At 38.8% G+C, this 57,671-nt stretch carries 39 protein-coding genes and 1 pseudogene; 11 read left to right on the top strand and 29 right to left on the bottom strand.

The genetic code is table 11. From position 1 onward, the window contains the following. Positions 1–90: 90 nt before the first annotated feature. The 5 genes from PV403_RS19915 to allC form a co-directional block, all read right to left on the bottom strand. The gene (locus PV403_RS19915; protein ID WP_332085731.1) at positions 91–951 is read right to left on the bottom strand and encodes a fumarylacetoacetate hydrolase family protein; all 861 of its coding nucleotides are present in this window, start codon (positions 949–951) and stop codon (positions 91–93) included. Further along, positions 948–2,222, bottom strand: coding sequence for an amidase (locus PV403_RS19910; protein WP_332085730.1), 1,275 nt, complete (start codon positions 2,220–2,222; stop codon positions 948–950). Before PV403_RS19910 ends, PV403_RS19915 begins: the two co-directional genes overlap by 4 nt. Continuing rightward, on the bottom strand, positions 2,222–3,613 hold the full coding sequence (locus PV403_RS19905) for a uracil/xanthine transporter (RefSeq protein ID WP_332085728.1): 1,392 nt from the start codon (positions 3,611–3,613) through the stop codon (positions 2,222–2,224). The genes PV403_RS19910 and PV403_RS19905 overlap by 1 nt, the downstream gene beginning before the upstream one ends. 164 nt (positions 3,614–3,777) lie before the next feature. Next, positions 3,778–5,028, bottom strand: coding sequence for a pyridoxal-phosphate-dependent aminotransferase family protein (locus tag PV403_RS19900; RefSeq protein WP_332085727.1), 1,251 nt, complete (start codon positions 5,026–5,028; stop codon positions 3,778–3,780). A gap of 25 nt (positions 5,029–5,053) precedes the next feature. Then, positions 5,054–6,298, bottom strand: coding sequence for an allantoate deiminase (allC, locus tag PV403_RS19895; RefSeq protein WP_332085726.1), 1,245 nt, complete (start codon positions 6,296–6,298; stop codon positions 5,054–5,056). Between the two features lie 171 nt (positions 6,299–6,469). Here allC and PV403_RS19890 point away from each other — a divergent pair, with 171 nt between their 5' ends. Continuing rightward, positions 6,470–8,110, top strand: coding sequence for a PucR family transcriptional regulator (locus PV403_RS19890; protein WP_332085725.1), 1,641 nt, complete (start codon positions 6,470–6,472; stop codon positions 8,108–8,110). 1,581 nt (positions 8,111–9,691) lie between these two features. Here the strand turns inward: PV403_RS19890 and PV403_RS19885 are convergent. From PV403_RS19885 to PV403_RS19855, 7 genes and pseudogenes are all read right to left on the bottom strand, one after another. Beyond that, positions 9,692–9,940, bottom strand: a pseudogene (locus tag PV403_RS19885) (transposase); the annotation flags it as partial. 157 nt (positions 9,941–10,097) lie between these two features. Then, positions 10,098–10,658 carry a Uma2 family endonuclease gene (locus PV403_RS19880; protein WP_332085723.1) on the bottom strand — a complete coding sequence of 187 codons (561 nt, stop codon included), beginning with the start codon at positions 10,656–10,658 and terminating at the stop codon, positions 10,098–10,100. Positions 10,659–10,991: 333 nt separating this feature from the next. Further along, the gene (locus tag PV403_RS19875; protein WP_332085722.1) at positions 10,992–11,285 is read right to left on the bottom strand and encodes a hypothetical protein; all 294 of its coding nucleotides are present in this window, start codon (positions 11,283–11,285) and stop codon (positions 10,992–10,994) included. A 746-nt stretch (positions 11,286–12,031) separates the two neighbouring features. Continuing rightward, positions 12,032–13,579 carry an alpha-L-rhamnosidase-related protein gene (locus PV403_RS19870; protein ID WP_332085721.1) on the bottom strand — a complete coding sequence of 516 codons (1,548 nt, stop codon included), beginning with the start codon at positions 13,577–13,579 and terminating at the stop codon, positions 12,032–12,034. 13 nt (positions 13,580–13,592) lie between these two features. Beyond that, on the bottom strand, positions 13,593–14,429 hold the full coding sequence (locus PV403_RS19865; protein WP_332085720.1) for a carbohydrate ABC transporter permease: 837 nt from the start codon (positions 14,427–14,429) through the stop codon (positions 13,593–13,595). After that, complete coding sequence (locus tag PV403_RS19860; RefSeq protein ID WP_332085719.1) at positions 14,426–15,304, bottom strand: carbohydrate ABC transporter permease; 879 nt, start codon at positions 15,302–15,304, stop codon at positions 14,426–14,428. The genes PV403_RS19865 and PV403_RS19860 overlap by 4 nt, the downstream gene beginning before the upstream one ends. Positions 15,305–15,385: 81 nt before the next feature. Further along, positions 15,386–16,735: an ABC transporter substrate-binding protein gene (locus PV403_RS19855; RefSeq protein WP_332085718.1), complete on the bottom strand. Its 1,350-nt coding sequence runs from the start codon at positions 16,733–16,735 to the stop codon at positions 15,386–15,388. Positions 16,736–16,843: 108 nt separating this feature from the next. Between PV403_RS19855 and PV403_RS19850 the strand changes: the two genes are divergently transcribed. The 4 genes from PV403_RS19850 (at position 16,844) to PV403_RS19835 (ending at position 20,905) form a co-directional block, all read left to right on the top strand. Further along, positions 16,844–18,649, top strand: coding sequence for a sensor histidine kinase (locus tag PV403_RS19850; RefSeq protein WP_332085717.1), 1,806 nt, complete (start codon positions 16,844–16,846; stop codon positions 18,647–18,649). A gap of 7 nt (positions 18,650–18,656) precedes the next feature. Further along, on the top strand, positions 18,657–20,009 hold the full coding sequence (locus tag PV403_RS19845) for a response regulator (RefSeq protein WP_332085716.1): 1,353 nt from the start codon (positions 18,657–18,659) through the stop codon (positions 20,007–20,009). Beyond that, positions 19,939–20,175, top strand: coding sequence for a tyrosine-type recombinase/integrase (locus tag PV403_RS19840; RefSeq protein WP_442951780.1), 237 nt, complete (start codon positions 19,939–19,941; stop codon positions 20,173–20,175). The genes PV403_RS19845 and PV403_RS19840 overlap by 71 nt, the downstream gene beginning before the upstream one ends. A 292-nt stretch (positions 20,176–20,467) precedes the next feature. Then, positions 20,468–20,905, top strand: a complete 438-nt coding sequence (locus tag PV403_RS19835; protein ID WP_332085715.1) for a CPBP family intramembrane glutamic endopeptidase — start codon at positions 20,468–20,470, stop codon at positions 20,903–20,905. Positions 20,906–21,480: 575 nt separating this feature from the next. Here the strand turns inward: PV403_RS19835 and PV403_RS19830 are convergent. The 13 genes from PV403_RS19830 to PV403_RS19770 all read right to left on the bottom strand — a co-directional run bounded on the left by PV403_RS19830 (position 21,481) and on the right by PV403_RS19770 (position 43,101). After that, positions 21,481–21,999 (bottom strand): hypothetical protein, encoded by a 519-nt coding sequence (locus tag PV403_RS19830; RefSeq protein WP_332085714.1) that lies wholly within the window; start codon positions 21,997–21,999, stop codon positions 21,481–21,483. A gap of 10,025 nt (positions 22,000–32,024) precedes the next feature. Further along, positions 32,025–33,152, bottom strand: a complete 1,128-nt coding sequence (gene wecB / locus PV403_RS19825; RefSeq protein ID WP_332085767.1) for a non-hydrolyzing UDP-N-acetylglucosamine 2-epimerase — start codon at positions 33,150–33,152, stop codon at positions 32,025–32,027. Positions 33,153–33,574: 422 nt separating this feature from the next. Next, positions 33,575–33,862 (bottom strand): AbrB/MazE/SpoVT family DNA-binding domain-containing protein, encoded by a 288-nt coding sequence (locus PV403_RS19820; RefSeq protein ID WP_332085713.1) that lies wholly within the window; start codon positions 33,860–33,862, stop codon positions 33,575–33,577. A gap of 21 nt (positions 33,863–33,883) precedes the next feature. Further along, a complete protein-coding gene (locus tag PV403_RS19815) occupies positions 33,884–35,452 on the bottom strand; it encodes a hypothetical protein (protein ID WP_332085712.1) in 1,569 nt (522 codons plus the stop codon). Between the two features lie 17 nt (positions 35,453–35,469). Then, entirely contained in the window at positions 35,470–36,123 is a 654-nt protein-coding gene (locus tag PV403_RS19810; protein ID WP_332085711.1) for a hypothetical protein, read from the bottom strand. Positions 36,124–36,139: 16 nt separating this feature from the next. Further along, complete coding sequence (locus PV403_RS19805; protein ID WP_332085710.1) at positions 36,140–37,165, bottom strand: conjugal transfer protein TrbL family protein; 1,026 nt, start codon at positions 37,163–37,165, stop codon at positions 36,140–36,142. Then, positions 37,162–37,425: a hypothetical protein gene (locus PV403_RS19800; RefSeq protein WP_332085709.1), complete on the bottom strand. Its 264-nt coding sequence runs from the start codon at positions 37,423–37,425 to the stop codon at positions 37,162–37,164. The genes PV403_RS19805 and PV403_RS19800 overlap by 4 nt, the downstream gene beginning before the upstream one ends. Continuing rightward, entirely contained in the window at positions 37,422–37,988 is a 567-nt protein-coding gene (locus tag PV403_RS19795; RefSeq protein ID WP_332085708.1) for a hypothetical protein, read from the bottom strand. The genes PV403_RS19800 and PV403_RS19795 overlap by 4 nt, the downstream gene beginning before the upstream one ends. Continuing rightward, positions 37,985–39,079 carry a M23 family metallopeptidase gene (locus PV403_RS19790; protein ID WP_332085707.1) on the bottom strand — a complete coding sequence of 365 codons (1,095 nt, stop codon included), beginning with the start codon at positions 39,077–39,079 and terminating at the stop codon, positions 37,985–37,987. Before PV403_RS19790 ends, PV403_RS19795 begins: the two co-directional genes overlap by 4 nt. Continuing rightward, entirely contained in the window at positions 39,079–40,947 is a 1,869-nt protein-coding gene (locus tag PV403_RS19785) for a VirB4 family type IV secretion system protein (protein ID WP_332085706.1), read from the bottom strand. The genes PV403_RS19790 and PV403_RS19785 overlap by 1 nt, the downstream gene beginning before the upstream one ends. Positions 40,948–40,965: 18 nt before the next feature. Next, positions 40,966–42,024: a hypothetical protein gene (locus PV403_RS19780; protein ID WP_213534537.1), complete on the bottom strand. Its 1,059-nt coding sequence runs from the start codon at positions 42,022–42,024 to the stop codon at positions 40,966–40,968. A gap of 12 nt (positions 42,025–42,036) precedes the next feature. Further along, positions 42,037–42,267, bottom strand: a complete 231-nt coding sequence (locus tag PV403_RS19775; RefSeq protein WP_191803643.1) for a hypothetical protein — start codon at positions 42,265–42,267, stop codon at positions 42,037–42,039. Positions 42,268–42,468: 201 nt separating this feature from the next. Continuing rightward, positions 42,469–43,101 (bottom strand): hypothetical protein, encoded by a 633-nt coding sequence (locus PV403_RS19770; protein WP_213534538.1) that lies wholly within the window; start codon positions 43,099–43,101, stop codon positions 42,469–42,471. Between the two features lie 372 nt (positions 43,102–43,473). Here PV403_RS19770 and PV403_RS19765 point away from each other — a divergent pair, with 372 nt between their 5' ends. Together PV403_RS19765 and PV403_RS19760 are read left to right on the top strand one after the other, a co-directional pair. Further along, positions 43,474–44,898, top strand: a complete 1,425-nt coding sequence (locus PV403_RS19765; RefSeq protein ID WP_332085705.1) for a hypothetical protein — start codon at positions 43,474–43,476, stop codon at positions 44,896–44,898. Between the two features lie 1,043 nt (positions 44,899–45,941). Next, the gene (locus tag PV403_RS19760; protein WP_332085704.1) at positions 45,942–47,153 is read left to right on the top strand and encodes a hypothetical protein; all 1,212 of its coding nucleotides are present in this window, start codon (positions 45,942–45,944) and stop codon (positions 47,151–47,153) included. Between the two features lie 1,271 nt (positions 47,154–48,424). Here the strand turns inward: PV403_RS19760 and PV403_RS19755 are convergent. The 4 genes from PV403_RS19755 to PV403_RS19740 all read right to left on the bottom strand — a co-directional run bounded on the left by PV403_RS19755 (position 48,425) and on the right by PV403_RS19740 (position 51,633). Continuing rightward, positions 48,425–48,868, bottom strand: a complete 444-nt coding sequence (locus PV403_RS19755; protein WP_332085703.1) for a hypothetical protein — start codon at positions 48,866–48,868, stop codon at positions 48,425–48,427. 553 nt (positions 48,869–49,421) lie between these two features. Next, entirely contained in the window at positions 49,422–50,000 is a 579-nt protein-coding gene (locus PV403_RS19750) for a hypothetical protein (RefSeq protein WP_213534544.1), read from the bottom strand. 1,080 nt (positions 50,001–51,080) lie between these two features. Then, positions 51,081–51,347, bottom strand: a complete 267-nt coding sequence (locus PV403_RS19745; RefSeq protein WP_160036877.1) for a hypothetical protein — start codon at positions 51,345–51,347, stop codon at positions 51,081–51,083. 1 nt (position 51,348) lies between these two features. Beyond that, positions 51,349–51,633: a hypothetical protein gene (locus PV403_RS19740; protein ID WP_213534546.1), complete on the bottom strand. Its 285-nt coding sequence runs from the start codon at positions 51,631–51,633 to the stop codon at positions 51,349–51,351. Between the two features lie 266 nt (positions 51,634–51,899). On the opposite strand from PV403_RS19740, the gene mobQ reads away from it, so the two are divergent. The 4 genes from mobQ to PV403_RS19720 all read left to right on the top strand — a co-directional run bounded on the left by mobQ (position 51,900) and on the right by PV403_RS19720 (position 57,488). After that, on the top strand, positions 51,900–53,867 hold the full coding sequence (gene mobQ / locus PV403_RS19735; RefSeq protein WP_213534548.1) for a MobQ family relaxase: 1,968 nt from the start codon (positions 51,900–51,902) through the stop codon (positions 53,865–53,867). 9 nt (positions 53,868–53,876) lie between these two features. Further along, a complete protein-coding gene (locus tag PV403_RS19730) occupies positions 53,877–56,102 on the top strand; it encodes a VirD4-like conjugal transfer protein, CD1115 family (protein ID WP_332085702.1) in 2,226 nt (741 codons plus the stop codon). 104 nt (positions 56,103–56,206) lie between these two features. Further along, positions 56,207–56,395, top strand: coding sequence for a hypothetical protein (locus PV403_RS19725; protein ID WP_160036882.1), 189 nt, complete (start codon positions 56,207–56,209; stop codon positions 56,393–56,395). Between the two features lies 1 nt (position 56,396). Further along, positions 56,397–57,488: an ArdC family protein gene (locus PV403_RS19720; RefSeq protein WP_332085701.1), complete on the top strand. Its 1,092-nt coding sequence runs from the start codon at positions 56,397–56,399 to the stop codon at positions 57,486–57,488. Positions 57,489–57,671: the final 183 nt, after the last annotated feature.

Here is a 57,671-nt window from a genome sequence, read left to right as displayed (position 1 = left end):
ATGACTAAAAAAATATTACATCAGATGTTAATTTGTAATGTATGCGCTATATTTGAACTTTTCATATGTAAATAAGTGCAAATATTTAATTCATACTTCTACCGAATTAATTAATGTTTTGAGCCCGGTAATTCGGCATTCCACCTTGTCGCCCTGTTTAATCACGACTGAACCCGGTGTCCCTGTTAATATCACATCACCCGGATGCAGTGTCATTACGTGAGATAGGAAAGAAATAAGGTAAGCAGGGGAAAAGATCATCCTGCTGACCGTGCTGTTATGTGCGACCTCACCGTTTAGCACGGTTTCAACCTCTAGTTCTGACAAACTGGCATATTCGTCAATGGTAGAAAGTGAAGCCCCGAGACTGAAAAACGTATCGAAGCTTTTGGCACGCTGCATAAAACGCGGATTTTGTGCGTGTATATCTTTGGCAGTCATATCAAGCGTAGTCGTAATACCTGCAATGACGCTCAGGGCTTCATCTTCGCTGATTTCTTTGCATGTTTGGCCAATGACAATCCCAAGCTCAGCTTCGGCTGTGATTTGCCCTGCACTTTTCGGCAGACGGATGTATTCTCCCGGGCCAATCAGTGATGTGTCCGGTTTGAGAAAAATAACTGGCTCATCCTCAGGTGGACGTCCAGAAATCTCGATTGCCTTTGCCAGATAGTTCATACCAATGCCCATAATCTTGCCAGGCTTACGATAAAGTGCGCGATAAGAGACTTGCGTAAGTCCAAGAGCCGGCAGGTGAGTGAAAAGATTTTCCCCGCCGCCAGTATACCAGCCCAGCAGTTTTTTTAGCTGGTTTTTTTGTAATAGCCCATATAGGTCGGTTTCCCAATCCGCCCCTTCCTGTTCGTTTACCCAAACCAGTGGGATTAAGCCCCGATCTGTTAAAAAGGCAGCTTGCTCCCTTCCTTCGTGTACAATCGTCGCTAGTCTCATCCGCGCACCTCTTCCATAAAATGTTGTACTGTCCACTGTAATAGTCTCAAATCTGTATTCGGACCGCCAATAAAGGAAAGTCCAATTGGTAAACCGTCTTGACGTATCACAGGTATGGTGACCTGCGGCAGTCCCGAAAGTCCTGCGATACAGGACAGCTGTATGGTCTTTGCTCGGTAAGTCTCCGCTTCAATTCCTTCTAGCCCAAGCAGAGGAGCTGGTCCTGGTGCAGTCGGTATTGCCAGGAGCCCGTCTTCGCCCAGCAGTTCAATAAGCTTGCTACGAATACGGGTACGTAGTTCGATTTCTGCCGTACTTGCGGATTCTTTCAGCGTGCTGGCCCACTCAAAACGTTCCGCGATTCCAGGACCGAACTTCGGGTGCTTACTTTTTATCCATTCGCCGTGTTCTTGGGCAATTTCCAGCCCTTGAAGCACCCGGAATGCTGCCGACCATTGGGTCAGGTCCTCTCCTTCTCCTGTTAACCGGACGACTGCCGCTCCGCCATCCTGCCAGTCAGCAAGCCCTGTTAGCTTCGTAGTCAGAAGCGACCGGTCGTCGCTACCGAGCAGGCTCCAAGCCTCCTCTGCCTTGATAAAACGCATGAACTGCTTTGCATCCCCGCCAGATGGGTGATTTTTCCCGTTCTCAAGTAGAACGGTGCCTACATCCAGTATTATTTTGGCAGTTCGGCTCATCCAGCCAACCGTATCAAAGCTGCGTGCTAAAGGAATGACACCTTCTGCAGACACTGCTCCGTGCGTAGGGCGAAAGCCATACAGACCGCAGTATGATGATGGAATGCGCACCGAACCGCCGGTATCTGTTCCTATAGCAAAATCGACCAGTTCAGCTGCCACCGCGACGGCTGAACCGCTTGACGAACCTCCAGGTATACGGTCTGGTGCGGCGGGGTTTACCGGAGTTCCATAGTGAGCATTTTCCCCATTCAGGCTATACATTAACTCGTCGGTCTGAGTTGTACCTTCCAGACTAGCTCCGTTTGCCAGCAAGGAAAGGATAGCCGCAGCGGTAGATTCTGCAGGCCCGTGAGTTCTCAGCCAATCCGGATTTCCTGCCCCGCTCGTTGTGTTCTTGATATTAAAGACGTCTTTGACGGCAAATGTTAATCCGGTGAGCCGGCCCGTTCCCGTGCCCTCTAGCTTAATGGAGTTATCGACGAAAGCACCCCAGTTGTCGGGCCTGGATGAAGAATTTTCTGTTTTTGCATTTTGTTTTAATACCTCTGTTTTTTCCTCTATTCCTCTCATCATTGTTCTCCTTTCGTGTTTGAGTTAAGGCTAGCAACGCTCTTCGCAGCATCTGGATATTTGCGTTTTACGCACAGGACCTTCGGTAGGTTTCTGGCCTGCTCCTTTTTAGAAACGCGGAGGAAGTCCAGCACCAATGCCAGTAAAATGCCGACCAGTAGCCCATTTCCGAGCAGTGGTCGAAGTAAGGGGGGCAGTGAAGAGAAAGCTTCTGACGGCAATCCCATAATGATAATACCGACGAATAATGGTGCAGCTGTTCGGTATAGGTTTGCTGCATCCATGTGGATCTGTGCGAAATATTGCAGTGACGAGCCAAGCAGCCGCAAATAAGTCACTAAAAGTACAGCACTACCGATGCTAAGAGGTAGTTGTGTTAATACGGCACTGACCGCTGGAACCAAGCCAATTCCGAGGAATAGCAAACCGCCTATGACGAAGGGAAGACGGTCCCTGATGCGGGTTTGCTCAAGAAAACCTACAGACGATACATAAGGCGCATATGGCACAAGTCCGAGTAACCCCGAAATAACCGCCATTACACCGCTGATTACAAAAGATCGTCTGTACTGACTGCCGGTCGCTTCTTGCCTATAGATACTGTCCGTTCCTTTTAGTGCGCCAAACGTATTCGAGGCGTTAACCAGCCCGGCGATGACCGCAATCGTCACAACACCAGCATTGAGGCCATCTGATGGTTTGCCAAGTGGAAACCAGGAAACATCCAGCATCCCGGAGCTTGCTGCTCTGCTTTCTGTGCCAAAAAACAGCGCATGTAGTGCCCATCCTCCCAAAATGCCAATTAAAAGCGCGTACTGTCCAATAGAGGGTCTAGCTTTAATAGACAGGACAGCTACGAAAACAGATATCGCTGCAGCTAAAAGAAAAATGCCTGGCTGAATGACAGATGTTTCCGCGGCCGAACCAGACGAAATACCAAGCATGCCTTGAAGAAAAATGGTGTTCAGCCGGGTGCCGAGTAGAAGCATGAATACAGCCATCACGCCGGGTGTAAACAGCTTTGACAATGGAGCGGCCAGTCCGCAGACGCCGATCATGACCGTAAGTACGCCAGAGATTATGATTCCAACTGCCAGGCTTCCTCCGAGTTCTGTAAGCGAAATGCCTAGTGACGGTGCGGCTACACTGAGACTCAGAATAACGCTCCACCATAGCCCCGACTGTCCTTCCATAATAGATCTTTTATGCCCGAGTCCTGCTTGTATCACGCAGGCGAGCCCGGTAAGAACAAACGAGCATTGAATTAGGAATTGAATCTTCTCTTGCGGCAGTCCAAACGCTGCCCCGACCGTAATTGGAATAACCACCGTGTTAGTAAATAAGAAAAACAGCCACTGCAGTCCTGCAAGAGATGAGCGCAGCGAGATCATATTGTTCATACTTCACCTTCCACATGAAACTTCGTTGAATCTGCTCTTTGCGCTTCTACAACGAAGCTGGATTTATGCAAAAGGATTCCGGAAGGTCTCCGGAATCCTTCTGCATTTTAAAAGATGCCAGTAGCTCTGCAGCTCGTTTTTGTCAAAATCCGCCTTTAACTCTGCGCTACATCTAACTGTGCTTCGTCATAGACATCAAGTGCCTTTTGAACTCCTTGACCAATCACGATCGGAGCATTATGTCTGATTAATACGGCTTCTAGTGCTGACAAAACAAAGAGTATGTTCTCCTTTCGGCAGCTGTACCCCATCGTACCAATCCGCCAAATCTGACCATGAAGTGGCCCAAATGAACTGGCAATCTCGATGCCAAATTGATTTAGCAGCATGCTCCGAACGGACTCCCCGTCAACACCTGCTGGAATATTCACGCAAGTTACGACCGGCAGTTTCCACGCTACGTCGTTGAACAACCCTAGCCCCATGCCACGTATACCGGCCACCAGTGCTTTTTCATGTAGTTTATGTCTTTTGAAACGCTCTTCTAATCCTTCGCTAAGCAGGATACGTAGACCTTCACGAAGTGCGTACAACATGGACGTCGCTTCCGTATGATGGTTCAGCCTGCGAGGTCCCCAGTAATCCTGAAGCTGGCTTACATCTAAATAATTGCTGCGGATCGGCTGCGCGACATTTCTCTCGTCACTGTCGAGCGCGACGCCGCGCTCAACTTTTTTCCGGCTTGCAAGAATACGTTCTACTCGGTCGTTATATGTAATCGGGGCCATGCCGGACGGCACAGAAATGCATTTCTGCGTCCCGCCGATGACTGCATCAAGCTGCCATTCATCCACTTTGACTTGTGTACCGCCGATGGTTGCGACTGCATCCACTACTGTCAAGACACCGAGCTTACGACAAGCTGGTCCAATTTTGTCCAGTGGCTGCATGCAGCCGGTTGAAGTTTCCCCGTGTACAATCGCCAAAATTTTGGGCTGAATCCGTCGGACCTCGTCAATGACGGCTTGTTGGTCGAATACTTCTCCCCACGGACACTCCATAAAATGAAGCTCGGCTCCATAACGCTCAGCGATTTCGGTTAGCAGATGGCCGAATCGGCCGAAGATTGGAACGAGTACCTTGTCGCCTGGTTCGATCAGGCTGCACAGTACAGCCTCCAAACCAGAACGGGAAGTGCCGTCGACCGGAAAGGCCCACTGGTTGTTTGTCTGAAATGTCTGCCGCAGCATATCCATGGTTTCGTTCATCATTCGTGTAAATTCCGGATCAAACTGGCCTAGAATCGGCGTTGCCATTGCGCGCAGCACTCTTGGATCAACCTCGACCGGCCCTGGCGTCATTATTGTTCTTATTGGTGCTTGGATTTCTTGGTAATATTTCGTCATCTCATAACGCCTCCTCATGGTTTACTCAATAAGCAAGCTTATGCAGCATGGCAATTAACAAGCGTACGCCGCGCTGCAAATCTTCCGCGTTCGTATATTCCTCTGGTGAGTGACTGATACCCCCACGACTTGGTACAAACAGTAGTGCCGCCGGACAATATGTCCCAAATACTTGTGAATCATGTCCAGCTCCGCTCGTCATTGTTTTATACGAAATGCCTTCCTTCTTCAAAATGTTTTCGGCAGCTGCGCTAAGACTAGAATCCATGGCAACCGGTGACTCGTCCATCCATTTCTCGCAAACGATGCTCGTTCCATGTTGGGCTGCAATTTTCTCAAATTCACCGAAACATTCTTCGCAGAATGCATGGATCTTATCTGCATCGCTGTGGCGCACGTCTAAGCTAAAGGTGACTTCTCTTGCAATCACGTTTCCGACATTGGGCTTTACATCTATTCTTCCGACGGTAGCCACTAGTCCGCTCTTCTCCATATTCGCACGATGTATCAGCAACCGGATTAGCTCGGCGGCGGTAAACATCGCATCGTGACGCCACTGCATTGGCGTTGTGCCTGCATGATTGCTCTCTCCAAAAACTGTGATATCATAGCGGCGCTGTCCGACAATATGACTGACAATACCGATGGATTTCTTCTCGCGCTCAAGCACCTCGCCCTGCTCGATGTGAAGTTCAATAAAACATTCCAGATCTATGCGCTTTGGCTCCGGGTGCTGCATGGTCCCAAATCCAGCAGCATGCATTGCTTGTTCAAACGGAACGTTGTTTGCATCTTTGATACCGCGAACCATCTCGCGTTTTTTCACTCCAGTAATACTGCCTGAGCCCCAGTAGGTTATCGGAAAGCGGCTGCCTTCTTCTTCGCATAACGACACAACCTCAATTGGTTTGATCGGCAAACCGTAATATGTCTTCAAATATTCCACGGCAATCAGCGCGGCGATGATTCCGTAAGCTCCGTCATACTTTCCACCGCCAATTACCGTGTCGATATGTGAACCCGTCAATATGACCGGTGCTTTTGAATCGTGACCATCGATCCGGCCGAACAAGTTTCCAGCATCGTCGTAGCGGGCCAACAGCCCGAGTTCTTCCATTTTAGACTTGATTGCTTGCTGGGCAGCTCTCCAGGCCGGGTCATACAGAAGCCTTGTGACCCCGCCTTTTCCGTCTCCTCCGTACGAGGCCAGCCATTCGATCATGTTTTGGACCTGCTCGGATAAGGCTGACGGCTTTGGCTGTTCGATCATGAGTAATACCTCCCCCTCTTCCGGCAGTATAAGTCTCTTACCGGTGTTGTATTAACTGACTTGGCAATGCGATAAATTAATCGTAAAATAAATCAAAAGGGAAATCATTCACATAAATGTAAAAGAATCTTAATATTTATTGGTCATATTAACTAAAGGAGCGCGGAAACGATGAAACTAGATGATCTGCTGAAGTTGCCGGTGTTTGATGGAGCTACCGTTGTAGCGGGAGGGAAAAACTTGAATAAAGAAGTCCACACCGTCAATATGATGGATGCTCCGGATATTGTACCTTACCTTAAAAAAAATGAATTTCTCGTAACGACTGCCTTTCATTTTAAGGACGATCTACCGGCTCTTCTTGAACTGATAAGACAAATGAGTCTTCAGGAATGCGCGGCTCTAGGCATTAAAAGTAAACGGTTCCTCGGCAATATTTCCGAGTTAGCGCTTCGGCTAGCGGACAAGTTTGGCCTGCCGCTAATTGAACTCCCTGCCGAGCCATCACTTGGTGATATCGTAAACAAATCGCTGAATCATATCCTCGACGAGCGAACGACTGAACTAGACAATGCCATGAAGACGCATCGACAGTTTACCCAGCAAATTATAAGCGGCCAGGGCATTCCGAAGTTACTTGATCAATTGTCATCTCTGTTGCGATTTCATGTCCTTCTTATTGGTCCATACCAGCAGCCGATCTACGGTCGCTTTTCTACGCCCTCCATTGCCGCCCGTATCGAAAATGTTCTATCCGGCGGGAATCTATTTTCTGTGTCACCCTCTATATACACTTCCTTCTCTTTGTTAGGCGAAAAACGTGAGACGTTTACGCTTTTTCCGGTCTATACCCACAGACAACTTCATTACCTATGTATTGAAGGATTCATCCAACCTTCCGAACGTTCGCGTATTCTGACAATTGAACAAGCTACTAATGTAATTGCATTCGAACTGATGAAAGAGAATGCGATCAAGCAGAATCGACGTCAGATTCAAAATGAGTTCTTCGCGAAATTCATGGGGGGCTCTTTCTCGAGCTCTGAGGAGATCGCAAGTCGAGGGCGGGAGTTTGGACTGTCCGAAGACCTTCGTTATTTCTGCGCAGTTGGTAAGATTGATGGCACTAACAAAACAGCCTTGTTTATGCAGTATAAAGCTGAACAGGACCGGATCGCTGAGCATCTCGAAGCGGAACTGAAACATTTCCGCCATTCTCTACATTTATTCACCCTTGAGCGCACATACGTAATTCTTATGCCGCTGGTTCAAGAATGGAAGGAAATCGAACCTTCTTTTGTTGCGCTGCTGGAAAGCCTTCAGTCCAAAATCTTCGTGCATTACGGAGCAGAATTGTCGTTTGGCCTCAGCGGCTTCGCTCAGCCTCTTGCTCAAATTCCTGTCTCCTACAAGGAAGCAAACGAGGCATTAAACTATGGCGGTATGGCAGGCAAAAAGAGCTTTATTGAACAATACCAGCCGAAGGAAGTACCCGAAATATTGCGCATGATCCCTTACGAGCATTTATGGAAATTTTACACTGACACGATGCAAGGTTTCGCGGATGAAACGCTCAAGGATCATCATATGCTGCTTCAGACGTTGTCTGTTTACTTAGAAACGCACTGTCAGCTTGCTGAAACAGCAAAAAGGTTATACGTTCATCGCAATACAGTAATCTACCGGCTGGAAAAATGCGAAGATATTATTGGGCGGAGTTTAAAAGACCCGGAGGAAACGCTACGTCTGCGCATGGCATTTAGAATTAAAACTTTGCTGCCCGAGGATGGCATGGCCATGCATAAACATTAAATAATGAAGGTCCAATATTTTTTTATTAGAGCTAGTAACACAATTATTCAAGATAATAACCTCTGCTAACCCATTAACCAATGCTAACTATACTAAGTGGTATACCAACATTTAACCGGCCAAGGTCGTCAATCTATGTACATAAATAATAAGACTCCTGGCCATCAAGAATTATTTTTCTTGAAAGCAGGAGTCTTATAGCTTACAAATAAAAGTTTTAACCCCTTAAACTCACTTAAAAACCAAAGGTTATTTGGTGTCTAATCCAAATCTTAGAATAGATAATGGACGAAAACGTTTCAATACATTTTTGAAACGTTTCCAATTGCTAGAATAGAAAAATAAAAGGATACTTTGGTCATTATGATAATCCTTACTCTTATCTTAGATATTCTAGAATAATCGTAGTATTAGAATAATCATGTGCGTTTGTTGCAAATGAGTTATTGGTATTCTTGTACCTCTGTTCAACAATTGAAAGAACCGCAATTTAAACTGCGGTCCTATTCGTTTCTTTTTCCAATAATTTTGTAGTTTTTAACTATGGTTTCTAATAGCTTTATCTTTCTTTTGAAGGTTAATCCAACTAATCGCTCTATTAGATTTGGTTCTTTAAGATATCCATCTTTATGTAGCCAACGCAGCCCATCCTTATATACCCAAACTCCATCTTTAAACTCTGTGTAAGACCCGAATCTTTCATTTAATTTAATATAATTTAGTTAGGTAGATTATAATGTAATAATTTTCATTTGTATATATGTAGTAATTAATAGTGAATAATAGGTTAGTGTATACTACATATTGTGTTACTTTGAACATAGTGGACTATTATGGAACATTGATGAGTAGATATTTGAGTTAGATATAGTTTGGTATAGGTGAATGTTATATCATGCTGGATGTGTATAGATAAACATAGGTAAGGACTATAAGCCCCTGCAATAAAGATAGTGATTCCATCATAATGCTCTCACCTCCTTGCCTGTAAGTGAGAGCCTAACCCCAACTGTTATAACTTGTCTAACGATCAAGCACACTGCACCGCAAAATTCATCTAAATATCTATACAGAAAAAAGACCTCCTGAAAAGGAAGTCTTCTACGATAACAACGCTGTTATTTTTATAACAGTACATTCATTATATAATGTCTTTATGATTTTTTCCATTGCGCAATGATTGCCGTTACCGTTTGGACTGTCAACATTAAACCAGACAACTTTTTTTAAAGATGTAGGTGGCTTCAGCTACGGCATTGTCGTAGGGACAACCTTTCAACCTTAAAGAGCGCCCGATTTGGAATATCGTAAGAGTCTCATCGATTAATCTATTCTTAAATTCACTTCCACATTCGTATGAAGCCACCCAATGTCGCTCAAGTTGCCTTCTACCGAGGCGAAACCACAAGAAATTAGAGCAGCGTCATTATGGGAACTCCAATTTGTCCATTAAATAAGTAATTGAGCACACAAGCATAGTTCCACTTGTGCTGAACTCTGACAAACGTGCGATCGCTAACTACAAGGAGTTTCGCTTCGGTTTGATCGAAATCACGTTTCAACGCATTCGCTGTTGTCGCTTCCCATGATCAGCGCGGATTGCTTTGAAATATCATTCTTCATTTCGAGCCGCTGAACTCGTTTGCGAAGAGCGATGAGTTCATTTTCTTCAACAGAACCTGAGGTTTGAGCTTCTTTGATCCAACAATCAAGTGCAGATGGACTAAGCTCATACTCTCTCACAATAGTTGCTTTTGGCTTTCCGGTTTCATATAACTGAACCATTTGTCTTTTGAAATCTGCTGCAAACGTGCATCTTTGCTTTGGCATAGTAGATCCGATCCTAATCGTATTCTCTTTATTCTACTAGCCCTTATTTTTTCTGTTCAACTAAGTGTAGACAATCCATACTAACAAGACTCCTAGCCGTCAAGAATTATTGCTCTTGAGAGCAGGAGTCTTAAGTTGATCTTATCTTTTAAATTACTTAAAAATCAAAAGTTTTTTCAACGTCTAATTCAAATCCTGGGACTACCAAGGAACGAATCGTTCCACTTTTCTCATTTGCCAAAATTTCATATTGACCATCTTCATTTAAAGTAAACACCTGTACATACTTTTGAAGAGGATTAACAATCCAATATTCTTGAACTTTATATTTTTGATAAAGATTCAGCTTAAATACTAAATCGTGAGCTTGATTAGATGGGCTAATGATCTCAATGATCAGTTTAGGAACGCCAACATATCGCTGTTCGTCAAACCCAGAAGGATCACAAATAACAGATAAATCAGGAATTACGACTTTCTGATTGTTTTCTTCGTCAGACAGAACAACATCAAAAGGGGCTGCTAATACTTCGCATTCTTTTCCCATTAACAAACTACCTAACTGAACACTTAATTTCATAGAAATACGCTGGTGACTCGTACTAGGAGATGGCGACATGTAAACAACGCCATCGATATATTCTAACAATTTATTTGATGCACTTTTCATCTCTAAGTATTCTTTATATGTGATGGGTGATTCATTTGGAATCTTCATTTTATTCACCATCCTTGTAAATATCTCGCTACTTATAGTATATCATTTAACACTCACATGTTGACGTTTATATTCATACACTTACTAGTCAACAAATGAAAGAACCACAATTTAAATTGCAGTTCTTTTCGTTTCTTTTTCTAATAATTCTGTAGTTTTTAGCACAATCTTCTTAAGAGCTACTAAGTTCTCTAGATCTATATTATTACTAGGTAGAATTATTTTAGCATTTTTTATCTCTATTATTTCATTGTCAATGCTATCTATTTTATCTCTCAAATCCTTAATCGACCAAAGCATCTGCTCATATTCATTGTTTAAGGAGATCAAAGATTAAATAATCTGATTTAATTGCAATTGATTTGTATCGATTTCTTTGGTCTCATTAAGAATGTTTCTTTTAACTGATAATATTTTTTTGTTATTTTTTGCCTCTCTTATTTGATTATCAAACTTAGCACGTAGTTTTCCATTCCATCTGAAGCTAACTGCAGCAGCCGATCGATTTAACTTTTCACCTACATATTCAAATGCATCTAATTGTGTTTTACCGTTAGATATATATGATATTACTGTTTGCAAAAGCAATATATCCTCCTCGGTTTTCCATGCATCTCTTCTCTTCATCCGGTATCCTCCAAATATACGTTCTTAATCTCATATATATCCTATTTCATATCATTTTATTCTGCTGCTCACTAGTTTGATTAAGATATTTCAAATAGTGAGTTATGGTTTATTTCATTTACTTTCTTTCGTTCGGTATATTGTGAGATCTATATTACTGTCACATTATATAAAATCATGAATAGCGAAGAGGAGAGTAGAAATCTTGCTCTTTTCAACGTGGTAAAGATTAGTATTGGGATTCTAGTTAGATTTAATAAATCGATCAATTAATACATTTCGACATACTGAAAATTTTTAGGACAGGAAAAATCAGCTAGGTACGGATATATTTATTCTATTTCTAATTTTTCATATACTGTAAAAATATAATTAGTGAACTTATAACGCTTTTCGCTTAGTAGTTGTTGCAATGAGTCATATCAATCTTGCAGGAGAAGGGAAAACAAACTTTTAAGTCGAAGCAACCTTGTCACAGCAAGGGATAGTCTTATAACATTGATTCACCTCGTTAATTTTTAATAAATTAACCAACATCGTTTGTTTGATACGCTCTCAATTTTCTTTTTCATTTATACAATATAAATAATATAAAGAAAGAAACGACATCGAAAAATCAGATGCCGTTTCTCCTCTATATCAAATGCCGATCGTTCTACCGCAACTATTAAGAACAAAGTAGTTACGAAAATAAGATTATATCTAATCTAATTTAATTGAACTTTTGAGAATATACGATTTTATAGCTACATATGTCTGATAAAATAACTCGGTGTACAGCTCCAAGCATGACAGTAGCTATTGACCAAATTGCTGCCGTAAGGAGAATATGTCTTATCGTTCGGATCATATAATTCCCAAAAGGTATCCGCTCCGTCTTTCAACATCCCTCCCCAATATGTTCGAATTTGCTCATATGCCTTTTCTTTTTCTCCGCACAATAAAAGTGCATCGACGTAGTGATGAACCATATATGGGGTAGTCATGCCAATAGCTTTCGTATGATGCTCCAGTCGTCCGAGCAATGTTGCTGCGCTAGGTGCATCAATAACCTCTGCTAGGATCATCCATACCTGAGATGCCCAAGACACCTGTCTCTCTTTCCCACTAACGAAATACTTCTGTTCTTCGTCCCATAAATATGCAAGTGCTGCATTCGTAGCTTTCTGGATTTGAACGTTAATCCAAGCCACCTGCTCTGTCTTTTTAAGTTCACAAGCAATTTTCAAGCCTCTTCGCATGCTGTAGATGAGCACCGCCTGAGCTCCAGCCTGCTTGTTGAGTTCATCATGCCAATCCAGAAAGCAATACCATGTGTCATCGTCTTGTACAAGCCCCTGCTCATCTAGTCTTGCGAGTGCAATGTGAATCTGATCGTACGCTACTGGCCACAGTTCTTCCAGAGTGGCCCGATCCCCAGTCGCTTCAAAATAATCGTATAGAGTGGCTACGAAAAGCAGCGCGTAGTCATACAGATAAGTGTCATCCACGTATGGCTCGGGATACTCATATAAACATGCTCCTATTTGACCGCCTTTAAGCCTTGATCCGGAAAAGAGGTACAGACATCGCTTGACAAGGTCGTTACGACCGAAGGTTTCATAGTTTACGAGGGCCTGCAGGCGAAGGTCCCCGATCCATAAACGTCGATCTCGCTTGGGACCGTCTTCAAAGACGGTTTGCATGCAGTCCCGCAACGTGCGTACAGCAACCCGATCGATGTTTGCCATTTCCGGTTCGATGTCTTGTCGAAGTGGGGGGACTTCTGACAAATCACCAGACGTAACTGTCGTGCAGTACAGATCAGTAAGTTGGATATCATAACGAATTGAAGTTTCAAGAACTTCTATTTTTAGATATCGGAATGCATAGCGTCGATCAAGGGTAATCGTTCCTGGTAGAACATCTACATTGATGATCTCGTCCTGCAGCCATGATCGGCTAAGCCATCCTTTGTATTCACTGAAATTCTCTCCAACTTCGCATGGCATTTCACCGAATGTCAATTGAAGCCTGAGTGGCGCATCGGCATTGCTCCGCACGTTCCGAAGCGATAACGTTAAATAACCGACATGGTGAGTTCCAAAATCCAGCGTTATACAATCACCTTTTTTCAAAATCTGATCGTATACTTGAGCAGCAAGGCCAACCGGTTTGGCACTCCACCCTTGGAAAGCATCCTCATCTTGAACCACATTTACCACACGTTCCGGATAAATTTTCTTTTGATGAAGTTGAGGAGTAAGCTGCTTTGCTTGCTCTAACCAGGTCGTTTCTATCATATTTTCATTCATAGACTTATCCTCCCTATCCTTTGACCGCCCCGACGGTCATGCCACCAATAAAATATTTTTGTAAGAACAAAAACGCGAGTAACAGCGGCAGAGCACACAGAAAGCACGCTGCGAACAACACATTCCACTGCGTGGGGTTTTGTTGATCCCCAAGAAATCCAAGCATGGCAAGTGGCAATGGAGAGTCATCTGCTCCCGAGATGAAGATCATATTGAAGAAGTAATCATTCCAAATCCAGACACCTTGCGTAATGATAACTGATACGGTCACCGGAATGAGCAAGGGAAATACTACTTTCCAGAAACGCTGAAACAATCCTGCCCCATCGATGTGTGCAGCTTCCTCCACCTCTTCAGGAACACCACTTCGAATGAAGCCGGTATACAGGAAAGTTGAGAATGGAAGACTGCACGTAATAAACATGAAGATGGGCGTGTATTGATTCGTCGGGATATGAAGTGCATTGATCATCTGTACGATCGGGATCAATACCATCTGTGCAGGTACCACGAGTCCGGACAAGAAAAACAAATACATGAATTTGCTTACTTTTGTTCTCAACCGTGCCATCGGATAAGATGCCATGGCTGCAAAAAGAACCACGAATATGACAGAAACACCTGTCAATACAATGCTGTTCCAGAGCGCTTCAGGGAAATGCATACGTTCGAAGGCTGACTTATAGCTTCCCAGAGATAATTCCCGAAACAACGACAGCGGATTCGTATTATTGCTTGGATCCCGAAGCGATGTTGAAAAAGCGATTATCAGCGGAATGAGATTAAGGGCTGTAATGAAGAGTACAGCAATTTGAATGGATCCTTTACCAAACCATTTGCGAAGCATCATGCCGATACCTCCCGTTTGTTCATTTTCAGCACAAAAACAGCAGTGATGGCAATAATTACAGCAAAGGAGATGACACCGAGCGCCGAAGCTTTACCGAAAAGCTGTTCCGTAAAGGCCATCTTATAGATGGTATAAATCAGTGTATTCGTAGCCGTGCCCGGACCGCCATTTGTCATGATAAAAGGATAATCGAAGGCTTTGAGGCCATTAATCAAACTTAGCGTAACGTTAATCGTAATGGCTGTTGCCAGTAATGGAATCTTTACATGCCGTAATAATCTCCAGGAACCACAGCCATCCATTCGACCGGCTTCCAGCAGGTCGCTCGGAACAGTCTGCAGTCCTGCTAAAAAAATAATCATCGTTGTTCCAACAGTTTTCCAGATTTCCACGACGATAATAGAATATAAGGCAGTTGAATAATCCCCTAGAAAATTCAATTCATTTGCAATACCCAATTTATTAAGAAAGGAAGAAATCAGCCCGTAATCCGGCATATAGACGTAACTCCACAAAAATCCGACTACGATTGCACTAAACAATGTGGGAATATACGCCAGTGAACGATAGATCCCGATTCCTCTTATTTTCATATTTAAAAGCAGAGCCAGTGCTAAACCGATAATATTGCCTGCAATCACAGTGACAAACGTATAGATCAGTGTGTTTTTTAATGAAATGCCAAGAATATCACTGCCGAACAAATCCTTATAATTGTCGAATCCGATATAATTGTAGGCTTGGGCATATCCGTTATAATCCGTTATGCTGTACTGGAACAACCGAAGGATTGGGAAGATCCAGAAGGTCAAATAGATTATTAATGCCGGCAAGGCAAACCAGTACATTGACTTTTTCATTACAGTAGAGCTCATCTTGCTCCATCCTTTCCAAGAAGGCCTGCAGCAAGGGAAGAAAGACTATCTTTACTTCCCTTTGCGACAGACAGCATCATTCTAGTTTTTCCACAGCTCTCTGAACTTGGTTTCCATAGCATTTGCCACATCCTCAGGTGTTGTTTTCTGACCTGCAATGACTTCGGCAAACTTTGATTGCATAACATCTGACACTCCTGCTGGCCACATCTGGTTGCTGAAATAGACGGAATTTCCAGTTTGTTGATAGTTGTCGTTGACTTCCTTGAACAATTCGTTCTCAAGCTCTACATCTTTATACACGCTGATGGAACTGTTTGCTTCCACAAACGCTTTGAAAAGGTCTGATTCACCGTCGAACAGGTAGTTCAGCACTTCTTTTGCTGCTTCCAGATTCGCAGATTTTGCGTTCAAAGCGTATCCGGCTGACGTTGCCGCCGAAACAAACACCGGCTGTCCAGGCTCATTCCCCGGCAAAGAGGCAAATCCACGTGTAAATTCAGCTGCTCCTTTGGAGATCATGGACGCATAATCCCACGTTCCGGTAAAGGTCATGGCTGCTTTTCCATCAATGAACAACTGTGCAGATTGGGCACTTCCAATGCCAAGCGAGTTTTTAACCACGTAGTCCTTATCATAGAGTTCTTTATATTTGGAAATCGTTTGTATCCACTTTGGATCAGTCAATGATTTTTCACCATTTTGCAGTTTCACATCAAAGTCCATCTCATCCGGATACACGACATTAGCTGCAATCGGATACATGCCAAACTGAATCATCCATGGGTCTTTATCACCCATTGCAATTGGAGTTACGCCTGCAGCTTGCAGCTTTTGGCACAATTCCAGAAAAGAGGGCCAATCCTTCGGAAATTGGGTATACCCCACCTGTTCTAACAATTCCTTGTTGTAGTAAACACCCAGAAAATCCAATCCTTCAGCCACTCCATAGGGTTTTCCTTCGTAGGACATGTCTTCCTTAGCTCCCTGACTGATATCATTCCAGAACGTTAGGTCGGATAGATCTGCAGCGAATCCTGCTTTAGCGAGGTCATTAACGCCGCCAGCTGCGTTCTTCGGAAATATCCAGAAAATGTCCGGTCCCTGTCCGGCTGCAAGTTTGGTTCGCACGGAAGTGTTGTACTGGTCATCCGGCAGTTTCTGCACTTCCAGTTTACTATTCGGAAACTTTTCCTTGACTAAGCGTGGTAAGGTTTCTAACTCAAAATCCTCTCCCTCAGAGGCTTTGTTACCCGAAAGCATCATCGTTAATGTAATCGCCTTTCCTGACTCGTCTGTTCCTCCATTGCTATTATCAGTTCCGCTATTTTCCTGGGTTCCAGAGCTACATGCACTCAGAAAAATCATGAGCATTAAAGCCAAGGGCCAGAATCGTTTTCTTTTTTTCATCTTGTCATTCCCCCAATTCATGTTATTCTTGCTTTGTGTACATTCTCATCATACGGTGGGCGTAAGTGCATTTGCTTTGGTTTGTTTGGTGCACTTTTTTTAGATTTGACAATAACGAGAGGAGCATGTATGTTTCTGTTCAACATTAAAACTAAACTTTTTCTGGTTCTCGTCCTCGTGTCGATTGTGCCCATTGTCGTTGTTTCTGTCAGTTCTTATCGCAGTTACACGAAGCTTGTAAATGAACAAACCTCACTTGTGGCGTCAACAACCATCGGCAATTCAGTCAAAAGTATGGAAGATATCTTGCAAAACATTGACCGAATCTCTATAACGTTACTTCAGCAATCCTCTAATGCAACCGTTTACAATACGGTGAGTGACGAACTTATTAAGTTAAACCGGACAAACGACCAGTACGAAATCTTTATGATTCGCAGCAAATTGAAACTAATCTTTGAAAACATTCTGCTAGGCTACAATTACATTAATGGTTTATACCTGTTCACCCCAGATGGCAAATGGATCAGTTATGGCAACGGAACTGATCTGCACCTGGATTATATTGCGCTTCGCGATAAGTGGTACCTGGATACGATTCAGCGTAAAGGCGATCTATACATCGGTGAAGTTGGAATCAAACCTTACATTATTAACTCTAAGGAATCGATTGGTTTCTCCAGAGCTCTCTATGATCCAAACAATAACGAATTTCTTGGCGTGTTTATGCTGGATTGCAGTATGAGCATCTTTGACGGTCTGAACCGCGATCCTTCCCCAAGTCTGTCCAATCTATATTTAGCAAATGATGCTGGTGAAATTCTCTATTCATCTGGCGATAATAAGTTTGATACGCCTCTTTCTTCTTCTCTTATTACGGCAACTCAGCAAGTTGAGAGCAATGTCCAGTACAAATCAATTGAGGATAACATGATGACGGTAATCCAGAAGGTGCCAGGACGTAACTGGAACGTCATTGCCAACATCTCCATGAACCGGCTGTATGAGGAATACAATATCTCGCAGAAGCTCTTCCTCTATGTAGCCGTGAGCTGTGGTGTCATTTTTCTTCTGCTTTCCTTTATCTTATCGAACCTGATTACCAAACCCATCATTGAATTGACCAAAATGATGCGTAAAACTAAATCCCACCGATTCAAAACCATCAAACCTCAAGTAACCTGGCAAGTCGATGAGATTGGCATTTTGTATCATGAGTTCAATAAAATGATGAAAGACATCGATACGCATATACGAGAGAGCTACCAAAACAAAATTCTTATGCTAGATTCACAGATGAAAGCGCTTGAAGCACAGATTAACTCCCATTTTCTATATAACACCTTGGAATCGATCAATAGTATTGCAGAAATCGAAGAAGTCGAGAGCATCGTGGTGATGACCAAGTCGCTCGGAGACATGTTCCGCTACAGCATCAAAACAGACAGTGAATTGGTTATGGTCAGTGAGGAGCTGAAACATGTCGAAAACTACATGGCAATCCAGCAAATTCGTTATGGAGATAAGATCAAGTTCGATCTTAATGTGGAACCGGAGATTCATAATCGTCGCATGTTAAAACTGCTGCTGCAGCCCCTTGTGGAAAATGCCATTTATCATGGACTTGAAAACAAACGCGGGAAAGGTTCCATCACCGTTAGGGGTTACTTTCAGGGGGAACGAATCGTTTTTCAAATTCAGGATGATGGGATAGGCATGTCGAAGACGCAGGCAGAAGAGCTTCGCCAAGCACTCCTGCAGCCACCCGAATTTGTCACCGTCGGCCGGCGGCAGATGCAAAGTATAGGCATCAAAAACGTGCATTCGAGAATTGTGCTGTACTATGGGAAGAACTACGGCCTTACATTTGAAACTGAACTGAATAAGGGAACTCAAATTACGATTGAGATTCCAGCCTACTGGGAGAAGAGGTGACCAAAAGATGTACACGTTTATCGTTGTGGATGACGAACCGTTAATACGCAAAGGACTGTTGAAAAAATTAGAGTCTTTCGATCATTCGCTTGAACTCCTTGGCGAAGCGGATAATGGTGCAGATGCTCTGGATCTGATTCATTCATCTAAGCCGGACATCATCTTTACGGACATGCGTATGCCTGAGGTCGATGGCAAGCTATTGATTAGAACGATAGGTCAACAATATCCGCGGATTAAGCTTATTGTCATTAGCGGTCATGCCGATTTCGATTATATGCAGGAGGCCATATCAGCAAAGGTGGTAAATTATCTGCTGAAGCCCTTTAGCAGAGAAGAGATTCACAGCACGCTCCACCAGGCCATCAATGCCATTGAACAGGAACGCTCCTTGGAGCGTGAAGTCATTCTTCGAACAGTTGAAACGGAACAGATGAAAATTGAAGCCGACATACAGGCCTTATTAAATGTTGTGCTAACTCCTAGTGCATTTAGCAAACAACCTGTGTTTCGTTCTGCTGAATTTGACGCTATCTTTAATTCTGAGCAACTTGTTCTAATGACGATTTATAGCCCGCAACCGCTCTCGGGAATAGAGCTGCCTACATTCTCAAATAGCCTGTATATTCCTCATCCACAATCGGATCAGTTGATGTTTTTCCTAATGCATGATAAGGAAGGCACAATTCAAGAATTGCAGAAAATGGCTCTTCAAACAGCAAACATGATTCTGGATAAAGCAAAATCTGCGGACCTCTGCATTGGTATCAGCTCGCCGCTCACAGGTATTGATGGGGTCCAAGAAGCACACCATCAATCCATCCTTGCCTTGAATGAACGATCCATAACCGATTTTGGCAAGTGTTACGTGTATTCAGAGAGGAACAATCCGATTACTCCGCTGAAGTGGACTCGAATGTTTGAACTGTTGTTTTTTATCGAAAGCGGAGATTCTCAGAAAGTCGAAGAACTCGTTACTGATTTTTTTGCTTTCTTTATCCGGCAGCCTGACGCCTTGCTTACTCACGTGAAAGAGCATTGTAGGGACATTATTACAGAAACCAAGCGGCTATTAAATAAATATCTACAAAATGGGAGCAACAATAATTCTTCTTCAAGTCTAGAGGCAGTTCTAAACGTCTCATTCGATATGGAGTCCATCAGGCAATATATGAAAAAAGTTCTCACGGGATCAGCCCTTCTCCTGAAAGATGTTAACCCCTATGCATCGGATCAGGTCATTGATAATGTCAAGAAATATATAGATAATCAAAACTTTCACAGCATTATTGGAACAATATCCTCAATTTGCTGGAAAGAGGCTCTCTGCCCACAAACTAAGACATTCATTCGCAACTAGTTTAATGCAAAACGGTACAGATTTACGTACTGTTCAAGAGCTTCTAGGTCACGAAGATATCTCTACCACTCAAATTTACACACATGTCACTGATGAAGTTAAAGAGCTTGCAATGAGTAAGATTCAACCTGCTATTCCCTTATTATTAGGATCTGTTGAATGTTAATGTTGAAATATTTAAATTAATTTTAAGATAGAAAAATTCATGATTTTTATAAAAGGAGTAATTGATTTTGCGGTTCTTTTTAACTTTTTTATATTTTGTTATTAGTTGCATGATCTTAGCATTTGTAGACGCTGTTTGGGCACTAGGTTACGCACCAAAATCGTTTATTAAGATTTTTCTTTTCGGTCTAGTCCCTTTCGTTTTATTGTGGAAATGTAAAAAAGTAGAATTGCTCGGTCTATTTAAGTTTTCGAAGAGTTCTTTTAGAAAATCCTTGAGCTACGGGGGTCTTGTGTACGGGATCATCGTAGGTGGATATTTTTTATTAAAGCCTTTCATCGATTTTTCTAATATCACAACCAGCTTAAATGATTCGGTTGGCGTAAGTGCATCTAATTTTATATTAGTAGCTTTGTACATTTCGTTGATTAATTCGTTTTTAGAAGAGTTTTTCTTTCGAGGATTCGGGACCGTATTCTTCAATGTAAGCAACAGGTGGTTAACATATATAACAAGCGCCGCCTTATTTGCTCTCTATCATGTAGCGATGATGATTGGTTGGTATGACTGGTGGGTCTTTGTATTAGCTATAATCGGATTGTTTGTTTCTGGTATTGTATTTCACTTATTAAACCAAGCATCGCGTTCTTTATATACTTCTTGGTTTGTACATATGTGTAGTAACTTGGGTATTAATACCGTAGGGTTAATCCTTTTTGGTATTTTATAATAATTCACGCGAAAAAATCAGCATTTCCTTCGATAGTGGTTATTTAAAAAATGGAATACAGAGATTTAAATCTCAACATTAATCTTTAACAGAGCCCTTCATTATTCAAAATTGAAATAGCCACTTTTGATTAATAATCAAAAGTGGCTATTTCTCAGCTGCTTTTACATTATTATTCTATTAAAGTTTTTTTAAAATATGCCTATTTTATTCGTAAAATTTAAAGTGGTTATATGAACTATCTAATTTTAATAACCAATGACAAAACGATAGCTCAGTTTTGGTTGTATTAAATAATGAAATGGTTTTTGTTTGTTCTTATACATCGAGTTTTTATTTGTGATTGTAATATGTATAAAACACTAACTCTTTGAACATACTTTTAATAAGATGATTAAGCCGTAACAGATAGCAAGTATTTCGTAACTAATTAAATTGATAGACTTGATTGTCATATATGAGATTATTGGATCTATTGATTTACTATGAATTAAAGCTGCTAAATTTATAGATACACTATAATGAAGTCATTAAATATTATTTAGAACTGGTAACTTAAACTCTTAAGAAATCTTTCATTTACTAGTATCAAGATTTTGTTCCATAACCTCTTCAATCCATTCTAAATCTGTAAGCACTTCGTACACATCTTTTTTCACTAATATCTTTTCCTTGTTATCATAATCAATATTCAAAAGAAATTGCCCGTCAAATTCAGTAAGAACGAGGTACATTAAGTCTCCAATCTCCTTCAATATTCCACGATGGTCTTTGAAATTTGCTTCTCTAAAACATGTGAGGTTGTAACTATAAAGTGTATTAATAACCAGTTCATGGTCCCATACACCTTCATAAACAAAAAAATAACCTTCTTCAGTTATCTTGTTCGTAACCGAGATAAGAAAATGATTACTTTCTCCAATATGAAGTGCGTACATTGTAATTTCAACCTGAATACCGCCATACTTCATAAAAGTAACAGTAGAAGTTCTTCCTACTTCTCCAATTAACAGTCTTTGAATAGAATCAGAGTATCTTTGTATCTCAATAAGCATATCAGACTTTTTTCCATTAAAATTCAGTATTTTTTTCATAATATAAATTTCTCCTTTAGAAGCACGCTCAGTTAGAAACACTTCCTACTATTATATATCGGTTCATACGATCATATTTGACTAGTCTTTGAAAAAGAAAATTCCACTCATATGGCTTTTAGAAGCTAAATTAACAATATATATAACGATTACACGTACGTACACGTATACGTATACGTACGTGTAAATTATTTGAATAAATTATGAGTTGAAACTCTCATTTGTTCTACTCAGATCAATATTGCTTCACTCTTTTTGACCTAACGTCTGACAACAAACTTTATCCTGTTATCTATGCCTAGCTATGGTAGTGATATAACCAGTCAAAATTCCAGCACCTGTACCTATTGATCAGTGTTCTGATAAAGAGGGGCTTCTTCCGTTACGATTTCTAAACAAATTGGTTGTGAATAGAGGTATGACTTATAGCTAAAAAGCGAAGTATTGATTATGTTGATTCTACTTGAGCATTTTGGACACGTACATGTAAGAGATTGATCAGATAATTATTTGATCTCTTACACGTGAATTATCTTTTTGTGCTTCCTTGTACGAAGAGGGAGCTAGGTTACACACATTCCCAGCAATAAATTCATAGTTGTATCGTCCATAACAATATCTTGCTTATGAATCTATAGCTAGCTTAATTTAGAACACGTACGTACACGTATACGTATACGTGTACGTACGTGTAAAATATATAAATCGTGAGGACTTTCGTTATTTGAATTATAGAATATCGTTTTATTTCTAATCGTTTTAAAAAGTTATATATGTTTCTTACCTTTTTATTATTTCTCTTATGTCACCCAGGAGACTTCGTTCTACCTGCTTAATATCTAATACTTATACCTCAACGTTTACCGCATAGAGAAGGCATTTCTGGTGATAACTAGAGAACAGTTAACTAGTAGGTAGTTTTTTTATAGCGTACTGCTAATAACTGAACCTAATTTCATAGCTGTATCATCTATGACAAAAAACTCAGCCAATATATGTCCCTTTCTATAATAGATCTAGTTCAGTAGTTCAGTTCTTCTAATCCTGCACGTACGTATACGTACGTGTTAGTTTTTTTCAAAATTATTAGTGGAATTATCTTTGTCGGTTCTCATCAATATCACTTAGAGCAGATGTCACTTCCCTGATAATCTTAGAGAACAGTTAGAACAGTTAACTAATGGGTAGTATAGCTTCTATAGCTACCACGGCTGCTTTCTGGATATTGCTATATCTAACCAGTGAAAATAAACCAACTTTTGTCTTATCTCTATAATAATGATCTAATTTTATTTACATCATCATCTACACGTACGTATACGTGTACGTACGTGTTAATTATTTTGCAGATATGAAAAGAATCCTTTTTGTTGGATCAGCTCTTATCAATATCGCTTAGAGTATAGCAATCACTGCGCCTGATTTTACAGTTTGCTAGTGGTTAGTTTCTATAGCCTCTACAGCGTCCCTAGCTGTAGTAAGCATGTAATTCAGTCCATCTGCTACTACACGTACGTGTGATTTATTTGAAGAATGTTAGTATAATTTCTTCATTTGATCTGCTCAATTATTTCTCTTGATCGCCCTAGAGAGTAGTTTACTAGTGGGTAGTCCTTATTGCTTCTATGGCTACCACATCTGCTATCTGAATCTTGCTATATTTTTTGAATTGAATAGCAATGATGTCGCGATATGACCTTTGAACCGCTCGATGCAAACTTTCATACCGTATCGTCCATGACAACAAACTCAGTTCATGTGTCTATCCCTATGATAAGCCTCTAATTCTGCTCACCTCCAACTACACGTACGTATACGTGTACGTACGTGTAGATTTGTTTTAGGGATATCAGTAGAGTATCTCTTCGTTGGTTCTGCTCTCATCAATATTGCTTAGAGCAGTTTAACTTTTCCTGATAACCTAGAGAACAGTAAACTAGTGGTAATTCTTATAGCCTCTGTAGCATTACAGCTGTTATCTAAATCATACAGCAATGATATCGTGATATGGCCCTTCGAACTGCTCGATACTTTACTCTGCAAATATTCATAGTCGTATCCTCTATGACTACAAACTCAACTTATTCGTCTATTCTAGCTTTGATAATGATCTAATTCAGTTCATCTTCTACTACACGTACGTATACGTGTACGTACGTGTAAATCATTTCAAGGAGTGCTGCTATCTGAATCTTGTTATATTATTTTGAATTTACTAGCAGTGATGTCGCGATATGACCCTTTCAACTGCTCGATCATTTGCTCTGTAAACATTCATTGTGATACCGTCTATGACAACAAACTCAGCTCATGAGTTTATTCCCTATGATAATAACCTAATTATGTTCATCTTCTACTACACGTACGTTTACGTGTACGTACGTGTAATTTATTTTCAAGGATTTGAGCAGAATTCTCTTCGTGCTGCTCTCATTAATATTGCTTAGAGCAAGTAACACTTCTCCTGATTTACCTAGAACAGCTAACTAGTAAGTAGTTTCTATAGCCTCTATAGCGTCCACAGCTGCTATCTGAATCTTACTAAACAATATGTATTGATATGACCTTCAGCAAATATTCATAGTCGTATCCTCTATGACTACAAACTGAGCTCATTCGTCTATTTCAGCTTTGATAATGATCTGATTCAGTTCATCTTCTACTACACGTACGTTTACGTGTACGTACGTGTAAATCATTTCAAGGAGATGAGAAGAATACTCTTCGTTGGTTCGGCTCTCTTCAATATTGCTTAGAATAGCTATTAGCTATCAACCTAGAAAACAGTTAACTAGTGGGTAGTTTCTATAGCCTTTATAGCGTCCTAAGTGTGACACGCACATTCATAATTGTGTCGTCTATGACAACCGACCCAGTTCAGATATCTATCCGTAGCTATGATAATGATCCAATTCAGTTCACCTTTTACTACACGTACGTATACGTGTACGTACGTGTTAATTATTTCAAGGGGATGAGTGGAATTCTCTTCGTTGGTTCAGTTTTCATCAATATTGCGCTAGAGCAGCTATCACTTCTCTTGATTACCTAGAGAACAGTTAACTGGTGGGTAGTTCTTAAAGCTTCTATAGCGACCACAGTTGCTATCTGAATCTTGTTATATTGTTTTGAATTTACTAGCAATGATGTCGCGATATGACCCTTTGAACTGCTTGATCGTTTACTATGCAAACATTCATTACTTTTATCGTCCATGACAACAAACTCAGTTCATGCATCTATCCTTATGATAATACTCTAATTTAGTTCATCTTCTAATACACGTATGTGTAATTTATTCTAAGGATATCATTCAGTAGAATCCTCTTCATTGGTTCAGTTCTTATCAAAATTGCTTAGAGCAGCTATCACTTTTTTTAATTACCTAAAGAACGGTTAACTAGTGGGTAATCCTTATAACTTCTATAGCTACCAGAGCTGCTATCTGCACCTTGCTATATTGTTATGAATTTACTAGCAATGATCTTGCGATATAACCCTTTGAACTGCTCAAGGCTTTTACTATTCAAACATTCTTTAGTTTTATCGTCCATGACAACAAACTCAGTTCATGTGTCTATCCCTATGATGATGATCTAATTCTGTTCATCTTCTACTACACGTACGTGCAAATTATTTCAAGGGTTTGAGCAGAATTCTCTTCGTGCTGCTCTCATCAATATTGCTTAGAGCAAGGATCACTTCTCCTGATTTACCTAGAAAACAGTTAATTAGTTGGTAGCCTTCTATAGCCTCTATAGTGTCCTAAACTAGTATCAGATTCACACATTCATGGTTATAATATCTATGAAAACCAACCCAGTTCATAGATCTATCCCTAGCTATGATAGCGATCCATTTCAGTTCATTTTCTATTACACGTACGTATACGTGTACGTACGTGTGATTTATTTGAAGGATGTTAGTATAATTTCTTCATTTGTTCTGCTCAATTATTTCTCTTGATCACCCTAGAGAGTAGTTTACTAGTGGGTAGTCCTTATAGCTTCTATGGCTACCACATCTGCTATCTGAATCTTGCTATATTTTTTGAATTGAATAGCAATGATGTCGCGATATGACCTTTGAACTGCTCGATGCAAACTTTCATACCGTATCGTCCATGACAACAAACCCAGCTCTTGTGTTCTTCCTAATGATAATGATGATCTAATTTAGTTTATCTTCTAATACAAGTACGTATACGTGTACGTACGTGTAGATTTGTTTCAGGATATCAGTAGAGTGTCTCGTCGTTGGTTCTGCTCTCATCAATATTGCTTAGAGCAGGTTTAACTTTTCCTGATTACCTAGAGAACAGTTAACTAGTGGTAATCCTTTTAGCCTCTGTAGCGTCCCCAGCTTTATCTAAATCATACAACAATGATATGGCCCTTCGAACTGCTCGGCCGTTTATTCTGCAGACATTCATAGTCGTATCCTCTATGACTACAAACTCAACTCATTCGTCTATTCTAGCTTTGATAATGATGTAATTCAGTTCATCTTCTACTACACGTACGTATACGTGTACGTACGTGTAATTTATTTTCAAGGATTTGAGCAGAATTCTCTTCGTGCTGCTCTCATCAATATTGCTTGAGCAAGTATCACTTCTCCTGATTTACCTAGAGAACAGTTAATTAGTTGGTAGGCTTCTATAGCCTCTATAGTGTCCTAAGCTAGTATCAGATTCACACATCCATGGTTATATCGTCTATGACAACCAACCCAGCTCTATGATAGTGATCCAATTCAGTTCTTTTCTATTACACATACGTATACGTGTAATTTATTTCAGGGATATCAGTAGAATGCTCGTCGTTGGTTCGGCTCTCTTCAATATTGCTTAGTGCAGCTATCACTTCTCCTGATAACTAGAGAACAGTTGACTAGTGAGTAGTCCTTATAGCTTGTATAGCGTCCACAGCTGCTGTCTAAATCTTTCTATATTGTTTTGAATTTACTAGCAATGATGTTGTCGCGATACGACCCTTTCGACTGCTTGATCGTTTACTATGCAGTCATTCATTACTTTTATCGTTCATGACAACAAACTCAGTTCATGCATCTATTCCTATGATAATACTCTAATTTAGTTCTTCTTCTAATACACGTACGTATACGTGTACGTACGTGTAGATTTTTCAAGAGTATCAATAGAATCCTCTCGTTCTGCTCTCATCAATATTGCTTAGAGCAAGTAACACTTCTCCTGATTTACCTAGAACAGCTAACTAGTAAGTAGTTTCTATAGCCTCTATAGCGTCCACAACTGCTATCTGAATCATACTAAGCAATGTGTAGTGATATGACCCTCAGCAAACATTCATAATCGTATCCTCTATGACTACAAACTCAGCTAATTAGTCTATTCTAGCTTTGATAATGATCTAATTCAGTTCATCTTCTACTACACGTACGTGTAAATCAATTCAAGGAGATGAGTAGAATACTATTCGTTGGTTATGCTCTCATCAATATTGCCTAGAGTAAGTATTACTTCTCCTGATTTATCTAGAGAACAGCTAACTAGTAGGTAGTTTCTATAGCCTCTATAGCGTCCACAGTTGCTATCTGAATCATACTAAGCAATGTATCGTGATATGACCCTTTGAACTGCTCGATCATTACTCTGTAAACATTCATTAAATTTATCGTCCATGACAACAAACTCAGTTCTAGTATCTATCCCTATGATGATCTAATTCTGTTCATCTTCAACTACACGTACGTATACGTGTACGTACGTGTTAATTAATTTGCAGATATGAAAAAAATCCTTCTCGTTGGTTCAGCTCTTATCGATATCGCTTAGAGCGTAGCAATTACTGCGCCCGATTTTACAGTTTGCTAGTGGTAGTTTCTATAGCCTCTACAGCGTCCCTAGCTGTAGTAAGCATGTAATTCAGTCCATCTGCTACAACACGTACGTATACGTGTACGTACGTGTGACTTATTTGAAGGATGTTAGTATAACTTCTTCATTTGTTCTGCTCAATTATTTCTCTTGATTACCCTAGAGAACAGTTTAGTAGTGGGTAGTCCTTATAGCTTCTATGGCTACCACATCTGCTATCTGGATCTCGCGAAACTCAACACGTACGTATACGTGTACGTACGTGTAAATTAATTCAAGGAGGTGAGAAGAATACTCTTCGTTGGTTCGGCTCTCATCAATATTGCCTACTTCTCCTGATTTACCTAGAACAGCTAACTAGTAATTAGTTTCTATAGCCTCTATAGCGTCCACAGCTGAAATCTGAATCATACTAAGCAATGTGTCGTCATATGACCCTCAGCAAACATTCATAGTCGTATCCTCTATGACTACAAACTCAGCTCATTCGTCTATTCTAGCTTTGATAATGATCTGATTCAGTTCATCTTCTACTACACGTACGTATACGTGTACGTACGTGTAAATCATTTCAAAGAGATGAGTAGAATACTATTGGTTGGTTCTGCTCTCATCAATATTCTAGAGTAAGTATCACTTCGCCTGATTTACCTAGAGAACAGCTACTAGTAGGTAGTTTCTATAGCCTCATAGCGTCCACAGCTGCTATCTGAATCATACTAAGCAATGTGTCGTGATATGATCCTGTGAACTACTCGATCGTTACTCTGTAAACATTCATTAGATTTATCGTCCATGACAACAAACTCAGTTCAAGTATCTATCCCTATGATAATGATCTAATTCTGTCCTTCTTCAACTACACGTACGTATACGTGTACGTACGTGTAGATTATATAAAGGGTGTGAGAAGTATTCTCTTCGTGCTGGTCTCATCAGTATTGCTTAGAGCAAGTATCACTTCGCCTGATTTACCTAGAGAACAGTTAATTAGTTGGTAGGCTTCTATAGCCTATAGTGTCTTAAGCTATCAGATTCATACTTTCATGGTTATATCGTCTATGAAAACCAACCCAGCTCATAGATCTATCCCTAGCTATGATAGCGATCCAATTCAGTTCATTTTCTATTACACGTACGTATACGTGTACGTACGTGTAATTTATTTCAAGGATATCAGTAAAATGCTCGTCGTTGGTTCGGCTCTAATCAATACTTGAGTAGAGCAAGTATCACTTCTCTTGACTTACCTAAAGAACAACAGTTAATTAGTAAGCAGGGGGTCTATACCCTCTATAGCGTCCTATGCTAGTATCAGATTCACACATTCATGGTTATATCGTCTATGAAAACTAACCCAGCTCATAGATCTATCCCTAGCTATGATAGCGATCCAATTCAGTTCATTTTCCATTACACGTACGTATACGTGTACGTACGTGTAATTTATTTCAAGGATGTGAGTAGAATTCTCTTCGTTCAGTTCTCTTCAATATTGCTTAGAGCAGGTATCACTTCTTATTGCTACCTAGAGAACAGTTAACTAGCCAGTAGTCTTTTATAGCCTCTATAGCGACCACAGTTGATATGTGTCATATTCGATTGTATAAATTGATTAGAGGTTATGGTTTTTGATATGTTCGGCATCTATTACTATACAAACACACGGTGTACATAACTACAAACTTAGCTTAGTACACGTACGTACACGTGTACGTACGTGTGAATTACTACAAAGAGATGAATAGAATTCTCTTCGTTCGTTCCGCTCTCATCAATATTACTTAGTGCAGCATCACTTCTCTTGTTTACCTAGAGAACAGTTAACTAGCGGGTAGTCCTTATAGCTTCTATAGCTACCACAGCTGCTATCTGACTCTTGCTACATTGCTATATAGCAATGATGTCACAATATGACCCTTTGAACTGCTAAATCGATTTTTTACTCTGCAAACAATTTCGTCCGTGACAACAAACTCAGGTCAGATATCTATCTCTATGATAATGATCTAATTCTGTTCATCTTCAACTACACGTACGTATACGTGTACGTACGTGTAAATTATTTCAAGGGTATGAGTAGAATACTCGTCGTTGGTTCTGCTCTCATCAATTTGCTTAGAGCAGCTATCACTCTCTGATCTACCTAGAGAACAGTTAGCTAGTGGATAGTTTGATAGTTTCTATAGCGTCCTAAGCCGCTATCTGAATCTTACATTCATAGTTGTAGCGACTATGACAAAAAACACAGCCCATATGTCTATCCCTATGATATTGATCTAATTCTGTTCATCTTCTACTACACGTACGTATACGTGTACGTACGTGTAATTTATTTCAGGTATATTAGTAGAATACTCATCGTTGGTTCTGCTCTCATCAATATTGCTTAGGATAGCTATTAGCTATCACTTCTTCTTATCTACCTAGAGAACAGTTAACTAATGGGTAGTTACTATAGCCTCTATAGCGTCCTAAGCCTAGTATTTGATTCAGGCATTCATTGTTGTATCGTCTATGACAACAAACTCAGCTCATGAGTTTATTCCACATAATAATGATCTAATTTAGTTCGTCTTCTACTACACGTACGTATACGTGTACGTACGTGTTAATTATTTTAAGGAAATGAGTTAAATTCTCTTCGATCAGTTCTCATCAATATTGTTTAGAGCAAGTATCAACTTCTCCTTATTTACCTAGAGAACAGTTAACTAGTTGGTAAGGTTTCTATAGCCTCTATAGCGTCTCAAGCTAGTATCAGATTCACACATCATGGTTATATCGTCTATGACAACCAACCCAGCTCATAGATCTATCCCTATCTATGATAGTGATCCAATTCAACTCATTTTCTATTACACGTACGTGTACGTGTAAATTATTCCAAGGATATTAGTAGAATCCTCTTCATTGGTTCAGTTCTCATCAATATTGCTTAGAGCAGGTATCACTTCTATTGACTACCTAGAGAACAGTTTATCAAGTAGTCTTTTATAGTCTCTATAGCGATGATTAGTTTGATTAGAAATTATGGTTTTTGAGATGTTCGGCATCTATTACTATACAAACACACGGTGTACATGACTACAAACTTAACTTAGTACACGTACGTACACGTGTACGTACGTGTGCTTTATTTGAATAATATACTAGTTAAAGCTTTTTTGGTTCTACTCACATTAATATTGGCTTATAAGTAGCTATCCAATCTCTGATCTAGAGTGGGTAGCTATTATATCGTTCTAAGCTGCTTTTTGAAGCATACAAGATTGTTTGTATTGATTAGCAATAATGTGTCGCGATATGACCTTTTAAACTGGTCGATCGTTTACTCTGTAAACCTTCATAATCGTATCGTCCATGACAACAAACCTAGCTCATGTATCTATCCCATAATAATGATCTTATTTAGTTCATATTAAACTACACGTACGTACACGTATACGTGTACGTACGTGTAAATCATTTTGAGGAGATGAGTAGAATTCTCTTATTGGTACCGCTCTCATCAATATTTTAGTGCAGTTATCACTTCTCTTGATTACCTAGAGATCAGTTAACTAGTGGCAATCCTTATAACTTCTATAGCGACCACAGTTGCTATATGAACCTTGCTATATTGTTATGAATTTACTAAGCAATGACGTCGCGATATGACCCTTTGAACTGCTCGATCGTTTACTCTGCAATCATTCATAATCGTATCGTCCATGAACAAACTCAGCTCATGGGACTATCCGTATGATAATGATCTAATTTAGTTCATGTCTAATTACACGTACGTATACGTGTACGTGTAATTTATTTCAAGGACATCAGTAGAATCCTCCTCGTTGATTCTGTTTTCAACAATTTTGCTTAGAGCTGCTATCACTTCCCCTAAACTACCTAGAGGACAGTTAACTATTGGGAGGTTATATCCTTCCCCTATAGCGTCCTCAGGTACTATTTGAACCATACGAATTGACTAGTAATGATTTGACGATATACCTTTGAAATGCCAAAAAGCAAACCGCCGAATGAGCGTGTTTGCTTTTTCAAGAAAATGGCGGTCCGGTAGCTGTTACCACAAACTCTCCTACCTACATTTCTCAAATCAAAAAAATGAAAGATATGAAGCACTTGGGCATTTATAATATAGCTTTGTTCTACGATGAACATCTTAAGAATAAACAGTTTCTCTAGCGCTTTTCTCTTCCCTTATTTTTTTCATGATAATATCTGCTATCTTTTCACTCGTAGTCCCATCACCATACGGATTCTTGGCACCACTCATTTTTTCATAAGCAGCAGGATTAGTGAGAAGTTCTTTGAGCTCTTTGTATACTACCGATTCATCTGTGCCACACAGTTTAAGTGTACCGGCTTCTACACCTTCCGGACGTTCTGTATTATTCCGAGCCACCAAAACAGGCTTACCAAGTGCAGGAGCCTCCTCCTGAATACCACCGGAATCCGTGAGAATTAAATAGGCTTCCTTCATAAGGTGAGCAAACACCTCATAGTCCAGTGGTTCAACTAAGTGAGTGCGTTCATTTAAATTTAAATGTTTAGCAATCTCATCACGAACGGCAGGGTTCTTATGTACTGGGAAAACAATTTGCACATCCTCATGTTCTACCAGAATGCGATTAATTGCGCTATATACTCCTTTAAGCTGAGCGAGGTTCTCTCTACGATGTGTAGTCATCAGAATAGTACGTTTCCCTGATTCCATAATAGATTTTAGCGGTTCCTCAAAGGCGAATACTTTACTTGTAACTTGTAGCAGAGCATCGATAACTGAATTTCCTACAACATAGATATTTTCAGGCCTGATATTTTCCCTAAGCAAAGCTTCACGATTGGTTTCTGTTGCAGCGAAGTGGTGTGTCGTAATCCGACCCACCAGCTGTCTATTGGCTTCTTCAGGGAAGGGGGAATAAATATCCTCGGTGCGTAGTCCCGCCTCTACATGCCCCACAGGGATTTGTCTTTGGAACGCTGCAAATGCTCCCGCGAAGGTAGTAGCTGTATCACCATGAACAAGAACCAAATCAGGTTTCGTTTCTTCTAAAACTTCTGTAATTTCAACCAGCATTTTTGAAGTGAGTTCAATCGGCGTCTGACGGTCCTTCATCAGATTCAAATCAAAGTCAGGTTTAATTTCAAACAATTCTAATACTTGGTCCAACATTTCCCGGTGTTGGGCGGTGTTTAAAAAGATACACTCAACATCTTCTCTGCTCATTAGTTCCTTTACTACTGGCGCCATCTTAATTCCTTCAGGTCTAGTGCCAAAAATAGCCATTACTTTCACTGGAATTCTCCTCCTCAGAGCTACTTCTCATCAATGTATAGAACACTAATGATCTATACATTGATTCTACACTAATCCAACAACCATAAATTTAAAATATAGCAAATATTTTAAAAAAAAGGGTTCTAGCCCTTCTCTCCTATATATTCACTTAAACAAGACCTCTAACTACAGCAAGCTTTCTCTAATCTGCCAACCATCCGATAGTCTGGTGATTAAAAGAGTCTCCTTTTAGGATACTATTTTATCCCTAAATATTGATCAATACTTTATATTTTGTCTGAACAGCTGTGAAATCGCTTGTGTGATCATGTTCGATCTATCAATCTAGTACACGTACGTACACGTACACGTATACGTACGTGTAACTAATTGTAAAATAAAAGAACCCGCCCCGTAGGACCGGCTCCACTTTAATCTTCTTCATATTTATAATTACTAAGTTCTTCAAGTAATTGCTTGAAACCCGATGGACTGAGTGTAACTGTACCGTGACCAAAAGCAAACGTATGATTTGATTTAGTGGATTCCCCCGTTACTATACAGGGTTCAAGGTTATCATACTTCTCTAGTATAATTCTCTCACCATCACTGTACACTTCAAACATTTGTTTTTCTCCCAAGTGAAGTTCATTACGAATCTGCTTAGGAAGTACAATTCTCCCTATATCATCAAGACTCCGAATATACTTTTTTTGCAAATGATCAACCCCTGCCCTTAGTCAGATTCTGTTTATGTTAGTTTTAATCTGGTTTATTTTCTGCTTCAGCTCCTTCACCTCTTTTTCATCACCCTTGTCTTGAGCAGTATCTAAAGAGTTATTCAAATCTTTAATTTTTTGGCTACTTGATTCAAATTGACTCACTTTTTTTATCATTTTTGAGTCATCCCCTGCTAATTCTCGAGCTTCTTCAAGGAGTCCTGACCAAAGATAGGAAACTAACAGTTGACTTTTTCTTCTTTCTGCCAGTTCACTATCTGTTAAATCAATATCACTTGCTAGACTAATTACCGTATCGTATTTAGCCGTCATATAGGCAACCTCATAGTTAATTGGTGCATATGCTGGGAAACGTGACTGAAGCTCCTTTAATTGCTTTATCTCTTTTTTCTCTATCATTTTCTTTACAACCATATCAATATCGGCCTGACTTGGATCCAACTGCAAAATCTTATGATACAGTCCTTCTTTTTCGTATAACTGAACTAATTGCTTCCTTTCTGTATCAGCTAAATATTCAAAACCCGCTGTCTCGAGTATGGTTATAGCAGCTTCATTTTCACCGTTTATTACCTTACGGTAAACATCAGCAACCTCATCTGAGCTTAGAACCGATTTCTCTTCCTTCTTAACTTGAGAAATGTTCAACGCTGAAGCATTTACGTTTGGATCGGTAGGGGAGAGTATGTTCACTGTAAGTAGAATAGCAGCTACTCCGGCGGATCCTAAGAAAAAATATTTTGAATTGAAGAAACCTTGTTTTTCTTCTTGATTGGCCTGCTTCTTTGGGTTTGAGTTTTTTTCAGATCGTAGACCACGGTTTGGCTTCTCAACAAAATCAGATATAGTTGCAGCTGTTAATTTGCCGGCAGCTTTAGCTTTTCTAATCTCTCTACGTCTTTCAAAGAACTTCATTTGCTTTAAGCTCTCTTCATATTCAAGGCGGATTTCTTCCTGGCGTTCTATATTTACATTGGTCTCTTCCAAAACACGCTCGATTTCCTGAACTGAATCGGCTCTAAGAACCTGTTCAGCAAATCGAATAACCATATCCCTTTGGTCAATAAAGTCGGTCAGCCGCGGCTTACCTAAAACCCGGAAAAGCGTAGTTAAAGATAACAAGATCACCTCTTTGAGTCCATCAAGCGTTGGAGGAATATTGTAAAGACTATGACCACTAAATTCAAAGACTAAAGCCTTTACTTTACTATCTGTTAGATCTACAAAAAGGTTATTTTTATCCCACAAGATTGCTGTATTATGATTGTTTTTAGCCAGCTCAATGAAAGAACGGAAATAATAAATTTGGTCTTCAAAATATAATTGACGCAAATAATAAAATGATTTCATATTCTCTAGATAATAAGTAAACACAAGCCTGTTAGTTACAAGCGTTATATCATGTGCAAACAGGTAGTGGCTGTAAACAGCCAGGGAAGTCCCTTTTTGTTTATATACCATTTCCAGTTCATCAAGGCTATCAAAGTCCGTGTAGGATAGCGGTATACTGTAGTGAACTTCGTTACCAATGACTTCAATTTCACCATATTTATTAATGGTTGACTGCATTTAAACTCTCACTCCTTTCACTGTATTTTAAGATCATTTTTAAGTTTCTCTGCGCTGTAAGGGTCAACTTCCTCCTGATCCTTCTTTTCAAGGTCTGGTCCTCCTATAAAAAAACCATCTTTTATAATTTGTACTTGGCCCTCATTAGTTTTCACAAAATGTACTTTATACAACTTAGGATCGTTCGTATCTTTACCTGGAAATACATAAGACATGGGAATTATTAATTCACTGACATTAAGTTTTGGGTAATAAACTTCTTTATGATCGTCTAAGAGCAGTCCAAAACGTGAAGCACCTAGTTCTAAAATATTTTTTTCACTTATTTCGACTCCACTTACTTGTAAAATACGTGATTGTGAGTGGATATAAATTGTGGATTTTATTTTCTCAGACATTTCTCTTTGTAAACCTTCTATATCTGACGTTGTGTGAGCTTTACGCCCATGAAATTCAGTAAGCGCAGCAACGTATTGTTGTGCCATTTTCTTCGCCTGATCAATGTCCTCATTTTTAAATACCGCTTCTCTTTCAGGTTCTTCTATCTGCTTAGCCGGTTCCTGAACCTGTTTTTCGGCACCTAGTGGAACTGTAGATGGTGTGTTTTCTTCTTTACCGCATCCTGACAAAACGATCATAAATGAAGCTGCCAATAAGATAAGTTTTTTCATCTATTAAACCCTCCTTTTATCTGCGTTTCATAACCATCATTTTAACTGCAGTCTTTGCACCTGAAGACACAGATCGAGCCGATCCGGTGCTAAATCCCCATTGTCCTAACAGTCCTGGAAGCGTCATCGAAAGAATAAAGAATGCTGAGCCTAGGAACAAATGATACGTATCCCCAAAATACTCAGGTGGTATAAGGAATTGATTTAGGCCGACTGCTATTGAAATGAGCTGCAAAGCTAATGTGATAAACGCAATGATGAAGTTTTTAAGCCAGAAGTCAAAAAAGTTGTATGTATCATTTATTTTAGTTGCAATTGCAATGGGGCCGGCTATGTATAAAATAGCCACAAAGGCCGTGCGATAAAATAGCTGTAACATTAAAACGATTAGCAGAACGCCAATAATTAAAATCACGACTATTGAAAATAAACCTGGGCCCATTAAAATATTGCTGATCATGTTTATAATCATCTGATCACTATTGATCGTATCAATTATTTCTTTCATTAATAGCTCCTGTGCATGTAAGATCCATTCAATAATTGAATCATACACAAACAAAAAGAACGCACTGACAACAAGAGATACTATCTTTTCGTTCCATACCGCTGCGCTGTCCTCTGCGTCAGCCATCCGTAAACTCACAATTTTTGCGGCATTAAAGGCAATGAATATCGAAAGTACAATCTTGGATAAAGCAAAGATTCCGTCTTTATATGCTTCATAGGATGGGTTACCAACTACATCTGTTGGAGAGATAATTGTCTTTTTCATCAAGTCCTTGATAAAGTCCATTGCGGAAATCCCCGAATCTAAAGCTATCTTATATACGTGACAAGAAACATCAAATCGTCCGCAGCTTACTGTTCGCTCCTTTGAGTCATATTTCTTTATGAAGTCTTTATAACTTTCAGGAGCATTTTCAAAAAACGATTCGTGCAGTTCGTAATAGTCTCCTTCATCTGCGAAGCAAATTGATGAAAATAATAACGAGGTTAAAGATAATAGTAGTACGTAAATTACTAACCATTTCGTTTTCACCGTCCTGACCTCCAAATAAAGAAAATTAGGAAAAGGACAACAAAAACAGCAACACTCCACTTTAATGTGATTTGATATCTTAGTTCTCTAAGTTCATCTTCTGTCATGTCCGTCTTATATTCTAAATAAAAGTCTCGCTTCGCTTTTTCGACCGGCTTCTCATATATTTTGACTAAAAGCACGAAAAGCTTATCCAGGACAATAAGTGTCTTCTGGGAGAATTTTAGCAACTTTGCCTTATGGCCAGGAGACAGCTTCATTCTACTCCCCTCGCCTTCGTCGCATTATCCAAAGCTTCTTTCGCTTCTCTTCTCAGTTCATCATCACGGGTATCGCCTTGAAGTGAAATAATTACATCATCTGCTTTCCATATTCCATCCTCTTTCATCCATACGGAGTGAATAAAGAATGTCTGAATATAATCATCTGCCGGGCTAGTGGAGCCGCCCATTTCATACTGCATGCGAACAGTAGCATAAGACTCTGCCTGATCATCCCGATCCTTTACCTTTTTTGTAAATAGCTGTTTTACTTCAACATTTGAGAGTCCCGCATCTTCAGACATGTGCGTATCTTCATAATCCTTTTCCCGGTTATCTTGCCTTGCAAAACGCTCGGCTGCAGCTGCTGTTAAAAATTCCTGGTGTTTACCCTTTGCATATGCACGTACAAAGTCTTCAGAGCGCTGATTTAGCGTTTCAATATTTTGAAACTCTGCGATCGTTTGCCGTGCTTTATTCAGCTCTGTAAATAGTTTCAATCCCCAACCAAGTGATACTGCAAGGCTTATACCTAAGAGGAGCTTAATAAAACCCTTTTTCATTTGTATTCATCCTCTCTGCCCGTAGATTCATCAGCTTCACTGTGCAGATCAGACTCTTCCTTACGGCTTCCGATGTTTTGAAGGAAAGGCCAAGGATCTTCTCTTGTACCGTATATATCGCCTGTTTGAATCTCAAAGTGCAGATGGGGGCCGGTCACTCGTCCCGTTTTCCCGCATGTTCCTATCTGCTCACCCTTAATTACATTTTGGTTAAGCCGGACAGATACAGCGGTTAAATGCCCGTATAAGGTAAAGCGGTTCCCGTGATTTATGATGATGTGATGCCCATAGTTGCCACCGCCTGATTTCACGGCCACTGCGATCGTGCCGCTATCTACAGCATAGATCGGATCCCCAATACTACACGCAAGGTCCGTCCCTTGATGCATAGTAGAGGGCTTCCCCGTTACGGGATGTGTCCGCATGCCATAGGATGATGTCACGATTAAAGGAGGAGCAGTAGGGTAGGCATAGTCTCCAGATGCTATCTGATCGCAGTTTGCCGATAACCCACCAAATGAGTTTACGATACGTGTCACAGTAGGTATCCAGTGTGTATTGAGGTTATTAGGGTCGTTCTTTGCACCGACTGGGGCATATTTATTTCCGATTTGCTCTATTGTTACGAGTCCTTGTGATATATATAGACGCTGTAAATTTGCCGCCATAAACTGTATACCTTCATTCAAGCTTGCAAAGGTCATAAGACCTTTTCCGTCCGCTCTCATGAGGCCGCCAGGGTTGTTCTTATTTACTACGGCAGGAGATTTTCCGTACGTGGTTTCATGCATAGCGATGGACATGAGCAGTACCGGATCAATGCCGCTAGTTGTAGCAGATTCAATAAATACATTTTGTTTCCCCGTAAATACTCCAAGATCGGCAAATTTACTATCGATATATTCCATGTTAAGTTCTCCAGGGGTACAGAGCAGCGGTCCAGATCCTCCAGGGCCTGATCCACCGCTATTGTCATCTACAATAGCGTTCATAATCGCAGCTATTATGGCTACTATCCCGGCTAGAAGAAAAAATACTGCGATATAGTACCTAGCCTTATAAATCAGCGCTTCTTTCAGCAGCTCCTTCATTACCCGATCACTTCGCTCAGCGGCTTTCGCTCAAACCATAGCTGCTTCTCAACATCAGTGAGCACAACTTGCAGTCTGATTTTTTTAGAACCTACAAAGTAGAGACCCTTTCCTGCTTCTTCTTCTTTTCGTCCTTCAACGACTGTAATAGCGGTCTTTTCTTCTTCACTAAACTGCATATTCATTTCCCGCTCCAAGAAGTCCACTTCCGTATCAGCCATAGGCAGATAAAACCGCTGCGTTGCTTGGTTGATAACAGCTTCCCCGTAGTTACGCTGCTCATCTTTAGCCGATAAAAAGTCTTTAATAGACTGACTAGCAGGGGTAATACCGCAGTTAAAAGAGCGCAGCATTTTCATTGCTGTGTACAGATATTCCATAGCAAGCGGTACCTTCGGATCGGCAATAATGTGGGCTTCATCGATATATAGCTGTGACTCTGACTTATCGCCGTTAACGACCTCGTACTGAATGTGAGACAAAAGCAAAAAGTAAACGACACGCTGCAGTTTAGGTTTGTGCTGTAGCTCTAAAATATCAAAATCACAAAGCGGGTTTTTGATATCCACATTTGTGTGTCCATTAAGAATTTTTGCGAAAAGTCCTTCAGCGTACGCATACAAAATGGTATGGAAATCAGTGATTTTGCTGAACTCTTCTTCGCCGCTATCTTTTTTCTCTGCAAGGAAATCGTATAGGTCTTTCATGATGGGAAAATCAGTGTTCTTGAGCTTACCGATGTCCGTTTTCTCGTTGATATTAAATTTCTTGTACAGCTCGATCAGGTATTTAGATAAGATGTCTTCTTGCAAGTCATTCATATCTGGATACATGAGCTTAAACATCGTTAATAAGGTGCTGATCTTAGCAAGCAGCGGGTTTCCTTCCGACAATCCTTGCCTTTCCATCTCTTGCTGAGCTTCTGCGCTAATCACTGGTATATCAAACGGGTTGATTATACTGCCACCATTAAAACTGAACTTCACCCATTCGCCGCCAAGACTTTTGTAAATCGCTCCGAATTCACCTTTTGGGTCAATCGTCCGTATGATGCTCCCAAGCATCCATTTGCGCATCATATTAGCAAAGAGCGTACTTGTTTTACCGGTTCCGCTCATTCCGATTAAAAACTCATGTTTATTGTGGAGCTTCGTATCATCTACGATCACAACGTTTCCGGTAGTGATATTACGGCCTTTAATGATCCCGTGTTGATCAAAAATTTCGTTCTCATGAAAAGGAAAAAAGAAGCTTACTGCTTCCGCATTCATCGGCCGGTAGGTTAGGTCGTAGACCTTATTGTGACCGATAGGTAAAAAACTATCGAATGCGTCTTTTAGCTTCATCATTGGCGTTACAGTCTTGGCAAAAGGACCGACTACAGACTTTACGAGCTGGGTTAACCTCTCTAGCTGCTTTAGATCGGATGCTACAATATGAATCAGCATTTGGAACATATACATTCGCTCGTTCTTGTAGCTCAGCTGGTTCAGCGTCATCCGGGCGCTATCAATCTGCGCTTCCGCTTCCGCTTTTCCAGCATCGTTTACATACTTAGAATCTGCCTTTTGTCTGTTCTGCCTAATACTTTCAGATAGCTGCTTTCTTACTTCCCCTGAATCGTATTCGGTTAAAAACTGGACAACGCTGATATTCTCGCTTAGGTCGTTTAGGTTCATGATGTGCTCCTGGTTCAAAATAGCGCTATACTCGGCCGCTACCAGAGTACGGGTAAAGTTAGCTCCAGAGCGCACAAAGGATTCTTCCTCTTCAATAGAATCAGGTGACAACAAATTCAGTATATTTTCACTAAAGCCAATGTAAGAAGACTCGAGCGTTTCTCTTTTCTTTTTGGAGAAGATACCCATGAAGTTGCTCTCCTTTTTTTACATGATATGATTCGCTTTCATCTGCTTCCAGCTTCCGCTCATTTCTTCATATGTCCGCTCACCCACCGTAAGAGGCGAGAAGAGCGCTGTTTTAAAGCTGAAATTGACCTGAGCATTTTCATAGTCGATGCATGCAAACATGAGATGAAACAGTTCCTCATTGTCTAAAATTTTTGTTTTCATTTCATAGCGTCCACCAAGCATATTCTCAATTTGAGAGCTTACAATCTTAACGTCTCTTTCAAGTTCACTAAGCACTTTCTTTCGGTTTGCATTCGTAAATGGACGTGCCAATATAACGTACCTATTTCGTGAGACCATATTTTTACTCTTCTGTATATCATCGATATAATTCAGGTAACTCTTAGTGAGGATCGCCTTCGCATGAGATTCTTCTTTCGCTGTTTTCTCCTCGATATAACTGCCGTAATTCGTAAGGTTAATGGGCTGGGCAATTTGGCTGACCTGAAGGGGTAACATGCTCCTTGGTAAATCATTTAAGAAGGTCTCATAGGCTTGAAAGATCTTCGTTTTTTCCTTCTTATTAAGCAGCGATAAGTTCACACTTGAAACACGGATCACCTTTACGAACCGGTTATCAGTCGTTTCATAGCACTCGGAGTAGATATTTTTTATGCCCAGCTGTTCACGTATATCTTTGACCGCATTCTTTTTTTGTTTACTGCTCATCAGATCACCTTTCATATAGACAAATATTTTTTGTCTTTTATTGAACTGAATTCTCCAAATCACCCGGTGAGTAAAGAAGTTTATGTTTTTACGGTCTGGATGGTGGATCGTCAGAATCAGTAAAAATGTACCCCAAGGTGACAAGCAAATGAGAAGTAGTTGTGCACTAAACGAGTAACCTAACTGAGTGAGATACCAGAGGGCTAAAATTCCAATAGCCATCAGCGGCAATGAGATAAGTAAATCCCGGTACTTGATTAAGGAGAGAATATACTTCTTGGTATCTACATTGAGAGGAAGTTCAATTTTCCCTTCCTCCCTCAGACGGTCCCTGCGTTCTACCGCTGACTGATTATCAAACATCATAAAATCAGCCCCTTAGCCTCCAAGATTGGTTTGGAAATAGTCAACAACCTGTTTTGCCAGTAAGAAAGCAACCAGTCCAGTTACGCAAGTGATCAGTCCTTTTTTAAATCTTGGCTGATTCTCTTCTCCGCCGAACGCTGCCAGCAAACCACATACGAGAATACCAATAGAAAAAAGCGTAATGAACGTCTTAGTGATATCACCAAACAGTGTATTGAATAACCCTTGCAAAGACTCAAACATCCACCATTCCTCCCTTATCATTTGCAATTTCCCTTCTAATAGGAATTTTACTAGACTTCTTCTAACAGTGATATTAGTCAAACCTCCCATGAGAAACTAGCACAATATTACCAATTACTTCCTTATTTTGAATCTGATTAGACTTTTTTCGATTAATTCGGGGATAAAAATAAGAGATCACCTTTTACAAAAGGTGATCCCTTATGTCGATATATTACTGATTATCTGCTCTGCTACTAAATTCAAATAAAATCGGTATGTTCTATTAGTGCTTTTTGCCTTGTTTTTAAGTTCACTTTTCACATTTTCACTCAGAATCAAATTCAAATGAGCCTTTACGCTTATTACATAAGCGTAAGTTTTTATTTCCTCATTCAATATATAATGGGAAAAAAGAGAGCTCACTGTCATCGCGTTTTTCTCACAGTAAGATATAATCTTATCTTTTGTTGCTTTATCAATTGTAATCTCAATATGACTTTTGGACTTCATCTCTTCCTCTAGCTCATCTTGTTCCAGCCTAAATTTATCGCGGTTATTCAGGAAATAGTCTGAAATAAGTAGCCCAAAGAACACACGCCTTGAATATCCGTGTCTATCAATATCTTCTATTTTTGTTTGTACCTGCTCACTGATCGTGGTCGCTGTAGAAACAGTCGTAGTAATGTCACTTGCCAGCGAATCGATGAATCTTTTATCATACACATTCTTTAATATCTCAACTAATGCCAAGGAGATTATATTTCGTTTACTTGTTCCCATCTTATTAGCAGCTAAAGAAATGATCATACCTGCATCCTTATTCAGTGCTAGATTCAGTTTAGGACTAGCCAAGTTATCCCCCCTTAGTTTAATTGGAAAATATTGTTTATTTATCTAAGATATCATCCAGCTCATTCGTAATCAAACAAGTTTTTCCTATAATTACATTGTTGTTTATATCAATAGGTATGTACACATGATCAGTTGCAATATTAATGATGGGTAAATAAAAATATAAAACCAAGAAGGTTTTTTCGGTGAATTTTTAATTAGCAGTAGATTTCTCAGTACTCCTGTGATGTGCTCCGCATACTCTTTTTTATTTCACCTGAATTATGGCTGAAAGGACGTTTCTACGCTCACAAACATGCGAAGTAAGGGATAATTTCCTAATCTTAATTTGTTATATTTATGATAAACTGTAGGTTATATGGAGGTGTAAATATGATTCAACAACATGTGCCTCATTATTTTCTTAATCAAGTTGTATCTGAATTAGGAGAACCGTGTGAAGCGATATATAACGAATTAAAAGAAGGAAATATACGAGAGTTTCTTAAAGACATTATCTCGACAGAATTCACGCCTGCCAATACAAAAGAAATACGGCGTGGTACTAATAAATTAGCTCAAGCTACAAAGAAGAGATGGTACAAATCTTTAGCAGATAGTGTTAAGAAAACAAAAAAATCAAAAAAAACGGAAATATTAAAAGAGATTGCATTACTTGAATCTTTAATTGATATGTATGGTTTCTCTGAATTTAAGAAGCTGCATAACGTAGAAACCATGGATGAATTAATTAAGAAAAGATTAGATGAAGTTGCGAAATGGTGTAGTGATAAGGAATCGAGGCTTATGGATTACAAATACATAAGAGATAAAACTCCTACACAAATAAAGAAAGCACTTCGGTATGATGCGATTATTGCAATTGCTGATGTCCTAATAAAAAACTTTGATGGAAATCTAAATAAAATCATTATCGACCAGCCTTTAAAATATGCTGATCACCCGGTTGGAAATACAAGTCTAACCAAGATGAAATTAACGGATAAGAGCGTTCTCATCGATAATAAACTGCATTACATTAGTGAATATCGTCCTGGCGAAGATTATTCTCTTCATACATTAGTAAGCCAAGAACTTCTTAGCGAAGAGAAGATACTAAGGTCTATAGATAATACAGATTTAGAGATTTTCCGCTCCGTAATATCCCTACGGGACAATAAACAGTTTTTTGAGAACCGAAAAGTGTATGTTACGATTGGCGACTTAGTTAGAGCAACCTATGGATCCGATAACAAAAAAAACTATAATGCTGTTAAAGAACGACTTATGAAGATGGCTAACGTAACTTTCAATGTCATTGAGCCGAATAGGACATTAGTGTTTGGTATATTTGATCGCTTGGATATTCAGCCACTTGGTAATGGTGAAATTGCAGAGATCACGATTAATGAAGAAATTCATCAGAACTATGTAAAAGGGCAGGTAATACGAGCTTATAGCGATAGACTCGCTTCATTTCAAAATAAAGCTTCTCAGACACTAATTTTCCCTTTACAAAAAGAGCGTTTCCTGTGTTACTTTAGACAGACGGGATACTCTGCAACCTTTGATTACACTTACTTCATTCATAAGGTGCAATTCCGGAGTAAACGAAAAGATGTAAACCTAGCCCTGATAGAGCAATGTTTACAGGACTTTGTCACCCAAAAGGTAACCGTAGAGTCTTATGAACGTAAACGGGATTCATTTCTCATCAATTTCTTCCCTGTGGAAACCTATGAAGTAGAAGACTTACTAGGGAACCAGCAATTAACTCATTTTATTGAAGAAGTTCCCGAACAAATTAATTTAAAGTAAATATAGACGTTTCATGAAGAGAGCTAGCTTGTAATGGCTCTCTTTTTTCTCTTCCAATTTTCCGCTCTTTTTTATCATCCTCTAGACAGCATAATACTAACCCAATTTTAAATACATAAATTTAATGATTTAAAGGTAAAAAATTCAGCCAATTTTCCGCTCTTTTATAAAAACTAGGCCAAATCTCCGCTCCTTTTATATAATATCAGCCAAATCTCCGCTCCTTTTAAAAACTCAGCCAATTTTCCGCTCTTTTTTCTTCATTTCGATACTTTTTGCTATATATATTAAAATATTTTACGAAATTCTCATTTATAACATGAGCCAAAAAGGACTATAAAAATAAAAAACTCTTCCAAAGTTCCGCTCTTTTTATTATTTTACGCTACTTTCTAGTGATCTTGAGTCTATTTGAGTCTATTTTTAATAGTGTTTCTCATTTTTTCAGCCAATTTTCCGCTCTTTTTTTTCTAAAAAAATTTTAATTAAGATTTATAGTACAAAGAACCCTTGATACTCAAGGGTTCTTTGTAAATTCAGCCAAATCTCCGCTACTTATGTACATATCAAATCTCTATATACTTCAAGGGATTTCAGTTTTTTGAGCCAAATTTCCGCTCTTTTCTCATCTATTTACCGACTAAATCTGCAATGATATAATAACTTCTAGGTTAAGAAATCGACCAATTATTTCCTTTTACATAATTAAGTACTTTATAAAAATACATTAAACTTCAATATAGTGAATGATATAAAGATATTCGTCAGTGCATTGTCTCAAAAAGCGATTAATTTCGAATTTTCGCTGAATCCAATGCTGAATGTTTGAAACAATTTCTACCAAAAGAAAAGAACCCAACCTTTTAAAGTCTAAAAGTGTCGAGTTTGGCGACCAGCACTTATAAGACTTGGAGAGAAAAGTCGGGATCTTGGTTTTGCTTTATGAAACTGTGACTCAATTATATCACGGGTTGAATAAAAGAGAAAGCCGAGGCCCTTAATTTTTCTATGCCTTTTTGGGTTGGATTAAGGAGAGGCTATTTATGAAACATCACCCTGATTTATTCGATGCAAGAACCCTTCAAAATGATACTCGCCTTCTCTTTAAACTCAAACTACTCCTAGGAACAGTTTGTGCGTATGGAGGCGAAATCCCTCTTTCCAAATCAGAACTTGCTAAAAGAATGAAAACATCCGGATACCGGATCAACGTTCTCCTCCAAAAATTAGTTTGTGAAGGTATTGTTCATTCTGATGACAATGGCAAACTATTCTTCAATAAATTTATTTTTATTCAAGAGAAGGAGTCTACTAATAAAGAAGACTTATACTCTAAAAATTTCAATTTCTTCAATTCCGATGAATTTCTAAGTGAAGAACGCAATGTGCAGCGTCTTGTTCTCCATTATGTGGGTAAAGAGCTAGTTTATATCCCTGGGAATTTCAGATGGGGTTATATTAGTGATCTTTATGGTCCTTTAGGACTTTTAAATATACGTACTAGAAAAGAAGCTTTACGCATTTTAGAGAAAGCTTCCAAATATTTAAAAATGAAAATCTATAAAGATAACTTTCAAGTACTAAGCGTTCATCAGGAATGGTTAGATATGGGTGAAGTATATTCTGAAGGTGCTGAGCTGTGGGTTTTAAAACAGCTGAAAAAGCATCGTTTTTGCTGTGACTTTCTATCTCGTAAAGCAGTATGGCAAATAGCTAAAGTAATGGAAGATTACTATGCAAAATTTGGCTATGAGTATGCAACAGAAATTTTTGATACGGCTCTTTTCAATATTCAAAAAGACAAAATGCGTTCTCATCATTTTTTCAAGATGATTTATAAGGAAGAAAATGAGTTCACCGTAAATGAAGAGAAAAATGAACTGGATGAAATAAGTGCTTACTTTCGGGCCGTTATGGAATCGGCTGAAATCAATTATGCAGTACAATTATCCATTGATTTAGAAGGAATCAACAATAAGAAAAAAGCAGCTGAAAGTAATCTATTTGAAGATGGTAAACTTTCACAAAAGAACAATGAAATTGTGGAAGAAGCTAGCAAGCAGCGTGAAAGCATTATCAGTAGACTTAATCATATTCACTATTGCTGGTTAAGTAGAGTTCATCAGGATCCTGAGTGGTTTATAGAGAATTACTACCGTATTAAATCTCTTCCAGCGCCTATTTTAGAAATAAAACAAGAGATTGAAAGACTGATAGCGGCTAAAAATAAAAAAGACCGACGTTATGCTATCTAGTTTTTAAAATCTTATCTAAGTAGGCTTTTTCCTGTGTCTTTTTCTAGCTTTCTTGTTAAAAGCACACATACATTACGCAGTGGGATTCTATTACATAGAAGCGACTGCTTTTTGGTGTGTCGTTTTTTACTATCGCTATCCTACTTTATATGTTTAGCAAGATTAAGAGTAGCATCCAGAAGGGTAGGATACGATCTACTAGTAATTATTCTATCCAGTAAAAGGATTTTTTAATCATAATGTTGTGGATAACTATTTTTATATCGTGGCTATTTTAATTTTGTTTGTTCATTACTACTTCTTATACTGTTTATTACTAGACTATGATTATGAATAATCTGTTCATTCTTAGGGAATAAGCTTATTTCTATGTGTAAGCTTCTAATAGGGGAGTGTTTAAACAAAGTATCTTTCTTTTTCTCAATCTTCGGAATCGTAGGAACCCAGTCGTACCAAGGTTTTTTTAGCAATTTTTTATGCTCTAAAAAGGTATTAACTAAATGTTTTGACTTATGATATTAAAGAAATGTTTTAAGAAATGATTTTAAGAAATGGTGTTGTAGAATTGTTTTAATGATGCTTATCTCCACCTATAAAATATATATTTCAAAGGGATTTGAATATGAAAGGCATAAAAGAGAGTCATGACTGAATCATATAGACTGAAGTTGCTTTTGGTGGAATCAGAGCATAACTAAACTCATAATCGTACGTAATCCACTAGAAATATAGTTTGGTTTAGAACAGATCAACCGTAAAGATCGGTAGAAACTTGAGAAGCGCTCTAGAAAGAGGAAGAAAAGCGAGGAAGCAAATATTTGATCTAGATAGTAAGTTATATAGGCAGCTTATAAGATATGCCGAGTAGAAAGTTACTACCCTTAAAAATATCAGAATTATGATTAACACTATAAGGTATAGCTGACTAATACAAATAATAATAGGCATTAGTATTTTATATGATAAAAAACAAAAAACCTCTTCTCAGAGGTCACCATTAAACTTTTTGAGAAATTTTCTTAATATTCTTATAACGACGAAATGCAAGTAAGAGTGAGGTTAGAGTACACATGATTGATACAAAAAAATCTTGAGCTTTAATTAGGTCTTCAATCAGCGAAGAGGTTCCAAGGAAGAACAAAGTTAATATCATGATGTCATCAAATGTAGGTTTCATATTTTAAAATTTCTTGTACGACCAATTAATAATTAAGCTACTAATGATACCAAAGCCAATTACCCAATAGAAAAACATCGATACACCTCCAAAATTAAACCAAATATTCGGCTGAATGAAATATTACATAATTTTTTGAATTGCCACTCTCATAAATATCATCCCAATAAAAATCTTTCTCAATCTCATCAATTAGATTCCTATCTGTTGTGTAGTAATGTTCTTCAGGCATAAGAACAATAGCTATAAGGTTTTCGTTGAATAGTTTCAATAATGGTCTGATAAATTTCTCGCCTGAATTAATGGCTTTGATTTCATTTAATATAATAAAGAACGAATCGTGCGCTAAAAGCTGAGGAGAGTCATCATAATTTACAAATTCAGATAGTTTAATGAATAGTTGATCTTGAGATGAAGAAATAATCGTAATTTCTAGAGACATATTCAGCAGATTATAACTGATTAGAGATGTTGGATCGACTGACTTCACTTTATTTGTAAAATCTTCTTTTGATTTGTAGACACGTTGAATATTCATAAGATGGCAACCTCTTTCTTATCATTCTCTTTACTATAACCTGAACCTTGGTAATTCTATAGATGTAAATAACCCTCTACATATCTATCTAAATTACTAGAATAGTTAACTTAGAATGTGAAGATGATACCAATGATAGGACTGTAAACTTGCTGCTACATATTTAACTGAAGGATATAGGTATTTAAAAATTACATTTCTCTGACGAGAACGTATAAATAGATTTAGAAAAAGTGGCATTTAAAAATATATCCCTTTATCTACTAGGATCAATTCAAACCCGCTCTATAGCTGTTAGAATGCCTTAGGATAATCTAATCGTAGAATTAGATACTTAACTAATACCGATAGCGGAAACAGATGTTCTAAACAAGCTTCAATTTTGCTTCAGAGGTTCTATTTTTTAAACGCATAGTTTTATTGCAAAAGCTCTACGCTGAATTTCATTATAAATATGCTCCTGAGTATTCGTAAAAACCGGTAAGAGAAAGTGTCTCTCTAACCGGTTGAAATTAATCACTTATTTATATGCGGTAGCTCATTGAGCAGTAATCTATAAGATGTCGAAAGATGCTTCATTTATCTCCCATCGATCGTTATTATCTATAAAATCTAAAATAAGAAGTGTTGGAGGAGACTCAGATTCGCCATCTAAGTATACATAATTTTCTACTATGTATACTGTGTATGTATTATCTTTACTATCATAATCATAGAAATGAAAACGGAAACTATCCAACGTTTTATCTTTAAAAAAGATTTCATAATAATCATCTATTAATATTTCGTTATCTTTTTCAACGATCATGTCTTCGGGTAACAATTTACGGAGTTTGTCTTTATCTTCTGTTATTTGTGCTTGAATAAAATCCAATGAAATTTTACTTATAGAAGAAATATCTTCTTTCTCTTTGTTAAGATTCTTTATATGTATATTAAGTTGGTTTATTTCCTGATTTAATTCTTTTATATTCTCTTCTTTCTCATTTATTTTCTCGTTTATTTCCTTACTTATTTCTTCAGTGAAATTTAATTTTCTTTCTTCTAACCGACTATCATATAAGTCGGATTTTTGAGAACATGCTGTAAGTAGTGTCAAACTGCAAATAGCTAATAACAATAATTTCTTCACGATTTTCCCCCAATATTTAATTCACTCATAACACACTAATTGATGAGTTAGTCGCAGAATTGCTTATTCAACAAACATATCCAGTGAGCTTAAGTATTCTACATTAAATATATAGAGAGTGCAAGGATGGAGTTCAAGTAATCGCAATTCAATAAATGTTAATAACACTACAAGTTTTGTCCTAAGTCAACGACTAGAACAAGACCAGACTTGTAGTAATACAAAAACTATTTTGTTGATATCCACTCCATAGTCTAATTTTGTTTTTAAAACCGAAAAATATCTTAAGATATATGAAAAAAGATAGTTTTAACGTAACGATTCCAATTGAGTACTAGTTGTTTCTTGTTTTTGATTCTTCCCGGTATCCTTGTCTTTCTGTAAATCTTTTTGTTTAACTGGATCTAAAGCTTTGTTTAGAGTTCTCTCTTTTTCTCTATAGTGATCCATCTCCTTCTGATACGTTTCCGGATTTTTTGAATATGATTGATTACTGTTACTAATCTTTCCTTTTGAGGAATATCGATTTTTTAGCAAATAGTTTCTCTATCTTGTCTACCTCTTCTGAGTACTTTTTATATAAAAGCGAACTATTTTCAAGTTTAGTTTTAAGTGAGTCAATTTTGCTTTTTGTTTCTGCTAGATGCAGTACATACCTTCTGGGTTCAAGTTTTAAATAATACATGGCAAGTAAGATTTCTTTTTTCTTTGTATTACTGATATTACTGTTAAGTTTAACCTCAACGAGATAAAGCTTTTTGAGTTCTTCCTTATTGTTGTCAGGATCTTTATTTAGTTTCTCTTTTAGTGAATTCAGATATGTTTTGCTGCTACGAGGGTTTTTAACGAAAACCGTCCAGATCCCATTCCTAGATCTGGACGGAATGAAGTAAATCTTGTCAGATGTTTGTTCATTTTGGTTTAATTTTTCTTCCTCGTATTTCTGCAGTTTACTTCTCTGCCTATAAACAAGTTCCTCAATAACTTCGATGACCTGATCAATACTTAATCATGGTATGATTAAGATTTAAATGAATCTCTTGCATCCAACACAGTACCCTCCTTACGAAACAAGAGTAGTTAATCTTTGTTCCTATATTTAGTAGGGGTGTTTTTTGAAATGAAATCAGAGAATATTTTAAATAATTCTTCGCGCTGTTTTATAGTTAAATGTTCAATTCCAAAATACTTCTCTGCTAAAGCACCGGTCTGTATTAAACGATTTGCTCTTTGTTTTCTTTCTTTTTCAGAGCTTAGCTTCATTAATCGGTGTTGTCTCTCTTTTAGCTGCTGGATTTTTAGATCTATGTCTGTTATGGGTGTCTTCTTTGTTTCATCATGACTCATCCTAAGCACTCGTTGAACCTGCTTGGCTATAGATACTTTCGTCAGTCAAATCCTCCTTTAAACCTTTATTATTTCCTCCCATGTTCCTAAATGCGTTTTTAGCTTCAGATTGAAACTGATCTATCAATTTTTTTGCCTGCTCTATATCCTCTACTTCCCATGAATCCATTACATATTCCCCGATCTCCTTTTGGGCCTGCTCTATGATCTTCTTCTGTTTTTCTCTTAGTTCCTTGATTTGTTCTTCTAGTTTTTGTACTTGTCCTAACTTACTTTTCTTCGCCATTTTCATTTCCTCCTCATGAATAACAATCGATTTATTGATCCCTATTTTACTGGTAAATAAGAAGGAAGTCTACTAATAAATGGTAATTTGTGATACGATAGGTCACAAGAGCGAAGCGAGAGTGCCCATTTATACCCCTGCTTTGCAGGGAATGGGACTCGCCTTCTGCTCGATCTCATTCACTAACCGTGAATGACTTTCCCTTAGGAAAGTAAATTTACCTAACGGCAAATAACCCGCAGGGGCTTTTGGAAGGTGGTGAAGACATGGGTTACTTTTACTTTAGCTCACAGATCTTAAACCGAGCGAGTCATTCCGCTGTCGCGGCCGCAGCTTATCGCAGCGGAGAGACGCTCTATTCAGAGCGCGATGGATTGACTAAAAACTATGGTGAAAGAATTGTCCAGCCGCAGTGCTTTATTTTAAAACCAAAGCATGCTCCTGATTGGGTTATGGACCGGGAACGTCTATGGAACGAAGTTGAGAAAATTGAGAAACAAAAGAATGCACAAATGGTTAGGGAGATTCGCTTAGCCCTTCCTACTGTGTTAAGTGAGGAAGATCAGAAGGAGTTGCTTCTCGAATTTTGTAAAAAGAATTTTTCAGATGAAGGTATGGTAGCAGATATTGCAATTCATAGAGACAAAGAAAAGAATCCTCATGCCCATGTCATGCTTACTATGCGTCCTTTTAATGAAGATGGTTCTTGGGGGAACAAGCGTAAAAAGATTAACCAGGAAGTCAGTGGGGTGATCAAAAAGGTAAGTGTTCACCTTACAGATTGGAATGAGAAAGAAACGTTATCTCGCTGGCGTAAAAATTATGCAGAAATAATTAATGAGAAGCTGAACATACGCGGTATAGATGATCAGGTTTCTCATGAGAGTTATAAGAAGCAGGGCCTTGATCGGATTCCGGAGATAAGGCTAGAGAGAACAGCTTATCGTTATGAAATGCAGTTAAAAGATAAAGCAGCTAGGAACAAAACTCTATATGAACCTGCCACTTTTTACGGGAAAATTAATGAAGAAATAAGGCAGCTGAATGCACAACTCGGTAAACTGAGTGATGATAGAAGGAAACAAGTTATCTCGATTTCTGAGTACCAAAACGAAAAAACACTTAAAGAGCAAATCAAGCTGGTTCGCACAAGCAGACAGCTTAGTGTAGAAGAAAAATCAGCTTTACAGATGGTTGCCCAAAGATCTAAAAGCTATGTAGACTTCCGAATCGCTAAGCATATTAAAGATGAAATTGAACAAGGAAGCTGGAAGAAAAAAATTGAAAGTGATAGAGTGAAAATCCTTTCAGAAAAAAATCTCCTCAGTAAAGCGTATAAAGCGTTTCAGGAAGATCCAAAACAGGTACTGAAATTTGGTTTCACACCTACTCATTTTTTAGCTCAGATGAAAAATAAAGTTACTAGCATAAAAGTAATGGAACAAAAAAATAGTGAAGATCTTAGGAAATACAGCTTACTGCTTGATAAATCTGTAAAAGCATTAGAGGTGCAGAGAGAACTCACGGAAAAAGAATTTTTAGTTTTATATCAAGTGAATTATAAGATTCCAGTAGATGAGATGTACCATGCAGTTCAGTATTTTAAGGATACTAGTCAGGTTTTAAACAAAGAAGAGATATCTAAGTATGCCAAGTCTAAGGGAAATGAGATTCATAAGAATGTACCTTCTCTTTCTGATCAAACTAAAAATATCTCAAAGAGTATTTTCATTTTAGATCGCGCAATTCAAAAACAAAGAAAAGTAATCTTAAACTCTTTACAAGAACAAAAGTATGATCTTGTTTATGAGGCTAATAAAAAAGTAGAGCAGTATAAACTCCAAAGAGAGAGACACGAAAAAGACCTAGCTGGTAATGTTGGGCTGATTAAAGTGGAGTTACAAAGTCATTATTCGGATTCCCTTGAATCAATTAAAAATGCTGAATTGATATTGCAGCTTAAAGATCGTCATGAGAAGGGACTTAGTACAGGAAGAGTTGATCAAGATTTGCATCTTATTATCAGTAAATTTGAAAAGGAAAATGCGAATACTTCAGATCAAACCTTAACACCAGAGAAGCAAATAGAAAAAGCATATTCGCAACATATTGTTTCTGGATTACTTCAAGTTTTAGATCAGGTAGAGCGGGCAAACAAAAACAAAAAACGAGGAAAAGATCCTACGGAGAAAAAGCAACGCAGAAGATATAGAGGTCAGCATTTGGATCATTAAGGGGGAAATATGGTATTTAAGAAAAAAGCATGGAAACCCATTTTTGTAAGTATTCTTTTAAGCCTAATATTTTCATATCTGCTCATGGTTGGCTTTTATTTCATTGGTCCAGGGGGGGATATTACAGAACTCATATTAGATCCATCTACCGTTATTCCATTTAGCTATACGCAGGAAAATTTGAAAGTGATATTCTCTTTTACACCGTTCATTATCTTAGGTGCGCTGCTTTACAGTATGAAGACGTCAATTTTAGTTCCAAAACTTATTGATGCCAGTGATTTTGGACTCCACGGGACATCGAAGTGGGGACAGCCATCTGATGTTATTAATGGAAAAACCTTTTCAAAAAGAAATTCATATCAGAGTGATCCAATGAGTGCGTTTAAGATGGAACCGGGAATTATTTTGGGTAAAGTCCCCAGTAAAAAAGAACTTATTATCATGCCCAAAGGGACCAATGTTGATAATCGTAACGTCCTTGTAATTGGTTCATCCGGTTCAGGGAAAGGGCAAGCGTATGTGTTTCCTAACATGCTAAATCATATAGATGAAACCATTATAGTAACAGACCCTAAAGGGGAAATTTATGAAGCTACCCATCAGCTCAAACGAGATCAAGGGTATAACGTATATCAAATCGATTTCGTAAACTTTTCTGAAGATGTAGGCTATAATCCGCTGGATTATGTAGAAGATGACGAGGATGCACGTGCCGTGGCAAATACGATCGCATCGAATGCGGTTGATGATGGTAAACGGGATTTTTGGAGTGAATCTGCTATCGCATATTTTGCAGCAATCATTCTGTACATCAAAACAGAATATGGTACTGAGGCAACAATGACTCATGTAGTGCATTTCACAGCGAAAGCTGGGAAGAACGAAGAATTCCTTGAACAGTTACTTGAAAATTTGCCAAAAGACCATCCAGCATATGACATGTTTACGCTTGCTAATATGAGCGCTGGGAATACCAGAACCGGGATAATGTCAACCTTGGCACAGCAGATCGGAATCTTTGCCATGCATAAGATAGCTAAATTTACAGCAAAAAGTGCATTTAACTTTAGGGATCTACAGCAGCAGAAGACGATTCTCTATATCAAAGTACGTATGAAGAGTAATCCATTTAAGCAGCTTACGGCTATTTTTATGGAACAGCTTATCGACACATTTTATAATATCGCAGACGAAAACCATTCACGGCTTCCGATTGATTCTATTTTTTTACTAGATGAATTTGCAAACATTGGGAGAATCAACGGGTATCCAAATATTCTGGCCACTTGCCGCGGACTCGGGATGTCATTGCACACTGTTATTCAAGATATTGGGCAATTAGAAGATAAACGCATGTATGGTCCAGACATGGCACGTTCTATTATTAACAACCATGACACTACGCTGTTTCTTCGCACCAAGGATACAAAGACTGCTAAGTATTTTAGTGATGTTGCGGGGGAGACAACGATTAAACATAGACAGAGAAGTACTTCATTTGGAGAAAAAAATGCATCGAAAAGTGTGTCAGAACAGTATGTAAAGCGGCCACTCATTACGCAAGGGGAGCTACTCAATGTAAATCCTGCAATATGCTATCTATTCGTTAATGGATATTTTCCTTTAAAACTAGAGAAATCTTATCAGTTTAAAATATACGGCGAATTCTTATTTGGTAAGGATCGTAGGCCAAGTTATGAGCAGTTTTACAGAGAAAAATTCCTTAAAACATTTGGTAAGAGTCATAAGAAGGCAGATAAAGAAATTTCAGTAGCTTATACAGCTCAGAATACAATTACAGAGAAATTACAAGAAGATGGTTATGACCAAGAATTAGAGGCTCAAATGATAGCTCTAGAAGCTGAAATGGAAGTCCCACAAGAAGAAGAGCAGCATTATGTAGAAGAACTGGATGAGGGCGAGGAAATCTCAGAAGAAGAATTAAGCATGCTTTTAGGAAATGTTTCTGCAGAACCAGAGTTCAGGAATACGGAGGATCTTTGGAATGAAAATACCACTTCTGAACTGGATACTGACAGTGATGAAGAAGTTCAGGCTGCTTTTCGGGAGCTAGAAGAAGCACTAAGCAAAATTGATGATAGTGATCCTGATGCAGATGCATTAATGGATGTACTTAACGAGCTAACAGTAGAAACAGCTCCAGATCAAAAAGATAATGGAGAAGGAAAAGAGCTTAAAAATACAGATGATGAAGATGATCTACCTATGTAATGAAAGGAGAGATACCGATGAAATGCATCCGCTTCTTATAACAGAGAATTTTGAATATAGTACCACAGATAAAAGTATGAATCATAACAGAGAGGGGAAGCAGCATGTACTATCAATATTATGAGATCGTTGGTAGCGAAAAACCTATATATCTGGCTAAACCGGCTGGGTATCTAACCTATGAAGAAATTCCAAATGAAGATCTGCTGACCTATGAAGAAATCGCCTATCTCGAAAAAATAGAAAACGGGGTTAAATTATACGAACCTCTATACCTGAAAGAGGGTGAATAAAGTGCCTTTTCCTAAGTCTAAAGAGTATGAAGCGAAGATGGCTGAGATACAAAAACAAGTGGACCAAGCCATAGATCGAATATTTAAAAATAATGAATTTCAGCATTTTCTAGAAGTAGCCTCTAAATTTCCGAAATATAGCTTAAATAACGTAGTGATGATATATTCTCAAAAACCCGATGCTACTATGGTGCAGGGATATAGAAGCTGGGAGGAGATGGGCAGACAGGTCCAGAAGGGGGAATCGGCTATTAAAATTTTTGCTCCTACATTTACGAAAATGGAGGTGACTAAAATAGATCCGGTTTCGCAGCGTCCGCAGCTTGATAACAAGGGAAAAGAGATTACGGAAAAGGTAGAGAAGATTACTGGTTTTAAGGGTGTAAATGTGTTTGACGTGAGCCAAACAAAGGGCAAGGAAATTGTTAATGTCCGGCAGTTCATTCGTGATGATATTAAAGACAGTAATGGAGCAGCTAAAATGTACCTTCAGCTTTCAGAGCACCTTGGTAAGAAAATGGATATAAGGGAAATGGCCGATGATTTTAAAGAAAATCCTAACGCTCGAGGTTATTATGACCGCGCGAACCATGCAATTCGGATTAACCCTGCTATCCCTAATTCAACATTGAAATTCAAAACATTAGTTCATGAGTATGCGCATTCGCAGCTTCACCGAATGGACAGCCCGTTAAAAGACCTACCAAGGGGACATAAGGAAGCACAGGCAGAAGCTACAGCGTTTATGGTTACAAAGTATTACGGTCTTGATACGGAGGCATATAGCGCCGGTTACATTGCAACATGGACCAAGGATATGAAGCTAGCAAAACAAGCACTTGGGGAGATACAGAAAACAGCAAATAATATCATCAGGGAGATCGACCATCTGGATAGAGAACATATTCAAGAAGTCATAAAAAAGCAAACTCTTGGAAGATCTATTTCACCTGGACAACCAAATCCTAATATAGATGCTGCTAGAGAAGTGGCTGTAACACGCTTAGATAAAAGTGAAGAACAGCACTTAAAAGAGCAAGACAAATCCAGTACAGCAGAAAGCGAGAAGACGAGACCAGAATTAGAACGATAACTAAGGTGAAATTAGAATGAGAAAGACAACTCATGCATTTTATGAGTTGTCTTTTTCATGTGCGCCCGGCATGGGCGATAACTAGGTGGTGCAAGTCCACTACAGGCTTGGCAGTAGGAACTGTTAGCTAAAGGCAAGGGTGTCCGCCGCGAGGCGGAATCTGAAGGAAGCCGGAGGCAAACC

The sequence above is a fragment of the Paenibacillus sp. GYB006 genome (assembly GCF_036577645.1).
Classification (GTDB): domain Bacteria; phylum Bacillota; class Bacilli; order Paenibacillales; family Paenibacillaceae; genus Paenibacillus.
Note: the sequence above shows the minus strand (reverse complement) of the source record. Positions and strands in the feature narration are given on the sequence as shown.

Coding starts and splice junctions, on each gene's coding strand:
- PV403_RS19915 (WP_332085731.1), bottom strand. CDS start 951: ATGAGACTAGCGACGATTGTACACGAAGGAAGGGAGCAAGCTGCCTTT.
- PV403_RS19910 (WP_332085730.1), bottom strand. CDS start 2,222: ATGAGAGGAATAGAGGAAAAAACAGAGGTATTAAAACAAAATGCAAAA.
- PV403_RS19905 (WP_332085728.1), bottom strand. CDS start 3,613: ATGATCTCGCTGCGCTCATCTCTTGCAGGACTGCAGTGGCTGTTTTTC.
- PV403_RS19900 (WP_332085727.1), bottom strand. CDS start 5,028: ATGACGAAATATTACCAAGAAATCCAAGCACCAATAAGAACAATAATG.
- allC (WP_332085726.1), bottom strand. CDS start 6,298: ATGATCGAACAGCCAAAGCCGTCAGCCTTATCCGAGCAGGTCCAAAAC.
- PV403_RS19890 (WP_332085725.1), top strand. CDS start 6,470: ATGAAACTAGATGATCTGCTGAAGTTGCCGGTGTTTGATGGAGCTACC.
- PV403_RS19880 (WP_332085723.1), bottom strand. CDS start 10,658: ATGAAGATTCCAAATGAATCACCCATCACATATAAAGAATACTTAGAG.
- PV403_RS19875 (WP_332085722.1), bottom strand. CDS start 11,285: ATGAAGAGAAGAGATGCATGGAAAACCGAGGAGGATATATTGCTTTTG.
- PV403_RS19870 (WP_332085721.1), bottom strand. CDS start 13,579: ATGAATGAAAATATGATAGAAACGACCTGGTTAGAGCAAGCAAAGCAG.
- PV403_RS19865 (WP_332085720.1), bottom strand. CDS start 14,429: ATGATGCTTCGCAAATGGTTTGGTAAAGGATCCATTCAAATTGCTGTA.
- PV403_RS19860 (WP_332085719.1), bottom strand. CDS start 15,304: ATGAGCTCTACTGTAATGAAAAAGTCAATGTACTGGTTTGCCTTGCCG.
- PV403_RS19855 (WP_332085718.1), bottom strand. CDS start 16,735: ATGAATTGGGGGAATGACAAGATGAAAAAAAGAAAACGATTCTGGCCC.
- PV403_RS19850 (WP_332085717.1), top strand. CDS start 16,844: ATGTTTCTGTTCAACATTAAAACTAAACTTTTTCTGGTTCTCGTCCTC.
- PV403_RS19845 (WP_332085716.1), top strand. CDS start 18,657: ATGTACACGTTTATCGTTGTGGATGACGAACCGTTAATACGCAAAGGA.
- PV403_RS19830 (WP_332085714.1), bottom strand. CDS start 21,999: ATGAAAAAAATACTGAATTTTAATGGAAAAAAGTCTGATATGCTTATT.
- wecB (WP_332085767.1), bottom strand. CDS start 33,152: ATGGCTATTTTTGGCACTAGACCTGAAGGAATTAAGATGGCGCCAGTA.
- PV403_RS19815 (WP_332085712.1), bottom strand. CDS start 35,452: ATGCAGTCAACCATTAATAAATATGGTGAAATTGAAGTCATTGGTAAC.
- PV403_RS19810 (WP_332085711.1), bottom strand. CDS start 36,123: ATGAAAAAACTTATCTTATTGGCAGCTTCATTTATGATCGTTTTGTCA.
- PV403_RS19800 (WP_332085709.1), bottom strand. CDS start 37,425: ATGAAGCTGTCTCCTGGCCATAAGGCAAAGTTGCTAAAATTCTCCCAG.
- PV403_RS19795 (WP_332085708.1), bottom strand. CDS start 37,988: ATGAAAAAGGGTTTTATTAAGCTCCTCTTAGGTATAAGCCTTGCAGTA.
- PV403_RS19790 (WP_332085707.1), bottom strand. CDS start 39,079: ATGAAGGAGCTGCTGAAAGAAGCGCTGATTTATAAGGCTAGGTACTAT.
- PV403_RS19785 (WP_332085706.1), bottom strand. CDS start 40,947: ATGGGTATCTTCTCCAAAAAGAAAAGAGAAACGCTCGAGTCTTCTTAC.
- PV403_RS19780 (WP_213534537.1), bottom strand. CDS start 42,024: ATGATGTTTGATAATCAGTCAGCGGTAGAACGCAGGGACCGTCTGAGG.
- PV403_RS19775 (WP_191803643.1), bottom strand. CDS start 42,267: ATGTTTGAGTCTTTGCAAGGGTTATTCAATACACTGTTTGGTGATATC.
- PV403_RS19765 (WP_332085705.1), top strand. CDS start 43,474: ATGATTCAACAACATGTGCCTCATTATTTTCTTAATCAAGTTGTATCT.
- PV403_RS19760 (WP_332085704.1), top strand. CDS start 45,942: ATGAAACATCACCCTGATTTATTCGATGCAAGAACCCTTCAAAATGAT.
- PV403_RS19755 (WP_332085703.1), bottom strand. CDS start 48,868: ATGAATATTCAACGTGTCTACAAATCAAAAGAAGATTTTACAAATAAA.
- PV403_RS19745 (WP_160036877.1), bottom strand. CDS start 51,347: ATGAGTCATGATGAAACAAAGAAGACACCCATAACAGACATAGATCTA.
- PV403_RS19740 (WP_213534546.1), bottom strand. CDS start 51,633: ATGGCGAAGAAAAGTAAGTTAGGACAAGTACAAAAACTAGAAGAACAA.
- mobQ (WP_213534548.1), top strand. CDS start 51,900: ATGGGTTACTTTTACTTTAGCTCACAGATCTTAAACCGAGCGAGTCAT.
- PV403_RS19730 (WP_332085702.1), top strand. CDS start 53,877: ATGGTATTTAAGAAAAAAGCATGGAAACCCATTTTTGTAAGTATTCTT.
- PV403_RS19725 (WP_160036882.1), top strand. CDS start 56,207: ATGTACTATCAATATTATGAGATCGTTGGTAGCGAAAAACCTATATAT.